General features: G+C 74.9%; 55 protein-coding genes (2 of these 55 cut by a window edge). 29 read left to right on the top strand and 26 right to left on the bottom strand.

Features of this window, described 5'->3' with window-relative positions:
- From ACGBYP_RS18125 to ACGBYP_RS18110, 4 genes are all read right to left on the bottom strand, one after another.
- Positions 1-402, bottom strand: the start of a protein-coding gene (locus ACGBYP_RS18125) for an oxidoreductase (RefSeq protein WP_411586324.1). Its footprint begins 489 nt before the window's first position; the window shows 402 of its 891 coding nt (coding positions 1-402); its start codon is at positions 400-402; its stop codon lies beyond the left edge, outside the window.
- A gap of 10 nt (positions 403-412) precedes the next feature.
- Entirely contained in the window at positions 413-1,168 is a 756-nt protein-coding gene (locus ACGBYP_RS18120) for a class I SAM-dependent methyltransferase (protein ID WP_411586323.1), read from the bottom strand.
- Positions 1,169-1,360: 192 nt separating this feature from the next.
- Positions 1,361-1,900, bottom strand: a complete 540-nt coding sequence (locus tag ACGBYP_RS18115) for a DUF6226 family protein (RefSeq protein WP_411586320.1) — start codon at positions 1,898-1,900, stop codon at positions 1,361-1,363.
- 35 nt (positions 1,901-1,935) lie between these two features.
- On the bottom strand, positions 1,936-2,550 hold the full coding sequence (locus ACGBYP_RS18110) for a class I SAM-dependent DNA methyltransferase (RefSeq protein ID WP_411586319.1): 615 nt from the start codon (positions 2,548-2,550) through the stop codon (positions 1,936-1,938).
- A 63-nt stretch (positions 2,551-2,613) separates the two neighbouring features.
- On the opposite strand from ACGBYP_RS18110, the gene ACGBYP_RS18105 reads away from it, so the two are divergent.
- The 4 genes from ACGBYP_RS18105 to ACGBYP_RS18090 are packed head-to-tail and all read left to right on the top strand — an operon-like array spanning position 2,614 to position 6,337.
- Positions 2,614-3,852 carry a M20 metallopeptidase family protein gene (locus ACGBYP_RS18105; protein WP_411586317.1) on the top strand — a complete coding sequence of 413 codons (1,239 nt, stop codon included), beginning with the start codon at positions 2,614-2,616 and terminating at the stop codon, positions 3,850-3,852.
- 46 nt (positions 3,853-3,898) lie between these two features.
- Positions 3,899-5,302, top strand: a complete 1,404-nt coding sequence (locus ACGBYP_RS18100) for a YibE/F family protein (RefSeq protein ID WP_411586316.1) — start codon at positions 3,899-3,901, stop codon at positions 5,300-5,302.
- The gene (locus ACGBYP_RS18095; protein WP_411586315.1) at positions 5,299-5,928 is read left to right on the top strand and encodes a class I SAM-dependent methyltransferase; all 630 of its coding nucleotides are present in this window, start codon (positions 5,299-5,301) and stop codon (positions 5,926-5,928) included. The genes ACGBYP_RS18100 and ACGBYP_RS18095 overlap by 4 nt, the downstream gene beginning before the upstream one ends.
- A 58-nt stretch (positions 5,929-5,986) precedes the next feature.
- Positions 5,987-6,337: a TraR/DksA family transcriptional regulator gene (locus ACGBYP_RS18090; protein ID WP_411586314.1), complete on the top strand. Its 351-nt coding sequence runs from the start codon at positions 5,987-5,989 to the stop codon at positions 6,335-6,337.
- A 79-nt stretch (positions 6,338-6,416) separates the two neighbouring features.
- Here the strand turns inward: ACGBYP_RS18090 and ACGBYP_RS18085 are convergent, their stop codons facing one another.
- Genes ACGBYP_RS18085 through ACGBYP_RS18065 form a run of 5 tightly spaced genes read right to left on the bottom strand, consistent with a single transcriptional unit; the run spans position 6,417 to position 11,176 of the window.
- Entirely contained in the window at positions 6,417-7,325 is a 909-nt protein-coding gene (locus ACGBYP_RS18085; RefSeq protein ID WP_411586312.1) for a glycosyltransferase family 2 protein, read from the bottom strand.
- Positions 7,322-8,173, bottom strand: a complete 852-nt coding sequence (locus ACGBYP_RS18080; RefSeq protein ID WP_411586310.1) for a glycosyltransferase family 2 protein — start codon at positions 8,171-8,173, stop codon at positions 7,322-7,324. The genes ACGBYP_RS18085 and ACGBYP_RS18080 overlap by 4 nt, the downstream gene beginning before the upstream one ends.
- Positions 8,170-9,234 (bottom strand): prenyltransferase, encoded by a 1,065-nt coding sequence (locus tag ACGBYP_RS18075; protein WP_411586309.1) that lies wholly within the window; start codon positions 9,232-9,234, stop codon positions 8,170-8,172. The genes ACGBYP_RS18080 and ACGBYP_RS18075 overlap by 4 nt, the downstream gene beginning before the upstream one ends.
- Positions 9,231-9,932 carry a class I SAM-dependent methyltransferase gene (locus ACGBYP_RS18070; RefSeq protein ID WP_411586307.1) on the bottom strand — a complete coding sequence of 234 codons (702 nt, stop codon included), beginning with the start codon at positions 9,930-9,932 and terminating at the stop codon, positions 9,231-9,233. Before ACGBYP_RS18070 ends, ACGBYP_RS18075 begins: the two co-directional genes overlap by 4 nt.
- Complete coding sequence (locus ACGBYP_RS18065; RefSeq protein WP_411586305.1) at positions 9,932-11,176, bottom strand: glycosyltransferase family 4 protein; 1,245 nt, start codon at positions 11,174-11,176, stop codon at positions 9,932-9,934. Before ACGBYP_RS18065 ends, ACGBYP_RS18070 begins: the two co-directional genes overlap by 1 nt.
- A 209-nt stretch (positions 11,177-11,385) precedes the next feature.
- On the opposite strand from ACGBYP_RS18065, the gene ACGBYP_RS18060 reads away from it, so the two are divergent.
- Positions 11,386-12,519, top strand: a complete 1,134-nt coding sequence (locus tag ACGBYP_RS18060) for a DUF4192 family protein (protein WP_411586303.1) — start codon at positions 11,386-11,388, stop codon at positions 12,517-12,519.
- A gap of 40 nt (positions 12,520-12,559) precedes the next feature.
- On the opposite strand, the gene ACGBYP_RS18055 is transcribed toward ACGBYP_RS18060, so the two are convergent.
- Both ACGBYP_RS18055 and ACGBYP_RS18050 read right to left on the bottom strand, forming a co-directional pair.
- A complete protein-coding gene (locus tag ACGBYP_RS18055) occupies positions 12,560-14,629 on the bottom strand; it encodes a S9 family peptidase (RefSeq protein ID WP_411586301.1) in 2,070 nt (689 codons plus the stop codon).
- Between the two features lie 194 nt (positions 14,630-14,823).
- A complete protein-coding gene (locus tag ACGBYP_RS18050; RefSeq protein WP_411586299.1) occupies positions 14,824-15,540 on the bottom strand; it encodes a metal-dependent transcriptional regulator in 717 nt (238 codons plus the stop codon).
- A gap of 184 nt (positions 15,541-15,724) precedes the next feature.
- Here ACGBYP_RS18050 and ACGBYP_RS18045 point away from each other — a divergent pair, with 184 nt between their 5' ends.
- Both ACGBYP_RS18045 and ACGBYP_RS18040 read left to right on the top strand, forming a co-directional pair.
- Positions 15,725-16,909, top strand: coding sequence for an acetoin utilization protein AcuC (locus ACGBYP_RS18045; protein WP_411586297.1), 1,185 nt, complete (start codon positions 15,725-15,727; stop codon positions 16,907-16,909).
- Between the two features lie 70 nt (positions 16,910-16,979).
- The gene (locus tag ACGBYP_RS18040) at positions 16,980-19,670 is read left to right on the top strand and encodes a GNAT family N-acetyltransferase (RefSeq protein WP_411586295.1); all 2,691 of its coding nucleotides are present in this window, start codon (positions 16,980-16,982) and stop codon (positions 19,668-19,670) included.
- Positions 19,671-19,778: 108 nt separating this feature from the next.
- Here the strand turns inward: ACGBYP_RS18040 and sigB are convergent, their stop codons facing one another.
- Positions 19,779-20,762: an RNA polymerase sigma factor SigB gene (gene sigB, locus ACGBYP_RS18035; RefSeq protein WP_411586293.1), complete on the bottom strand. Its 984-nt coding sequence runs from the start codon at positions 20,760-20,762 to the stop codon at positions 19,779-19,781.
- 295 nt (positions 20,763-21,057) lie between these two features.
- On the bottom strand, positions 21,058-21,489 hold the full coding sequence (gene dtd, locus ACGBYP_RS18030; protein ID WP_411586291.1) for a D-aminoacyl-tRNA deacylase: 432 nt from the start codon (positions 21,487-21,489) through the stop codon (positions 21,058-21,060).
- Between the two features lie 93 nt (positions 21,490-21,582).
- Between dtd and ACGBYP_RS18025 the strand changes: the two genes are divergently transcribed.
- Together ACGBYP_RS18025 and ACGBYP_RS18020 are read left to right on the top strand one after the other, a co-directional pair.
- The gene (locus tag ACGBYP_RS18025) at positions 21,583-22,140 is read left to right on the top strand and encodes a dihydrofolate reductase family protein (RefSeq protein ID WP_411586290.1); all 558 of its coding nucleotides are present in this window, start codon (positions 21,583-21,585) and stop codon (positions 22,138-22,140) included.
- Between the two features lie 355 nt (positions 22,141-22,495).
- Entirely contained in the window at positions 22,496-23,104 is a 609-nt protein-coding gene (locus tag ACGBYP_RS18020) for an HhH-GPD-type base excision DNA repair protein (protein ID WP_411586287.1), read from the top strand.
- A 4-nt stretch (positions 23,105-23,108) separates the two neighbouring features.
- Here the strand turns inward: ACGBYP_RS18020 and ACGBYP_RS18015 are convergent, their stop codons facing one another.
- A complete protein-coding gene (locus ACGBYP_RS18015; protein ID WP_411586285.1) occupies positions 23,109-24,482 on the bottom strand; it encodes an RNB domain-containing ribonuclease in 1,374 nt (457 codons plus the stop codon).
- Between the two features lie 179 nt (positions 24,483-24,661).
- Here ACGBYP_RS18015 and ACGBYP_RS18010 point away from each other — a divergent pair, with 179 nt between their 5' ends.
- Together ACGBYP_RS18010 and ACGBYP_RS18005 are read left to right on the top strand one after the other, a co-directional pair.
- A complete protein-coding gene (locus ACGBYP_RS18010; protein ID WP_411586282.1) occupies positions 24,662-25,006 on the top strand; it encodes a DUF3099 domain-containing protein in 345 nt (114 codons plus the stop codon).
- A 110-nt stretch (positions 25,007-25,116) separates the two neighbouring features.
- The gene (locus ACGBYP_RS18005) at positions 25,117-25,344 is read left to right on the top strand and encodes a DUF3039 domain-containing protein (RefSeq protein ID WP_411586281.1); all 228 of its coding nucleotides are present in this window, start codon (positions 25,117-25,119) and stop codon (positions 25,342-25,344) included.
- 69 nt (positions 25,345-25,413) lie between these two features.
- Here the strand turns inward: ACGBYP_RS18005 and ACGBYP_RS18000 are convergent, their stop codons facing one another.
- The 6 genes from ACGBYP_RS18000 to ppgK all read right to left on the bottom strand — a co-directional run bounded on the left by ACGBYP_RS18000 (position 25,414) and on the right by ppgK (position 33,455).
- Positions 25,414-26,463 (bottom strand): YihY/virulence factor BrkB family protein, encoded by a 1,050-nt coding sequence (locus ACGBYP_RS18000; protein WP_411586278.1) that lies wholly within the window; start codon positions 26,461-26,463, stop codon positions 25,414-25,416.
- A 74-nt stretch (positions 26,464-26,537) separates the two neighbouring features.
- Positions 26,538-28,736, bottom strand: coding sequence for a VanW family protein (locus ACGBYP_RS17995; RefSeq protein ID WP_411586277.1), 2,199 nt, complete (start codon positions 28,734-28,736; stop codon positions 26,538-26,540).
- Positions 28,737-28,882: 146 nt separating this feature from the next.
- Positions 28,883-29,107: a hypothetical protein gene (locus ACGBYP_RS17990; protein WP_411586276.1), complete on the bottom strand. Its 225-nt coding sequence runs from the start codon at positions 29,105-29,107 to the stop codon at positions 28,883-28,885.
- A 438-nt stretch (positions 29,108-29,545) separates the two neighbouring features.
- Positions 29,546-30,853, bottom strand: a complete 1,308-nt coding sequence (locus ACGBYP_RS17985) for an SGNH/GDSL hydrolase family protein (protein ID WP_411586274.1) — start codon at positions 30,851-30,853, stop codon at positions 29,546-29,548.
- 178 nt (positions 30,854-31,031) lie between these two features.
- Positions 31,032-32,399: an RNA polymerase sigma factor gene (locus ACGBYP_RS17980; RefSeq protein WP_411586273.1), complete on the bottom strand. Its 1,368-nt coding sequence runs from the start codon at positions 32,397-32,399 to the stop codon at positions 31,032-31,034.
- Positions 32,400-32,711: 312 nt separating this feature from the next.
- Positions 32,712-33,455: a polyphosphate--glucose phosphotransferase gene (gene ppgK, locus ACGBYP_RS17975; protein ID WP_411586271.1), complete on the bottom strand. Its 744-nt coding sequence runs from the start codon at positions 33,453-33,455 to the stop codon at positions 32,712-32,714.
- A gap of 62 nt (positions 33,456-33,517) precedes the next feature.
- On the opposite strand from ppgK, the gene ACGBYP_RS17970 reads away from it, so the two are divergent.
- Positions 33,518-34,345, top strand: a complete 828-nt coding sequence (locus ACGBYP_RS17970; RefSeq protein WP_411586270.1) for an inositol monophosphatase family protein — start codon at positions 33,518-33,520, stop codon at positions 34,343-34,345.
- A 24-nt stretch (positions 34,346-34,369) separates the two neighbouring features.
- Here the strand turns inward: ACGBYP_RS17970 and ACGBYP_RS17965 are convergent, their stop codons facing one another.
- On the bottom strand, positions 34,370-34,930 hold the full coding sequence (locus tag ACGBYP_RS17965) for a LytR C-terminal domain-containing protein (RefSeq protein ID WP_411586269.1): 561 nt from the start codon (positions 34,928-34,930) through the stop codon (positions 34,370-34,372).
- 553 nt (positions 34,931-35,483) lie between these two features.
- On the opposite strand from ACGBYP_RS17965, the gene ACGBYP_RS17960 reads away from it, so the two are divergent.
- From ACGBYP_RS17960 to ACGBYP_RS17930, 7 genes are all read left to right on the top strand, one after another.
- Positions 35,484-35,786, top strand: coding sequence for a DUF4193 domain-containing protein (locus ACGBYP_RS17960; protein WP_237494876.1), 303 nt, complete (start codon positions 35,484-35,486; stop codon positions 35,784-35,786).
- 105 nt (positions 35,787-35,891) lie between these two features.
- Positions 35,892-36,830, top strand: coding sequence for a hypothetical protein (locus ACGBYP_RS17955; RefSeq protein WP_411586268.1), 939 nt, complete (start codon positions 35,892-35,894; stop codon positions 36,828-36,830).
- Between the two features lie 56 nt (positions 36,831-36,886).
- The gene (gene dut / locus ACGBYP_RS17950) at positions 36,887-37,435 is read left to right on the top strand and encodes a dUTP diphosphatase (protein ID WP_411586266.1); all 549 of its coding nucleotides are present in this window, start codon (positions 36,887-36,889) and stop codon (positions 37,433-37,435) included.
- Positions 37,436-37,437: 2 nt separating this feature from the next.
- Complete coding sequence (locus tag ACGBYP_RS17945; RefSeq protein ID WP_411586264.1) at positions 37,438-38,163, top strand: DUF3710 domain-containing protein; 726 nt, start codon at positions 37,438-37,440, stop codon at positions 38,161-38,163.
- Positions 38,160-38,954 carry an alpha/beta hydrolase family protein gene (locus tag ACGBYP_RS17940; RefSeq protein ID WP_411586263.1) on the top strand — a complete coding sequence of 265 codons (795 nt, stop codon included), beginning with the start codon at positions 38,160-38,162 and terminating at the stop codon, positions 38,952-38,954. The genes ACGBYP_RS17945 and ACGBYP_RS17940 overlap by 4 nt, the downstream gene beginning before the upstream one ends.
- Positions 38,951-39,352: an OB-fold nucleic acid binding domain-containing protein gene (locus ACGBYP_RS17935; RefSeq protein ID WP_411586261.1), complete on the top strand. Its 402-nt coding sequence runs from the start codon at positions 38,951-38,953 to the stop codon at positions 39,350-39,352. The genes ACGBYP_RS17940 and ACGBYP_RS17935 overlap by 4 nt, the downstream gene beginning before the upstream one ends.
- A 16-nt stretch (positions 39,353-39,368) precedes the next feature.
- The gene (locus ACGBYP_RS17930) at positions 39,369-40,148 is read left to right on the top strand and encodes a DUF3159 domain-containing protein (RefSeq protein ID WP_411586259.1); all 780 of its coding nucleotides are present in this window, start codon (positions 39,369-39,371) and stop codon (positions 40,146-40,148) included.
- A 50-nt stretch (positions 40,149-40,198) separates the two neighbouring features.
- Here ACGBYP_RS17930 and ACGBYP_RS17925 read toward each other — a convergent pair whose 3' ends face one another.
- Both ACGBYP_RS17925 and ACGBYP_RS17920 read right to left on the bottom strand, forming a co-directional pair.
- On the bottom strand, positions 40,199-40,867 hold the full coding sequence (locus ACGBYP_RS17925) for a potassium channel family protein (protein WP_411586258.1): 669 nt from the start codon (positions 40,865-40,867) through the stop codon (positions 40,199-40,201).
- Complete coding sequence (locus tag ACGBYP_RS17920; RefSeq protein WP_411586257.1) at positions 40,867-41,535, bottom strand: potassium channel family protein; 669 nt, start codon at positions 41,533-41,535, stop codon at positions 40,867-40,869. The genes ACGBYP_RS17925 and ACGBYP_RS17920 overlap by 1 nt, the downstream gene beginning before the upstream one ends.
- A 190-nt stretch (positions 41,536-41,725) precedes the next feature.
- Here ACGBYP_RS17920 and ACGBYP_RS17915 point away from each other — a divergent pair, with 190 nt between their 5' ends.
- Both ACGBYP_RS17915 and ACGBYP_RS17910 read left to right on the top strand, forming a co-directional pair.
- A complete protein-coding gene (locus ACGBYP_RS17915) occupies positions 41,726-43,756 on the top strand; it encodes an APC family permease (RefSeq protein ID WP_411586256.1) in 2,031 nt (676 codons plus the stop codon).
- Positions 43,749-45,038: a class I SAM-dependent RNA methyltransferase gene (locus ACGBYP_RS17910; protein WP_411586255.1), complete on the top strand. Its 1,290-nt coding sequence runs from the start codon at positions 43,749-43,751 to the stop codon at positions 45,036-45,038. Before ACGBYP_RS17915 ends, ACGBYP_RS17910 begins: the two co-directional genes overlap by 8 nt.
- Positions 45,039-45,051: 13 nt before the next feature.
- Here ACGBYP_RS17910 and ACGBYP_RS17905 read toward each other — a convergent pair whose 3' ends face one another.
- Positions 45,052-45,288, bottom strand: a complete 237-nt coding sequence (locus tag ACGBYP_RS17905) for a hypothetical protein (RefSeq protein ID WP_411586253.1) — start codon at positions 45,286-45,288, stop codon at positions 45,052-45,054.
- A gap of 171 nt (positions 45,289-45,459) precedes the next feature.
- Between ACGBYP_RS17905 and ACGBYP_RS17900 the strand changes: the two genes are divergently transcribed.
- From ACGBYP_RS17900 to ACGBYP_RS17885, 4 genes are all read left to right on the top strand, one after another.
- Positions 45,460-46,212 (top strand): hypothetical protein, encoded by a 753-nt coding sequence (locus ACGBYP_RS17900; RefSeq protein ID WP_411586252.1) that lies wholly within the window; start codon positions 45,460-45,462, stop codon positions 46,210-46,212.
- Between the two features lie 183 nt (positions 46,213-46,395).
- Positions 46,396-46,764, top strand: a complete 369-nt coding sequence (locus tag ACGBYP_RS17895; RefSeq protein WP_411586250.1) for a hypothetical protein — start codon at positions 46,396-46,398, stop codon at positions 46,762-46,764.
- A gap of 100 nt (positions 46,765-46,864) precedes the next feature.
- Entirely contained in the window at positions 46,865-48,784 is a 1,920-nt protein-coding gene (gene dxs, locus ACGBYP_RS17890; RefSeq protein ID WP_411586248.1) for a 1-deoxy-D-xylulose-5-phosphate synthase, read from the top strand.
- Entirely contained in the window at positions 48,781-49,071 is a 291-nt protein-coding gene (locus ACGBYP_RS17885; protein ID WP_411586247.1) for an MTH1187 family thiamine-binding protein, read from the top strand. The genes dxs and ACGBYP_RS17885 overlap by 4 nt, the downstream gene beginning before the upstream one ends.
- Before the next feature lie 197 nt (positions 49,072-49,268).
- Here the strand turns inward: ACGBYP_RS17885 and ACGBYP_RS17880 are convergent, their stop codons facing one another.
- The gene (locus tag ACGBYP_RS17880) at positions 49,269-51,329 is read right to left on the bottom strand and encodes a 3-hydroxyacyl-CoA dehydrogenase NAD-binding domain-containing protein (RefSeq protein ID WP_411586246.1); all 2,061 of its coding nucleotides are present in this window, start codon (positions 51,327-51,329) and stop codon (positions 49,269-49,271) included.
- Complete coding sequence (locus ACGBYP_RS17875; protein ID WP_411586244.1) at positions 51,326-52,531, bottom strand: thiolase family protein; 1,206 nt, start codon at positions 52,529-52,531, stop codon at positions 51,326-51,328. The genes ACGBYP_RS17880 and ACGBYP_RS17875 overlap by 4 nt, the downstream gene beginning before the upstream one ends.
- Before the next feature lie 230 nt (positions 52,532-52,761).
- On the opposite strand from ACGBYP_RS17875, the gene ACGBYP_RS17870 reads away from it, so the two are divergent.
- From ACGBYP_RS17870 to ACGBYP_RS17855, 4 genes are all read left to right on the top strand, one after another.
- Entirely contained in the window at positions 52,762-53,853 is a 1,092-nt protein-coding gene (locus ACGBYP_RS17870) for a sugar ABC transporter substrate-binding protein (protein WP_411586243.1), read from the top strand.
- A gap of 70 nt (positions 53,854-53,923) precedes the next feature.
- Positions 53,924-54,718 (top strand): ATP-binding cassette domain-containing protein, encoded by a 795-nt coding sequence (locus tag ACGBYP_RS17865; RefSeq protein WP_411586242.1) that lies wholly within the window; start codon positions 53,924-53,926, stop codon positions 54,716-54,718.
- Positions 54,719-54,721: 3 nt separating this feature from the next.
- Positions 54,722-56,008 (top strand): sugar ABC transporter permease, encoded by a 1,287-nt coding sequence (locus tag ACGBYP_RS17860; protein ID WP_411586240.1) that lies wholly within the window; start codon positions 54,722-54,724, stop codon positions 56,006-56,008.
- A 120-nt stretch (positions 56,009-56,128) separates the two neighbouring features.
- Positions 56,129-56,211: the start of a hypothetical protein gene (locus ACGBYP_RS17855; RefSeq protein WP_411586239.1), read on the top strand. The gene runs 514 nt beyond the window's last position; the window shows 83 of its 597 coding nt (coding positions 1-83); its start codon is at positions 56,129-56,131; its stop codon lies off the right edge, out of view.

The raw sequence follows: 56,211 nt of genomic DNA, 5'->3' as shown, positions 1-56,211 counted from the left end.
CACCCGGTCGGTGACGTGCGGGAGCAGCAGGTTGGTCAGCGCGAAGTGGCCCAGGTGGTTGGTGCCGAACTGCAGCTCGAAGCCGTCCGCCGTCCGGCCGGCCGGCACGTGCATGATCCCGGCGTTGGCGACCAGGACGTCGAGGCGCCCGGACCACCCGGCGGCGAAGGCGCGCACCGAGGTGAGGTCGGCCAGGTCCAGCCGGCGCACCTCCACGTCACCGGTCAGGCCGGCCGCGGCCCGCTCGCCGCGGGCGAGGTCGCGGACCGCGAGGACGACGCGGGCGCCGGCAGCGACCAGCGCCCGGGCGGTCTCCAGGCCCAAGCCGCTGTTGGCGCCGGTCACCACCGCGGTGCGGCCCGTCTGCGGCCGGATGTCGGCGGTGGTCCACGGGGTGCCCATGCCGAGGACTCTAGGTGCGCCGGGCGACGACCGCGGTGGTCACCACCTGCTCGACCAGCGGTCCGGGCTGCCCGGCGAGGGCCCTCGCCAGCGCCGTCCGCAAGCCGTCGGTCAGGGCGTCCCCAAACAGCGCCCTGCCCAGGTGGCCGACGACCCAGTCGGTGTCGACGACGTGGTCGGCGCGCCAGCTGCTCACCTGCACGGCCAGCCCTTGTCCCACCAGCAGCCCGACCCGTCCGGCGAGCGCGGAGGCGTCGCTGCCGTAGGTCCCGGTGACCGGGCCGAGGTGGGTCTCCAGCGCGCCGCGCACCGCCTGCTGCCAGGGTGCGGGGCCCAGCCACAGCGGCGGCCCCTGGGTGACGACGGCCAGCCCGCCACCGGGCCGCAGCAGTGCGGCCGCTGCGGCCAGCGTCGCCGCCTCGTCCATCCAGTGCAGCGCGTTGCCGACGACGACGGCCCCCAGCGGTGGCAGCACGCGGCCCAGCTGTGGCAGGTCGGTGTCGGCGCCGAGCACGGCCATGACGCCGGGCAGGCCGCGGTCCCGCAGGCCGGCGAGCATCCCCGGCTCCGGGTCGACGGCCAGGGCGCCGGCGCAGTGCGGGAGCAGCGGAGCGGTGAGCTGCCCGGTGCCGCACCACAGGTCGAGGAGCAGGTCGGTCGGGCTGAGCCCCAGCTGGGCGGCCAGCTCGGCGGCGTGGTCGGCGGGCAGGTCACGGCGGTACCGGGCGTACAGCCGGGCGATGTCCCCGGCGAAGTCGGCGCTCATGCCGGGCACCGTGCCCAATGCGCACCCGGCCGGCCAGCCGCGACGCCGTCCTTCCGCTGCCGGCGCAACGAGCGTGACGTCGACCGGGTGCTCGGTGACCGCCTCGTGTCCGGATCTCGACCGGGGCGCGGCGTGCGTGACCAGCGGGCTCCGGCCGACGCCCGGCCGGCAGTGCGGGCTGCCGCTGCCGGTTCAGGTGCTCGACGCCGCCGAGCGCTGTGGCCAGGGCCCCCACGCGTGCCTGCCCGGTTCCCCGTGGGCGCCTGCCTCGGCGGGGGTGAGGTACGCCGTGTTGATGGCCCCGGGCCGCCACGTGGTCAGCTCCCGAGGACCCGGTCCGGCGGTCAGCTGCTCCCCGAACCGGCCGCCGGTCACGTCGCCGGCGAAGGCCACGAGCTCCTCGATCAGCTCGTCGACCTGCTCGTCGCACGCGTCGCAACCGCATCGCGGGAACGAGGCGTCGGTCCAGCGGCCGGCGCGCAGGTGGACGCCGGGGAAGTCGGTCCGGACGACGACCAGATCGGCACCGTCACCCGTGGCCGGGTGCAACCGCTGGGCAGGCAGGCCATGGCCGGCGTCCAGGGGCTCGTCGCTGACCTCGACGTCGAATCGGCGCCGCAGGTCGGCCACCAGGTCGTCGGTCGCGGCCAGCAGTGGCCGAAAGCGTTCGGGGTCGCTGACCCGGCTGTGGGCCTCGGCCGGTGGCTCCTCGTCGCCCCACCGTCCGCCCACGACGCGAGGGTAGGGCCTCGCCGTCGTCGAGGACCTCAGGTCGCGCGGGCGGCGATCGCGGCGTACCGGCGGTCCGGCCGATCCGGCGACTGCCGCTGCCGCCGCTCCAGCTCGGTGAACCCGGCCTCCGCCAGCCGCTGCGCGAACACCTCGACCGGCCAGCGGAAGGCGGTCCTGACCCGGTGGTCGAACGGGACGACGCCGTCCTCGCTGTCGAAGAACCCGACGACGAGCGTGCCCCCGGGCGCCAGCAGCCGCCGGAACCCGGCGAGGACGTCGTCCAGCGAGGCCGGCGGCAGGTGGATCGTCGAGTACCAGGCCAGGACGCCGGCCACCGAGTGCGCGGGCAGGTCGAGCCCGGTCATCGACCCGAGCACGAACGCAGGACCGGGATGGGCGGCCCGGGCGTGTGCCACGAACGCCGGGACGACGTCGACGCCGGTCACGTCGGCGCCGCGGGCGTGCAGGTGCCCGGTCCACTGCCCCGGCCCGCAGCCGAGGTCGAGCACCGGCCCGGCCAGGCCCACCAGGTGCCGCTCGACCAGGGCCAGGTCGCCGGGGTCCTCCTGCGCGGGCCAGCCGCGGTCGAACAGGTCGACGTACTGCGCGGCGACCGACGCGTACGCAGCGCGCACCGGCTCGAGGTCCACCGCGGCAGGTCAGGACCCCGGCCCGACATCCGCCTGCAACGCGCCCCCGGCGAGGATGGTCCGGTGACCCTCCCGATCACCACCGAACCCCCCGCCGCGCTGACCGCCTGGTTCGAGCGGCTGAGCGCCGCGCTGGCCGAGGAGCTGCCGGCCGCCGTCGAGCTGCGGCACGCGCTGCACGCCGACCCGCGGATCTCCGGGGACGAGGGCGACACCGCCGCCGCCGTCGTCGCCGCGCTCGGCCTGGGTGAGGGCCGCGTCGTCGCCGAGACCGGCCGGCTGGTCCGGGTCCCGGTCGGGGAGGGCCGCAGCGTCGCGCTGCGCGCCGAGCTGGACGGGCTCGGCGTCCAGGAGCGCACCGGCGTCCCGTGGACCGCGACCGGCGAGGTGATGCACGCCTGCGGGCACGACACGCACCTCGCCGGGCTGGTCGCGCTGGCCCGCGCGGTCACCCGGGTCGGCGGCCCGGCGCCGCTGGTGCTGCTGCTGCAGCCGCGCGAGGAGCGCGCGCCGTCGGGTGCCGCGGACGTCGTCGCCGAGGGCGTGCTGGCCGAGGAGGACGTCGACTCGGTCGTCGCCGCGCACGTGCAGCCGCAGCTGCCCGCCGGCGTCGTCAACGCCACCCCGGGCCCGGTCAACGCCTCCAGCGACGAGTTCACGATCACCGTCACCGGTCACGGCGGGCACGGCGGCTACCCGCACACCACCGCGGACCCCGTACTGGCGCTCAGCGCGATCGTGCTCGCCCTGCAGCAGCTGGTCAGCCGCCGCGTCGACCCGACGGTCAGCGCGGTGCTGGCGGTCACCCAGCTGGACGCCGGCACGTCGTTCAACGTCGTCCCGGACACCGCCCGGGCCCGCGGCGGACTGCGGGCGATGCGCGAGGAGGACCGGCTCGCGCTGGTGCAGGCGCTCACCGAGGTCGCCGAGCGCACCGCGGCGGCGTACGGCTGCACCGCGCAGGTCGAGAGCGAGCACAACATGCCGGTGCTGACCAACGACCCGGAGCTGGCCCGCGGCGCCGCCGGCTGGCTGGCCCGCAGCGGGACGGCGGTGGACGACGCGTGGCGCTCCTTCGGCTCCGACGACTTCTCGCACTTCTGCGAGGGCGCCCGCGGGTTGATGCTGTTCCTCGGTGTCGACGGGGGGCAGCCCAACGGCGACGGACGGCGTCCCGGGCTGCACTCGCCGCGCTTCCTGCCCGGTGACGAGGTGGTCGGGCAGGTGGCCACGGCGCTGCTGGCGGGCTACCTCGCCGGCGCGGAGCTGCTCGGGCCGGTCGCGCCCCCGCCCGCCGGCTGACGCCCGGGTCCCGGCGCCGGCCCGGCCCGGCGCCTAGCCTGACCGCGTGCCGGCCCACACCCATAGCCACGGACCCGTCACCGGACCCGACGGCCAGGAGCTCCCGCCCGACCCGGCGGCGGTCGCCCGCCGGCGCCGGGCGGTGCGGCTGATGCTCTACGTGCTGGTGCCGATCGGGCTGGCCACGCTGGTCGGGCTGGTGACGCTGTGGCCGCAGGGCGGGCAGACCGCGGCCCAGCAGGCGGCCGCGTCGTTCCTGCCGCCGGGCACCACGTTCCCGCAGGGCACGGTGGCCTCGCTGGAGACCTTCGAGTGCGTCGAGGCCACGGGCAACGCCCCGGCGCAGGACTGCGCCCGGGCGGTGATGGTGGTCGCCGAGGGCGAGGACGCCGGTGACTACGTGCAGGTCGAGCTGCCCCCGGAGGTGGTCGCCGAGGGCGTGGCGGTCGGCGACGAGCTGGTGCTCAACCGCGACCCCGGCATCGAGACCGGCACACCCGGCTACACGTTCCAGGACTTCCCGCGCGGCACGCCGATCGTGCTGCTGGCCGTCGCGTTCACCGCCATCGTGGGCGCGGTCGCCCGGCTCCGCGGCCTGCTCGCGCTGCTCGGCCTGGGCTTCGCCTTCGCCGTCCTGCTGGCCTTCATGCTGCCCGGGCTGCTCGAGGGCGGCTCGCCGATCTGGGTGAGCCTGGTCGGCTCCTCGACGATCATGTTCGTCGTCCTCTACCTGGCGCACGGCTTCTCCGCCCGGACGACGACGGCGCTGCTGGGCACCCTCTTCGGGCTGGCCCTCTCGGCGGTGCTGGGTGCCGCGGCGGTGGCCGCGGCCCGGCTCACCGGCTTCTCCAGCGAGGAGGCGGTGACCCTGCTGCAGTTCGACCCGACGCTGGACTTCTCCGGCCTGGTGCTGGCCGCCCTGGTGGTCGCCGGGCTGGGCATCCTCAACGACGTCACGATCACGCAGGCCTCGGCGGTGTGGCAGCTGCACGAGGCCTCGCCGCGGGCCGGCTGGCTGGAGCTGTTCCGCCGCGGCATGGCGATCGGCCGCGACCACATCGCCTCGACGGTCTACACGATCGTCTTCGCCTACGCCGGGGCCTCGCTCCCGCTGCTGCTGCTGTTCGAGCTCTACCAGCGGCCGTTCTGGACGACGCTCACCGGCTCCGAGGTCGGCGAGCAGGTGATCGGCACGCTGGTGGCCGGGATCGCGCTGGTGCTCGCCGTCCCGGTGACCACCCTCATCGGCGCCCTGGTGGCCTCGGCGGCCTCCACCGCCGCACCGGCCGGGGCGCCGGAGCCCGCCCCGGCCGCACGCGCCGCCGCCGTGCCGGGCGAGGGCCCGCGCCGCGCCGGTGGCCACCCCGCCGGACGGCGTCCGGCCGACCCGTTCCGGGACCGGGACGAGCCGGGCCGGGGGACGACGCCGCGGCCCCGGGACCCGCGGTGACCGCCGACCTGCTGGCCGCCGCGGCCGCCGCCCCCGGGTTCATGCCACCCCATGAGGGGCGGGCGCTGTACGAGGCGGCGCGTGCGGTCGCCGTGCCCGGGCCGCTGCTGGAGATCGGCAGCTGGCTCGGGAAGTCCGCGCTGTACCTCGCGGCCGCGGCGCGGGAGACCGGGCGGCAGGTGGTCACGGTCGACCACCACCGCGGCTCCGAGGAGCACCAGCCCGGCTGGGAGTTCCACCAGCCCGAGCTGGTCGACCCGCACGTGGGCCGCATCGACACCCTGCCCGGCTTCCGCCGCACCATCGCCGACGCGGGTGCCGAGGACGTCGTCGTCGCCGTCGTCACCCGGTCGGAGGTGCTGGCGCCGCTGTGGTCGACCCCGCTGGCGCTGCTGTTCCTCGACGGCAGCCACACCGAGGAGTCCGCCCGCCGCGACCAGGACGCCTGGGTCGCCAAGGTCGCCGTCGGCGGCACGCTCGCCGTCCACGACGTCTTCCCGGACCCGGCCGACGGCGGCCAGGCGCCGTTCGGCGTCTACACGCGGGTGCTGGCGTCGGGTGAGTTCACCGAGCTGCCCGGCACCGGGTCACTGCGGTTGCTCCGCCGCACCGCCCCTCCTGCCTGACGGAGTCCCGGCGCATCGTCGTCCGAGCACTGGGACTCCATGGGAGGACGATGGAGGAGTGACCACCGCCGACGACCTGAGCCGCACCCGGGCCGAGACGCTCGCGCAGATCGAGGCGCTGGGCCGGGAGTTCGACGAGGTGGTGGCCGCGTCGCGGTCGTCCAACGCCGACGACGAGCACGACCCCGAGGGCGCCACCATCGCCTTCGAGCGCCAGCAGGTCGCCGCGCTCATCGCCCAGGCGCAGCAGCGGCTGGCCGACGTCGACGCCGCGCTCGCCCGCGCCGCGACCGGCGACTACGGGGTCTGCGAGAGCTGCGGCCAGCCGATCGCGCCCGAGCGGCTGGCCGCCCGCCCGCAGGCCCGCACCTGCATCACCTGCGCCTCGCAGCCCGCCCGCCGTCGTTGATCACGGCCGTCGTGCCGGCCGACACGCGGTGGACGGCGTGTCCCGCGGCAGGGACCCCCATGGTCGACAGCGGCGGGCGTCAGCTCACGTAGCGGCGGGCGGTCGACTTCCGCTGGGCGTCCTCCAGGGCGGCGAACCGCGCCTCGGCGTGCGGGGGCAGCACCTGCCGCTCGCGCAGCACCCACGGCAGCCCACGGACCGCGCGCGCCAGCCCGACCGCGGTCACCTTGTCGCGGGGGACGGTCCGCAGCAGGTGCCCGGTGCGGCGCAGCGCCGGGCGCAGCGGGCGGCGCAGCCACGTCGTCCAGAGGGTGTTGCGGATGCCGTCGGCGCGCCGCTTGTGCGGGTCGCGGGCGGTGCTGGCCTGGTGGTGGATGGTGAGGTGCTCCAGGTAGCAGAGCTCCCAGCCGCGGGCGGCGAGGTCGCCGGCCATCAGCTCCTCCTCACCACCCAGCCACAGCCGCTCGCTGAAGCCGCCGACCTCCCAGAACGCCTCGCGGCGCAGCACGCTCGCCCCGGCCAGGAAGCTGCCCAGCGCGGGCCCGGGCAGCCAGTCGGCGCCGACGACGGGGGAGTCGCGCAGCTCGACGACGATCGGGTCCTCCACGCCGCCGGGCTCGACCAGGATGCGGGCGGTGATCACCGCCAGGCGCGGGTGGGCGTCCAGGGCGTCGGCCGCGGCGCGCAGCGAGCCCGGGTCCCACCAGGTGTCGTCGTCGCAGAAGGCCACGTAGGGCGTCGACAGCCGGGCGACGCCGAGGTTGCGGCCGACCGCACCCAGGTTCTCCGGGCTCGCGATCAGCTCCACCCACGGGTGGTCGCGGAGCACGGCCGCGGCGGTGCCGTCGGCGGAGCCGTTGTCGACGACGACCACGTGCGGCTGCTCGGGCAGCTCGCGCAGCCGGGTGAGCGCCAGCAGCAGCTCGTCGCGGCGGTTGTGCGTGATCACCACGACGGCGACACGCGGATCGGGGTTCGGTGTGGTCATCCCTGCAGCTCCCGGACTCCGGTCATGACGGTGGTGGGCAGCACCCGGCGCGCCCGCAGCGCGGCCGGCACGCGCGGGACCGCGCTCGCGACCCCGCGGACGCCGACGCGCCCGGCCCGCAGCGCGCGCAGCAGCTGCCCGGCGAGCGCCGGCAGCGGGTAGCGCATCAGCGCGGTGAGCACCCGGCTGCGCCAGATGCCGGTCTGCCGGACGGCGTTCGCGTCACGGCGCGGGGAGGGGTGGTGGTGGACGGTGACCTCGTCGACGTAGGCCAGCCCCCAGCCGGACGCCGCCAGGTCCAGGGCGACCCGCTCCTCCTCACCGGGGAAGCGCACCACGGTGTCGAAGCCGCCGACGGCGGCGAACGCCTCGACCCGCACCAGCGCCGCGCACGCGACGAAGCCCAGCAGCGAGGGGCCGGGCAGGTCGGGCTCGCGGCGCAGCGGGCTCTCGGCCATCTCGGTGCAGACCGGGTCCAGCGCGTTCTCCGGGCCCACCAGGATGCGGGCGGCGAGCAGCCCGAGCCGCGGGTGCGCCTGCATGATCGCGACCGCCCGCGCCAGGTCGCCGGGTGCCCACCACGAGTCGTCGTCGGTGAAGGCGACGAACGGCGTGCGGGCGTACTCGACGCCGATGGTGCGGGCCACCGCGCCGACGTTCTCCGGCAGCGGGACGACGGTCACCTCGGGGTGCGCCCGGCGGACGGCGGCGACGGTGTCATCGGTGGAGGCGTTGTCGACCAGGACGACGGGGGCCTCGTGCCGGGGCAGGCTGTCGAGCAGGTCGTCGCGGCGGTTGCGGCTGGCGATCACGCACGTCACCTGGGCGGGCTCCGGCGGGGTGATCACCCCGCGATCTTCCCAGGCCGGTCCCGCGCGCCCCGGGCCGGGCGGTCGAGTGCGGCCGGGGCGGCGAACAGGCCCGCGGCCGGTCCGGTGCCGGCGATCGCGTCGGCGGCCAGCACCACCGCGGCCGCCGTCCAGGTGGTGCGCTCGACCGGCCAGCGGACCCCGTCGCTGAGCACCAGGCCGGTCCAGTAGGAGCCGTCGTCGGCGCGCAGGTGCTGCATCGCGGCGAGCTGCTCCGCGGCGTCGTCCCGGCGTCCGGCGGCGGCCAGCGCGAGCGCCAGCTCGCAGGTCTCGGCGCCGGTGACCCACGGCCGGTCGGCCACGCAGCGCACGCCCCGCCCCGGGACGACGAACGTCGCCCAGCCCTCGGCCAGCCGGTCCTGCGCAGCAGCGCCGGTCACCGCGCCGGCGAGCACCGGGTAGTACCAGTCCATCGACCACCGCGACCGGTCGGCGAAGGCCGCGGGCCGCTCGCGCAGCGCGCTGCCGAGCGCGGTGGCGGCGAGGTCCCAGTCCGGCTGCGGCTCGCCGACCAGCCCGGCCAGCGCGATGCCGCAGCGCAGCGCCTGGAACAGGCTCGCGTTGCCGGTCAGCAGCGCGAGGTCGTCGGGGGTGCCGTCGGGGCGCAGCGCCCAGCTGACCGCGCCGGTGGCCAGCTGCATCGCCGTCACCAGGTCCAGCGCGCGGCGGACGGCGGGCCAGAGCCGGTCGACGGCGCCGGCGTCGCCGGTGCACAGCCACGAGTGCCAGACGCCGACGGCGAGGTAGCCGGCGTGGTTGCTCTCCACGCCCGGTGCGGTGACCGCGCCGTCCCGGTACTCGGCGGCCCACGAGCCGTCGGGGCGCTGGTGGCGGGCCAGCCAGCCGTAGGCGGCCAGGGCCCGGTCGTGCTCGCCGCCGACGTCCAGGGCCATCGCCGCCTCGACGGAGTCCCAGGCGTCCAGCTGCCCGCCGCGGTACCAGGGGAGCGCGCCGTCGGCGGCCTGCTCGGCGGCGATCGCGGCCACCGTCGTCCGCAGCTGGTCGGCGCTGAGCACGCCGGGCACCTCCGGGAGGGTCACGCCGGCTTGTCGGCGTAGACGACGAACGACTTGCCGAGCACCGGGTCCAGCAGCTGCTCGGCGGTGCGGGTGAGCCACGGCCGCTTCATCAGGTCCCAGACGAGCACGCGGTGGTAGGTCTTGGTCAGGGCGGTGTCGCCGACGGCGCACTTCAGCCACCAGTAGGGCGCGTGCAGGGCGTGCGCGTGGTGGGTGTCGGTGGGCCGCAGCCTGGCCTCCGACAGCCGCTCGGAGAGCTGGTCGCCGCGGTAGATGCGGACGTGCCCGCCCTCGTTGGCGTGGTAACCGTCCGACAGCGCCCAGCAGATCCGCTCGGGGCCGTAACGCGGGACGGTGACCGCCACCCGCCCGCCCGGCCGCAGCACCCGGACGATCTCGGCGATCGCCGTCCGGTCGTCGGTGATGTGCTCGAGCACCTCGGAGGCGATCACCCGGTCGACGCTGGCGTCGGGCACCGGCAGCGCGCGCAGGTCACCGCGGGCCACCGCCGCCGACGCGCCCGCGGGTGCCTCGCCGGCCGCGGCGATCGCACCGAGCCACTCGGCCGTCGTCGCGACCTCGTGCTGACCCCAGTCGACGGCGAGCACGTCGGCGCCGCGGCGGTAGGCCTCGAAGGCGTGCCGGCCCTCGCCGCAGCCCAGGTCCAGGACGCGCATGCCCGGCCGGACGCCGAGCAGGTCGTAGTCGACGGTGAGCATCAGGCCCGGCGGTCCAGGACGTCGGCGTACCACTCGGCCGTGCGCTCCGCGGTGCGCCGCCAGGTGTAGTTGGCCAGCACCCGGGCCCGCCCGGCCCGGCCCAGCTGCTCGCGGAAGGTGGGGTGGTCGAGCACCAGATGCAGCGCCTCGGCCAGCCGGCCGACGTCCCCGGCCGGCACCTGGACGCCGGCGTGCGAGCCGACGACCTCGGGCAGGGCACCGCCGTCGGTGGTGACCAGCGGCGTGCCGCATGCCATCGCCTCCACCGCCGGCAGCGAGAAGCCCTCGTACAGCGACGGGACGGCGGCGACGGTGGCCGCCTGCAGCAGCTGCACCAGCTCCGCGGTCGGGACCGGGCCGGTGAAGCGCACCGCCTCGGCGAGCCCGAGCCGGTCGATGGCGGTCGCCGCGGGCCCGCCGGGGCGGGCGGTGCCGACCACGGTCAGCCGTACGTCGCGCTCGGTGCGCAGCTTGGCGATCGCCTCCAGCAGGTGCACCAGGCCCTTGAGCGGGACGTCGGCGCTGGTGGTGACCACGACGTGGTCGCCGTCCCGGCCGGCCGGGGTCGGCGGGGGCGTGAACACCTCCGGGTCGATGCCCACCGGGATCACCCGGACGCCGGCGGCGGGGACGCCCAGGTGTGTCTCGACGTCCCGCCGGGAGCTCTCGGAGACCGTGGTGATGCCGTCGAGCCGCGGCGCGACCCGCGCCTGCATGGCGGTGAAGCCGTACCAGCGGCGCAGCTGCAGCCGCCGGCGCCGGGTGGTCGCGGCGGCGAGCTCCAGGTCGCGGTCGATCTGCACCGGGTGGTGCACCGTGGCGACCGTGGGCAGCCCGGCGCGGCGGAGCTGGAGCAGGCCGTAGCCCAGCGACTGGTTGTCGTGCACCAGGTCGAACTCGCCCGCGCGGGAGCGCAGCAGCCGGGCGGCGCGCAGGCTGAAGGTCAGCGGCTCGGGGAACCCGGCGGTGCACATCGCGGCCCACTCGGCCACGTCGAGGACGCCGGAGAACTCACCGGGCCGGGGCGTGCGGAACGGGTCGGGCTCCCGGTACAGGTCCAGGCTCGGCACCCGGGTCAGCGGCATGCCCTCGACCAGCTCGGGGTAGGGCTGGCCGCTGAACACCTCGACCCGGTGGCCGAGCTCGCGCAGCTCGTGCGACAGCGCCCGCACGTACACGCCCTGCCCGCCGCCGTGCGGCTTGGACCGGTAGGACAGCAGCGCGACCCGCAGCGACCGTCCCATGCCCGGACTCTAACCAGCGCGTCCGCGTCAGCCGGCACCGTGCACCTGGCCCCGGGCGGATCGCCGTCCGGCTCCGTACCGCAGGAGGTCCATCGACCAGGAGCACGACAGGAGAGGCCGACGTCGGCCGTCATCCACACCGGACGGCGGCGTCCACAGACCGGTCCGGACCGTCTCCCGCGACGCGGTGGCGCCCCAGGGTCGGGTGCATGAGCGACCCGGGACCCCTGCCCACCGTCCGCCTCGACGACGCGGGGGCCGTGGCCGCCGCGCTGCCGCACCTGCTCGGCTTCCCGCCGGAGGAGTCCCTGGTCGTGGTCAGCCTCCGCGGCGGTGAGGTCGGGCTCACCGCCCGGGTCGACCTCCCGCCCGCCGAGCACTCCCGGACCGTGGCGCGCGAGCTGGCCCGCGCGGTCGGCACCGCGCAGCCCACCGGCGTCCTGCTGGTGGTCGTCTCCGAGGCCGACGACGACCGGGCGCAGGGGCTGCCGCACCGGCGGCTGCTGCACGAGGCGGTGCTCGCCTTCACCGCCACCGGCGTGCGGGTCGGCGACGCGCTGCTGGTGCGCGGTGGCCGCTGGTGGTCCTACGACTGCCCGCACGCCTGCTGCGCGCCCGACGCCGGGACGCCGCTGCCGGGCGGCACCAGCGAGCTGGCCGCGGTCTCCGTGCTCGCCGGCCGGGTCCTGGAGAGCGACCGGGCCGCGCTGGCCGGCCGGATCGCCCCGCAGCCGTCCCCCGGCATGGCCCGGGCCTGCGAGCAGGTCGGCGACGACCTGGCCGCCCGGACGGCGGAGCGCGGCTGGGACGCCGTGGCCGAGGAGGGCTGGGACGCGGTGCTCGCCGCGGTCGACGGCGCGTCGCCGGAGCGCGCTGTGCGGCTGACGGACCGGCAGGTGGCCCGGCTGGCCTGGGGGCTGCGGGACACCGACCTGCGGGACCGGGCGCTGACCCTGGCGCTGGGGTCCACAGCGCCCGCGGCGCAGGCGCTGTGGACCGAGCTCACCCGCCGCGCGCCGGTGCCGCTGGACGCCGCCCCGGCGACCCTCCTGGCGGTGAGCGCCTGGCTGCGGGGGGACGGCGCGCTGGCCAACCTCGCACTGGACCGGGCGCTGCGCAGCGAGCCCAGCTACACCCTGGCCGGGTTGCTGCGCGGTGCGCTCGACGCCTGCCTGCCCCCGGAGGCGGTGCGCGAGGTCATCCGTGGCGTCGCCGACCCACTCGACGCCGACCCACTCGACGCCGACCCACTCGACGCCGACCCACTCGACGCCGACCCACTCGACGCCGACCCACTCGACGCCGACCCACTCGATGCCGGACCGCTCGATGCCGGGCGCTGAGGTCCCGGCCGGACCGGGGTGCGGTCCGGCCGGGGCGGGCTCAGAGCAGGTCGGGTCGCTGCCACTCCTCGCCGAGCACGTGCTCGGCGAGGAACGCCAGCACCGCCTCGTACCAGACCGCGGCGTTGCCCGGCGTGAGGACCCAGTGGTTCTCGTCGGGGAAGTACAGGAACTTCGAGGGCACCCCGCGCTTCTGCAGGTCGTACCAGAGCCGCAGGCCCTCACCGATCGGCACGCGGTAGTCCTTGTCGCCGTGGATGACCAGCATCGGCGTCCGGATCGCGTCGGCGTAGCGGTGCGGGGAGTTCTGGTCGTAGCGGCGCGGCTCGGTGAGCGGGTCGCCGAACTCGCGCTCCCAGTAGTACGCCGAGTCGGTGGTGCCGCCGAAGCTGTCCAGGTGCCACAGGCTGGCGTGGGTGACGATCGCGGCGAACCGGTCGGTCTGGGTGGCGATCCAGTTGGCCATGTAGCCGCCGAACGAGCCTCCCATCGCCGCGGTGCGGGTCTGGTCGATCTCCGGCAGCGCCTCCGCCGCGTCCACCGCGGCCATCAGGTCGGTGTAGGGGTGCCCGCCCCACTCGCCCCAGCCACGCCGGACGAAGTCCTGCCCGAAGCCCTGCGACAGCGCCGGGTTGGGCAGCAGCACCGCGTAGCCCCGGGCGGCCAGTACCCACGGCGTCCAGCGCCACGACCAGGAGTTCCAGCTCATCAACGGGCCACCGTGCACCCACAGCACCAGCGGCGCCGGGGTGCTCTCGCTCGCGCCCTCGGGCAGCACCAGCCACGACTGCACCCGGGTGCCGTCGGCGGCGGTGGCGTCCAGCTCGCGCAGGGTGCCGGGGAACGACGTGATCGTCCCGGGGTTGGGCAGCGCGACCGGGTCCTGACCCGTCGCGTGCGGGTCCAGCCGCACCGGCGCGGCCGGGTGGTCGTAGCCCGAGCGCAGGGCGTAGAGCGCGCTGCCGTCGCGGGCGACCTGCAGGTCGCTGTAAGCACCGGCGTCGGTCAGCCGCACCGGCGCCCCGCCGGCGAGCTCGACCCGGTGGAGGGCGTGCCGGCCGTCGTCGTCGGCGAGGAAGAACACCGCGGTGCCCTCGGCGGAGAACTGGGGCGAGCCGGGCCAGCGGTCGAACCCCACGGTGAGGTCGCGGGTCTCGGCCGTCTCGACGTCGACCAGCAGCAGCGTGTAGTCCGGCGGCTCGGCGTAGGTCGAGGCCGACTCGTGCACGCAGACCACCTGCGTCGAGTCCGGCGAGAAGGCGGGGGAGAAGACGTCGGCCTGCGGGTCGTCGACCAGCACCCGCGTCGTGCCGGTCGCCACCTGGGTCAGCACCAGCCGGGAGCGCCGTCCGGCGGGCCCGTCGGGCACGTCCTCGCTGCGCACCACGAACCGGCCGTCGGGGGAGACCGCCAGGTCGTCCCCGGCGCCGGTCGGCGCGCCGGCGTCGGGGGTCAGGTCGCGCCACTCCGGGGCCGGGTCGGCCTCACCCGGCACGTGACCGACCCAGAAGAGGTGCGGGAACGCCGGGCCCAGGTCGTGGTCCCAGAAGCGCACCGGGTAGCTCTCGTGCAGCAGGGCGGTGACCCCGGCGTCCGTGCGCGCCTTGCGGCGCTGCTCGTCGGCCTCCGCGTCGGCGGCACCGGGCACGACGGAGGAGACCACCACGACGTCGCCGCTGTCGGCGGCCACCGCCACCCCCGAGACGCCGCTGGACCGGCTGAGCACCAGCCGTGCCTCACCGCCCTCGGGCGACAGCGCCCAGAGCGCGGGCTTGGGCTCGCCGGCGTCCTTGCCGGCCGCCGGGTCGGGGCGGGCGGAGGTGAACAGCAGCTCGCCGGAGGGGGTGAACACCGGGTTCGACTCCCCGGCCGCGCCGCGGGTGAGCCGGCGCGCGGGCCGCTGCCCGGCCGGGTCGACCTCCCACAGCGCCGACTGCCACTTCTTGCCCTCGGCGTCGAGGGTGGCCACCGAGGTGACCAGCCGGCTGCCGTCAGGGGAGAGGGCGAGCCCGCCGAGCCGCGGGAGGGCGACGAAGTCGGCCAGCCGGTGGAACGGGCTGGGCGGGGTGGTGTCGTCGGTCTGCTCGGGACGAGCGGGGGAGTCGCTCACCGGGGCCTTCTCTCTCTGCACGTCCGGGACGGGTCGCGCGCCAGCCTAGTGACCGGTCGTGAGCCCGGCTCACCATCTCGGCGCCAGGCGACCTGCACCGAGACGACGAGAGCCGCGGCGCCCGCACGGGGGCCGCGGCTCTCGTCGTGGCCCGGCTGCAGGGCGCCACGAGCTGGCGAGTGGGGGGTCCTCCCTCAGACGGACGCGACCGCCTCCGCGGCCTCGGCCGGCGTCAGTTCCTCGTCGACCGCGCTGACGAAGACGTGCTGCGCCACGCCGGGCTGCAGGGCGACGCCGTCGACCAGGACGGTGCCGTTGGCCAGCGACGCGGTGACGGTCGAGCCGGGGCGCACCCCCTGGTCGGCCATCGAGCGCAGCAGGGCGGCGTCCTCCTGCAGCTGCTCGCTGATCCGGCGCACCACGACCGTGCGGCCCTCGGGCGTCGCGGTGCTCGAGAGCAGGGTCAGCGCGTCGAGCACGGCCGAGGTGTCGCCACCCAGCGCGTCGAGCCCGGGGATCGGGTTGCCGAAGGGCGACACGGTCGGGTTGTTGAGGAGGCTGAGCAGCTTGCGCTCCACCGCCTCGCTCATCACGTGCTCCCAGCGGCAGGCCTCCTCGTGCACGTCGGCGTAGTCGAGGCCGATCACGTCGACGAGCAGGCACTCGGCCAGCCGGTGCTTGCGCATGACCGCGGTGGCCAGCGCACGGCCCTCGTCGGACAGCTGCAGGTGGCGGTCGCCCTGCACGGTCAGCAGGCCGTCGCGCTCCATCCGGGCCACCGTCTGGCTCACGGTCGGGCCGCTCTGGTGCAGCCGCTCGGCGATCCGCGCCCGCAGCGGGACGATGCCCTCTTCCTCGAGCTCGAAGATGGTCCGGAGGTACATCTCCGTGGTGTCGATGAGGTCGTTCACACTCACTCCTCCGTCAGGTGCCCCGAGTCTACGAGTCCGGGCCCGCCGAACGGGGTCCTCGCCACGGCGGAGCACCCCGGGGTGGTCCGCCCACCGGTAGCGTCGGTGCGGTGACGCAGCCCGCCTGCTCGACGAGGAGCACCGCGCCGGTCCCGCCCGGCGCCACGACGGGACCGGGGGAGCGATGAGCGACTCGGTCACCGTCGTCTGGGACGACGCCCTGCTCGGCTACACCTGGGGCGGCGAGCACCCGATGCACCCGGTGCGGCTGGACCTCACGATGCGGCTGGCCGACACCCTGGGCGTGCTCGCCGGGCCGCGGCTGTCGGTGGTCGCCCCGACCGCGGCCGGCCCCGACCTGCTCACCCTGGTCCACGACCCGGCCTACCTGGAGGCCGTGCGGCGCGCGCCCGAGCGCCCGCACGACGCCGGCCACGGGCTCGGGCCGCCGGACAACCCGGTCTTCCCCGGCATGTACGACGCCGCCGCGCTCATCACCGGCGGCAGCGTGCTGGCCGCCGAGCTGGTGTCCTCGGGCCGGGCGCAGCACGCGGTCAACATCGCCGGCGGGATGCACCACGCCATGCGCGGGGCGGCGTCCGGCTTCTGCGTGTTCAACGACGCCGCGGTCGCCATCGCCTGGCTGCTCGGCCAGGGCTGGGAGCGCATCGCCTACGTCGACCTCGACGTGCACCACGGCGACGGCGTCCAGACCGCCTTCTACGACGACCCGCGGGTGCTCACCGTGAGCGTCCACCAGACGCCGCTGACGCTCTTCCCGGGCACCGGCTTCCCCGAGGAGACCGGCGACCCGGACGAGGCGCTGGGCAGCGCGGTCAACCTGGCGCTGCCCAACGGCACCGACGACTCCGGCTGGCTGCGGGCCTTCTCCGCCGTCGTGCCCAGCGTGGTGCGCGCGTTCCGGCCGCAGATCCTGGTGACCCAGTGCGGCTGCGACGCCCACCACGAGGACCCGCTCGCCGACCTGGCGCTCACCGTCGACGGCCAGCGCGCCTCCTACCGCGCCGTGCACGACCTGGCCCACGAGCTGTGCGACGGCCGGTGGATCGCCCTCGGCGGTGGCGGCTACGGCCTGGTGCGCTGCGTGCCCCGGGCCTGGACGCACCTGCTCGCCGAGGCGGCCGGCGACCGGCTCGCCCCGGGCACGGAGGTCCCGCAGAGCTGGCAGGACGACGTCGTCAGCCGGGGCCTGCGCATCACCCCGCCCGACACCATGACCGAGGGCGGGTACACCGGCTTCGCCCGCTGGGACCCGTTCACCGAGAACCGCGTCGACCAGGCGGTCATGCGCACCCGCAAGGCCTCCTTCCCGTACTTCGGACTGGACCCGGACGACCCCCGTGATTGACGAAGGACCCCTCAGCCCCCCACGACTCGCAGGCTCGCCGCGGGACCCTGCTGAGGGGCCAGGAGGCCCTGTGGACGACGAAGCGACTGCCACCCCTGCTGCGCCGCCGCGGTGGGAGGCCGACGTGGTGGCGGCCGACGGGGGGACGGTGCACCTGCGGCCGATCACGCCCGAGGACGCCGACGGGATCGTCGGGCTGATGGAGCGCAGCTCCGACCAGACCCGGTACTACCGCTTCTTCGGGCCGGTCCGGCAGCTGTCGGCCAAGGACCTGCACCGCTTCACCCACGTCGACCACGTCGACCGGGTCGCCTTCGTGGTGCTGCTGGGCGACCACCTGATCGGCGTGGGTCGTTACGACCGACTGCCGGGCACCGACGAGGCCGAGGTCGCCTTCCTCATCGAGGACGCCCACCAGCGCCGGGGCCTGGGCTCGGTGCTGCTGGAGCACCTGGCCGCCGCCGCCCGTGAGCGCGGCATCACCCGGTTCGTCGCCGAGGTGCTCAGCCAGAACGGCGCGATGGTGCGGGTCTTCCGGGACGCCGGGTACGCCGCGTCGCGGTCCTACGAGGACGGCGTCGTGCACCTCACCTTCCCGATCGCGCCCACCGAGCAGTCGCTGGCCGTGACCTACGAGCGGGAGCAGCGCAGCGAGTCCCGGTCCATCGGCCGGCTGCTGGCCCCCGGCTCGGTGGCCGTCGTCGGAGCCAGCAACGACCCGGCCAAGATCGGCTACGCGGTGCTCCACAACCTGCTGGAGTACGGCTTCGACGGCCCGATCTACCCGGTCAACCCGGCGGTGCGCCACGTGCGCGGCGTCCCGGCGTACGCCGACATCGAGTCGATCCCCGACGACGTCGACCTGGCCGTGCTCGCGGTGCCGGCCGACGAGGTCGCCGCGGTGGTGGAGGCATGCCGGCGCAAGAACGTCCACGGCCTGGTGGTGATCTCCGGCGGGTTCGGCGAGACCGGCGCGGAGGGGCTGGCCGCCGAGCGGGCGCTGGTCGCCTCGGCCCGCGCCTCGGGCATGCGCGTGGTCGGACCCAACTGCCTGGGCCTGGTCAACACCGACCCGGCCGTGCACCTCAACGCCAGCCTCGCCCCCGACGTCCCCGGCCGCGGGCGCGTGGGCTTCTTCGCCCAGTCCGGCGCGCTGGGGGTGGCCCTGCTCGAGCGGGCCCGCGGGCGGGGGATCGGGCTGTCCAGCTTCGTCTCCGCCGGCAACCGCGCCGACGTCAGCGGCAACGACCTGCTCCAGTACTGGGCCACCGACCCGGGCACCGAGGTGGTGCTGCTGCACCTGGAGAGCTTCGGCAACCCACGCAAGTTCGCCCGGCTGGCCCGGGCGGTGGGGCGCACCAAGCCGGTGGTCGCGGTCAAGAGCGGCCGGCACGTCGGCATGACCGCGGGCCTGGCCGGCACCAGCGTCGCCCTCCCCGAGCAGTCGGTCGCCGCGCTGTTCGCCTCCGCGGGGGTGATCCGGGTCGAGACCCTCGCCCAGCTCTTCGACGTCGGCACGCTGCTGGCGCACCAGCCGTTGCCCGCCGGCGACCGGGTCGCGGTGGTCGGCAACTCCACCGCGATGGGCGTGCTGGTCGCCGACTCCGTCCTCGAGCAGGGGCTGGCGCTGGCGCACGAGCGCCCGGTCGACATCGGCACGCAGGCCGGCCCCGAGGACTTCCGCGCCGCCCTGCAGGCCGCCCTGGACGACGACGGCGTCGACGCGGTGGTCGCGGTGTTCCTGCCCCCGCTGCTGAGCGGTGAGCAGCCCTTCGGCCGGGTGCTGCGGGAGGTGTCGGCGGGCTCGGCCAAGCCGCTGGTCGCCAACTTCCTCTCCACCGAGGGCATCCCCGACGAGCTGGCGATCCGCAGTGAGGACGGCATGCCCGCGCGCGGCTCGGTGCCGTCGTTCTCCACCCCGGAGCGGGCGGTCATCGCGCTGGCCAAGGTGGCCGAGTACGCCCGCTGGCGGCGCCGTCCGGTCGGGGTGGTGCCCGAGCTGCCCGACGTCCAAGAGGCGGCCGGGCGGGCGGTGGTCGAGTCCGCGCTGGCCGGTGCGCCGGCCGGCCGGGAGCTCACCGACACCGAGACGATGCAGCTGCTGGGTGCCTACGGCGTGCCGATGCTGGGCACCCGGCGGGTCACCGACGTCGAGGCGGCGGTGACCGCGGCCCAGGAGATCGGCTACCCGGTGGTGCTCAAGTCGACCGCGCCGTGGCTGCGCGACCGGCGCGACCTCGGCGGCATGCGCTTCGACCTCACCGACGCCGACGACGTGCGGGCCGCCTACGCCGCCATCCCCTCCGGCGACCCGGTGATCGTGCAGGAGCAGGCCGCACCGGGGGTGGGCACCGTCGTGCAGGTCGTCGACGACCCGTCCTTCGGTGCGCTGGTGAGCTTCGGCGTCGGCGGGGTGGCCACCGACCTGCTCGGCGACCGGGCGTTCCGTACGCTGCCGCTCACCGACCTCGACGCCGCCGAGCTGGTGCGCAGCCCCCGGGCCTTCCCGCTGCTGGACGGCTACCGGGGGAGCGCGCCGGTCGACACCGCCGCGCTGGAGGACCTGCTGCTGCGGGTCGCCCGGCTGGCCGACGACATGCCCGAGGTGCTGGCGCTGGACCTGGAGCCGGTGATCGTCGGCCCGGCCGACGCCTGGCACGGCGGCCGCTCGCTGGTCGTGGCCGGCGCGCAGGTGCGCGTGGGCCCGCCCACCGCCCGCGTCGACCCCGGCCCGCGCCGGATGTTCCGCCCCGGTACGTGACGAGAGCCCGCTGACCGGGACGGTCAGCGGGCTCTCGTCGTCGTCCTCCGGCCGGGGACGAGCCCGGGCTCCCGGACGGTGCGGTCCGGTGGACCGCGATGAGCGACCTCAGGCCAGGTAGTCCCGGAGGGCGTCGGCGCGCTGCGGGTCGCGCAGCTTGGTCATCGTCTCGCGCTCGATCTGACGGACACGCTCGCGGGACAGACCGAACTGCTTGCCGATCTGCTCCAGCGTGCGCGGCTGGTTGCCGTCGAGGCCGAAGCGCATGATCACGACGTCGCGCTCGCGCTCCTCCAGCGTCTGCAGGACGTTGCGCACGTCGCCCTTCATCATCTGGAAGGCGACCGCGTCCTCGGCGACCGCGGCGTCGGCGTCCTCGATGAAGTCGCCGAGCCGGGACTCCTCGTCGGCGCCCACGGTCTGGTCGAGGGAGACCAGGTCGCGGGAGTACTCGAGCAGCTCGGTGATCCGCTCGGGGGTCATGTCCAACTCCAGGCCGAGCTCCTCGGCGGTGGGCTCGCGCTCCAGCTCCTGGTGGATCCGGCGGCGGGTGCGCACGACCTTGTTGACCTGCTCGGCCAGGTGGACGGGCAGCCGGATCGTGCGGCCGGAGTCGGCCATGGCGCGGGTGATGGCCTGGCGGATCCACCACGTCGCGTAGGTCGAGAACTTGAAGCCCTTGGTGTAGTCGAACTTCTCGACCGCGCGGATCAGGCCGACGTTGCCCTCCTGGATGAGGTCCAGGAACGTCATGCCGTGGCCGGTGTAGCGCTTGGCGACCGAGACCACCAGCCGGAGGTTGGCCTCCAGCAGGTGCGCCTTGGCGGCCTTGCCGTCGGCGGCCAGCAGCCCGTAGTCGCGCTTGACGGCCGGGGTGAGCTGCTTCTCGCCCAGCAGCCGCTCGGCGTACAGCCCGGCCTCGATCCGCTTGGCCAGCTCGACCTCCTGCTCGGCGGTCAGCAGCGCGGTCTTGCCGATGGTGTTGAGGTACACGCGCACCAGGTCCGTCGACACCAGGCCGGTGGTGTCGGGCGCACGGCGCGGCGAGCGGACCTCGAGGGTGTCGGTGGGGGAGGACTGCAGCACGGTCACGATGGTCTTCGTCCTTGCTTCGGGGTCCGGATGCACCGGTCGTCGATGTGCGGTGCACCCCGGTGGAGGTCGGAGGCTCGGCCCGGGTTCACCGGGTGGCTCTCCAGCCGTTCTGTCCGTGTGGTACGTCGTGTGCAACGGACCTGGACGGGTCGGTGTTCCGGCGGGGTCCAACTCACAGCCAACGCGCAGGTGTGTCGCTGAGCACCCCGTTCGACGACTGCGGGTGTTCGAACGACAACGCTGTGATGCCCCGCGCGCCGGGGTCCGGAACATGCCGTGCCGGACGCGCCGCTCAGACCTCCAGCTGCAGGGTCATCGGCCCCTCGTTGACCGAGGCCACCGACATCCGCGCCCCGAACCGGCCGGTCTGCACCGCCGTGCCGCGCCGGACCAGCTCGGCGACCACCTCGCCCACCAGCGGCTCGGCCACCTCGCCGGGTGCGGCGTCGGCCCAGGACGGACGGCGGCCCTTGCGGGTGTCGGCGTAGAGGGTGAACTGGCTGACCACCAGCACCGACAGCGCCAGGTCGCCGACCGACCGGGCGCCGTCGTCGGTGGGGAAGACCCGCAGCTCGTGCAGCTTCCGGCCCAGCACGCGCGCCCGCTCCGCGTCGTCGTCCCGCCCGACCCCGACCAGGGCGAGCAGCCCGGCGCCGATCGCCCCGACGACCTCGCCGTCGACCGTCACCGACGCCTCGCTGACCCGGGTCACCACCGCTCGCACCGGCCCATCCTGCCGGGGCCGCCCCACCGATGACTCCCGGCCCCGGAGCGAGTCCCAGACCGTGACGGACGACGCGCGCCCGGAGGAGGCACCATGGCCCGGCTCATCTACTCGATGATCACCTCGCTGGACGGCTACGTGGAGGCGGCCGAGGGCGACCTCGGCTGGTCGGCCGACGACGAGGAGGTGCACGCCTTCGTCGGTGACACCTTCCGCGACGTCGGCACCTACCTCTACGGCCGGCGGATGTACGAGACGATGGTCTTCTGGGAGACCGCGGACGCCGAGCCCGACGCCCCGCCGTTCGTCGTCCGGTACGCCCGGGAGTGGCAGGCCGCGGAGAAGGTCGTGTACTCCACGACGCTGGAGCAGGTCGCCAGCGAGCGGACCAGGATCGAGCGCAGCTTCGACGCCGACACCGTCCGGCGCCTCAAGGCCGCCTGCGACCACGACCTCACCATCGACGGCCCGACCCTCGCCGCCCAGGCGGTGCGCGCCGGCCTGGTCGACGAGTACCACCTGTTCAGCACCCCGACCGCGGTCGGCGGCGGGAAGCGGTTCTTCCCCGACGGCGTGCGCCTGGAGCTCGAGCTCGTCGCGGAGCGGTCCTTCGCCAGCGGGATGCGTTACGCGCGCTACCGCACCCGCTGAGCCGGCGCCCGGCCGGCGTCTCGCCGACCCGCTCGGCCGAGCCCCCTGGCCCGGCCCGTCGGGACACCGCTGGACCGTCACCATGACCGCCACCGTCTCGATGAGCAGCAGCGGGACGGTCAGGAGCCAGTCCACGTACCGGTACGCCTCGTTGAACTCCACGGCGGAGAGCGCGTGCGGGCTGTCCGGAGTGGCGCCGGGCGGGTAGCTCTCCCGGAAGACCGACAGCAGTTCCACGGGCCGATCGTCACACGGGTCGGCCGCCACCGGGGTCCCGCCCGGACGCCCTCGCCACCGGGCCCGGTGCCCGGGAGGCACGGACCCGACGGCGCCACCGTGCGGCAGGATCACGGGCGTGCCGACCCTCCGCATCGCCCAGGACGCCGCCGCCGACGAGCTGCTCGGCCGCGACCCGCTGGCCCTGCTGATCGGGATGCTGCTGGACCAGCAGTTCCCGATGGAGCGGGCCTTCGCCGCCCCGCGGCTGCTGGCCGACCGGCTGGGCGTGGACACCCTGTCGGCCGCGCAGCTCGCCGACGCCGACCCCGACGAGCTCCAGCGCCTCTTCCAGGGCCCGCCGGCGCTGCACCGCTACCCCGGTTCGATGGCCGCCCGCACCCGCGACCTGGCCCGTCTGCTGGTCGACCGGTACGACGGCCGTGCCGCGGCCGTCTGGGCCGACGTGCCCGACGGTGCGACGCTGCTGCGCCGGCTCGGGGAGCTGCCCGGCTTCGGCGCGCAGAAGGCCCGGATCCTGCTGGCCCTGCTCGGCAAGCAGTACGGCGTCACCCCGGCCGGCTGGCGGGCGGCGGCCGGGGCCTACGGCGAGGAGGGCTCGCGCCGGTCGGTCGCCGACGTCACCGGGCCGGAGTCGCTGGCCGAGGTGCGCGCCACCAAGCAGGCCGCCAAGCAGGCGGCGAAGGACGCGAAGGACGCGAAGGCCGCAGGGACCGCCGCAGGCTGACCGGTCAGCTCGCGGCCGGCGCGAACCGCACGGTGCGGGTGGCCGGGTCCGCGGTGGTCAGCCGCACCCGGACCCGCTCGCCCGGGGTCAGCCGGCCGTCGCAGCGGGCCTGCACGGCCAGGTCGGCGAGCACCACGGTCGAGCGCTTCCCGTCCGCGTCCAGCACGACGGCGTCGAACACCTCGCCCACCCGGCCGGCCAGCACGGTCGCCTCGACCAGGTCGACGACGGCCCGCTCGACGGCGTGCGTGCGCCGGTCGGAGGCCGCCATCAGCCCGGGCAGCTCCGGCAGCGCGGCCCGCAGTCCGGCTGCCGGCTCCTCCCCGGCGGCCAGGGCCAGGCACACCTCGGTGCCGAACCGGTCGACCAGCCGGCGCAGCGGTGCGGTCACGTGGGCGTAGGGGGCGCCGACGCCGCCGTGCCCGGGTTCGGTCGGCGGCGGCCCGTCGAAGGCGGTGTAGGCGGCGCCGCGCAGCAGCGAGGCAGCGGCGTCGAGGAAGGCCGCGTGCCGTGGCCGCGCGGGGTCCAGCGTCGCGACGACCTCACCGGGTCCGGCCCCGGCCGGCCAGTCCACGTCGAGGCCGGCCGCCAGCTGCCGCAGCGTGGCGACGGCGCCCGGGTCGGCCGGGGGCAGCGTGCGCAGCACCCCGACCCCGCCGTCGAGCATCAGCCGGGCCGCGCACCGGCCGGTGAGCAGCGAGATCTGCGCGTTCCAGCCCTCGACGTCGGACTGGCCGCGCAGGACGACCGTCCAGCCGCCGTCGGGCCCGGGCTCGACCTCCTGGGACGGCGTGCCCAGCTCGATCGCGCCGCGGTCGTGGGCGCGGGCCTGCAGCAGCCGGCCGATCTCGGGCAGCAGCGCCAGTCCGGTGGGCACCTGCGCGCCCACCGACGCGTAGTCCAGCTGGGCCCGGCTGCGGACCCGTGCCCGGCGCAGGTCGACCGCGGTGACCTCGCCGTCGCCGTCCAGGTCGATCGTCCACAGCGCGGCCGGCCGGAGCTGGCCCGGCAGCAGGCTGGCGGCCCCCTCCGACAGCTGCGGCGGGTGCAGCGGCGTCCGTCCGTCGGGGCTGTAGACGGTCTGGCCACGGCGGCGGGCCTCGGCGTCGACCGCGCCGGCCAGCGGCACGAACGCACCGACGTCGGCGATCGCGTAGGACACCCGGTAGCCGCCGGCGGTGCGCGCCAGGTGCACGGCCTGGTCCAGGTCGCGGGCGCCGGGCGGGTCGATGGTCATCAGCGGGAGGTCGGTCGCGTCGTGCCCGGGCAGCGGTGGCGCAGCTGCCACCCGGTCGGCTTCGGCGAGCACGTCGGCCGGGAACGTCTCGGGGACCCCGGCCTCCGCCCGCACCGCGGCGAAGTCGAGCGGTCCGGACACCCTCAGCACGCGAGCCACGCGGTCACCCTGGCACAGCACCCGCATCGACCACCCGGACAGCTGCATGGTGCACGATCGAGTGGCACGATGGTCTGCGGAGCCGGGGGCTCCGGGGGCCGGTCGAACCACGCAGCCGACCACCGCCGCCCTTCCCCCGGCCCGGTCCAGGAAGGGCGTCCGTGGCCTCCAGCCAGTTCACCAGCCGACACGACCGCAGTGAGCCGCTGCTCATCACCGAGGCCGAGCCGAGCCAGGCCGACCAGCACGCAGCTCGCAAGCGTCGCTACTCGATCACCATGGCGATCCGTGGCACCAGCCTGGTCGTCGCCGCGCTGACCGCGCAGTACTCCTTGTGGCTCATGGCCGTCTTCGCCGTCCTCGGCACGATCCTGCCGTGGATCGCCGTGGTCATGGCCAACGACCGGCCGCCGAAGCGCAAGCTCGACGTCAACCGGTACCGCCCGCCGGCGCCGGACCGCATCCTCGAGTCCGGCAGCAGCAAGGCCCGCGTCATCGACATGTGAGCCCGGCGCGGGCGGCGGGGCCGGGTCGCGTCCTGTCATCATGGACGGCGGTGCAGCGAGGGCCAGTGCCCCGCCGGGGACCGTCGCGCACCCCGATCCCGGGAGAGCCTGTGAGCAGCAGCGACGTCCTCGAGCGTCCCGACGTCCGCGAGTCGGACACCGGCAACGCCAACGAGGTCTTCCACTACGTCAAGAAGAACAAGATCGCCGAGAGCGCGGTGATGGGGAACCTGGTCGAGGCGCTGTGCGGCGAGGTGTTCCCGGTGACCAAGTCGCCCAAGCCCGGCAGCCCCGTCTGCCCGGCCTGCAAAGAGGTCTACAACCAGCTCAAGAAGTGAAGGCCACCCGGTCCACGCCCGGCGCGGACCGGGACCCTGCACGGGGGCCGGCGGGCACGGTGTCGTCGTTCACCGGAGGCCGAGTGAGCGGGCCTCGAGTTCGATGCGGGCCGCCCGCCGGCGCTGCCGGCGGCGGTCGTGCCGGCGCGGTCCGGCGGGCCAGCGCGCCTCGATGGTGGCGTTGAGCTCGGCGCCGAGGATCAGCGACATCCCCAGCAGGAAGCAGAACAGCAGCGCCGCGATCGGGGCGGCCAGCGCGCCGTAGGGCAGCGCCGTGGTGAGGATGTCGGCCACGTAGCTGCGCAGCACCACCGCCGCCGCGATGAAGAAGGCGACGGCGAAGACCGCGCCGGTCAGGTGCCGGTGCCAGGGGATCCGCCGCGGCAGGATCACGTGGTAGAAGCTCGTGATCGCCAGCATCAGCCCGACCACCACCAGCGGCCAGTACACGGCGTTGACCAGCAGCGTCGCGGTGTCCTGCCAGTCCGCCGGCAGCAGCCCCACCAGCGTCGTGCGGCCCAGTACCAGCAGCGGCAGGGTCAGCACCGCGAGCACCAGGCCCACGATGAACAGCCACAGCGCCATCAGCCGGGTCCTGATCGGGCCGCGCACGTCCCGCTGGTCGTAGGCGATGACGATGGTGTTCAGGAACGTCGCCGTCGCCGATGAGCCGGCCCACAGCGACAGCAGGAAGCCCAGGCTGACCACGTCCAGCCGGCCCGAGCCCAGGATGTCCTCCAGCGTCGGCCGCACCAGGGTGTCGACCACGCCGGGCGTCAGCGCCTCCGCCGACGCGGTGACCAACTGGTCCTCGATCTGGGCGACGGTGTCGTCGCCGATCCAGCCGCCCAGGTAGCCCAGCGACCCCAGCAGCCCGATCAGCAGCGGGGGGACCGACAGCACCTGCCAGAACGCAGCCTCGGCCGAGAGGCCGAGGATGCGGTCGTGCCAGGCCTTCGCCAGGCTGCTGCCCAGGACCTGGAACGGCACCCGCACGGGGGCCGGCAGCCGGTCCAGCCCCCGCCGCCGGGGCGCGGGGGTGGGCTGCTCGGCCTCCGGGGTCCCCGGCGCCGGCTGGACGGCGGGCGCCGTCGAGCTGCGCGGAACGGCGGAGGCCACGGTCCCAGTGTGCACGGCCGGGTCCCGGGAGGCGTCGTCCTCCCCGGGCGGCGCCTCCTCCGGGTGAGCCGTCCTCAGCGCCCGCGCCGGGCCGCGCGGGCGTCCGCGCCGGTGCGGTGCCCGGGACGGCGACCGGCCGGCGTGGGCGGCGCCGGTGCTCCCGTGGTGGCCGGGGGCTGCTCGGAGGCGGGCTGCCCGGGCGCCGGCGGGGCGGGCTCGGGAGCCGGCGGGGGGACGCAGCGGATGACGGCCTCGGCGGCGTACCGGGTGTCGAAGTCCTCACGGCGCAGCTCGGCGCCGCTCACCGGGTCCTTGAAGACCCGGGTGACGGTGATGTCGAAGCCGGTCGACCCCGACTGCGGGGTGCAGTTGCCGTCGTCGACCTTGTCCTGCACGGCCGGCTCGCGGAGGTTGCGGCGCTCGCTGCTCACCGACTCGATCTCGTACCTGCGCGTGCCCCAGAAGCTCACGGTCAGCGCGCCGGGCACCCACTCGGTCTGCACGTAGATGCCGGTGTCGGTGTCGTTGCGCCACTGCAGGTCGATCTGGCCCTCGTAGACCGTCGCCTCCCGGCCGGCGGGGTAGCGGCTGATGTAGAAGCTGTGCGGCTTGTGGTAGACGTCCTCGAGGCCGGCGAAGAAGACGGCGTTGAACATCGTGGTGGCGAACTGGCTGATGCCACCGCCCACCGCCTGCGACAGCTCGCCGCCGCTGATCACCGCGGCCGGCACGTAGCCCTGGGCGGTGCCGCGCGGGCCGGTGTACTCGTTGAGGCTGAAGGTCTCCCCGGGCCGGACGAGCGCGCCGTCGACCTCCTCGGCCACCACCCGGATGTTGGTGCCGCTCGCGGCGTTGGTGAACCGGGTGGTGAAGTCGCTGACCTTCTCCTTGATCCCCAGCGCCTGCGCGTCCTCGGTGGTGAAGGCGGCCGGCACCGGGCCGAGCGTGGCGGTCACCGACCGCGGGGCCGGGTCGTCGAGGACCGGCAGCAGCTGGGCGGCGAGGTCGGCCGGGTCGATGCCCTGGCCGTCGACCGAGGGGACGACGGACACGGTGTCGCCGGCCACCTCGAAGCGGGCGTCCTGGGCGGGGGAGCCGAAGGCGGTGAGCCCCTCGCCCATCGCGGTCTGCAGCGCGACCGGGTCGACGGCGACGGCGAGCGTGCCGTCGTCGGCGGGGGTGAAGGTCAGCGACGCGGCGATCGCCTCGGCCGGCAGCTCGACGGGGTCGCCCGCGGGGGAGCCGTCGACGGACACCGGTGCGGCCAGCGCCGGCGTGACCACGGAGTCCAGCACCCGCTGCGCCTCCGCCGGTGCCACGCGCGGGGCGGTGACCTCGACCGGCAGCGCGACGGGCGTGGCCGGGTCGGCGTCGGAGGAGAGCGCCGTGGTGAGCGCCCGGGCGGCGCCGGCGCGGTCCAGGGTGCGCCCGTCGGCGGGCTCGACCAGCCGGGGCGTCGTCCCGTCGATCTCGATCGTGGACTCGACCGGGGGCCGGTCGACCTGGGTGGCCAGCTGGTCCAGCTGGGCGGTGAGCGCGGCCTCGTCGGAGGTGAGGACGGGGTCGGCCGCGCGGTCGCCGAACAGCGACGTCAGCCGGCTCCAGGGGTTCAGCGGCTGGTCGTCGACGGCGTCGACCGTCGCCGGGACGTCGAGGGCGAGGCCGGCGCTGGCCGGGTGCACCGTGGCGGTGACGTCGGCGGCCTGCACGGTGCGGTCGGCGGCCACCCGCGGGGCGAGGTCGCTCTCCAGCCGGGTCGCGGCGGCGGCGGGGGACAGGCCGCCCACCTCGACCCCGGCGACGACGGTGCCGCGCGGCACGTCGTCGCCGGCGGCGAGCAGGTCGACGCCGTAGACCGCGACCAGGCCGAGCACGGCGGCGGCGGGCACCAGCGCGGCCGGACGTCGCCACCAGGGCCGGCCCGCGCCCTCCCGCGACCCGCCGGGACCGACCTCGGGAACGGGCGGCGGGGGCGGGGTGCGGTCGGTGACCGGGGTGAGGTGCTGGGTGGCGTCGTGCGGCTCGGCGTCGCGCACCGGCGGGACGACGCGGGTGTCGTCGCTGACGGGGGTGATGTGCTGCGTCTCGTCGTGCGGGGCGGTGTCGTCACCGGGAGCCGCGCCGGTCCGGCCGGAGTCCACCGGGTGGCCCGTGACCGGGGATGCGTCCGGCTCGGCCGGGGTCCCGCCGGGCACGGCGGGCGGGCCGGGACGGTTGCCGCCGATCGTGCCGTCGGGCTGGAGGCGCACGGTGTCGGAGGGGTCCTGCGGCATCGGTCGCTCTCCGGATCGCTGCTGCCCGGGACCGGGTCCCGGGAACGACGAAGCCGCCGACCCCCCGTCCCCGGAGTGCGGGGGCGGGACGTCAGCGGCTTCGTCGGGTGTGGGTTTCATCGCTGGCGCGACGATAGTTCCCGCACTCAGTGGGAGACGCGCGCCTCGCCGTCGGTCTCGATGATGTCGGCCGCGAGGTCGCGGAGCTTGTCCTCGTACTCACGTGCGTGGTGTCCACAGAAGACGAGGTCGCTCCCGGAGGGGAGGACCACTCGCACCTTGGCCAGAGCACCGCAACGGTCGCAGTGGAAGGGAACGACGAGTTCTTCGGTGGGCGGGGTCGTCGTCAGCGTCTGGGTCATCTGGCTCATCACTCGCTCTCTACCGCACGGACCCGCGGCTGCGGATCGGCCTCCTGCACAGCGCCAGGATGGCCCCTCGTGTTCCCGATCCGACACCCGATCACCATGACTCGCCGAAAGTGATGCGGTCGTGATCATCTGGACATCTGGTGGAACGGGTCTTCGCAGGGGACGTCACTGGTTCGGAACTGGGTCCGGGTGGTGCACGTACTGGTCGTGCTGGTCACCGGCCTTCAGGCCGGCTGTGGGTCCGCTGCTGTTCTGACGGGGTCCACGCTACGCCGTCTACCCGGCGGGCGCCGCCGTACACCGACCCGTCACCCGATGGGAGTGGCGCCTCCCCCGGGAGCTGGACAGCGCACGGGGGCAGCGTCCGGTCCGGACGACGGACGGCGCCCGGCGCCTCCCCGGGTGGGGGACGCCGGCCGCCGCGGTCGTGCACCGTGCTCAGCGGGTGGCCAGCGCCCCGCGCAGCAGCATGTCCAGGTCGACGGTCTCGGCCATCCGGCGGTAGCCGGCGTCGCTGGGGTGCAGGTGGTCGCCGCTGTCGTAGACCGGGAGCAGCCGGCTGGTGTCGGCCGGGTCGCGCAGCGCGGCGTCGAAGTCGATGACCCCGTCGAAGGCGCCGCTGCCCCGGATCCAGTCGTTGACCGCCCGGCGCTGCGCGTCGGCCGCCGGCGTCCCGTAGCCGCCGCCGTAGACCGCGTTGGAGCCGCCGAACGGCACCAGCGTCCCGCCGTAGATCGGCAGGCCCGCGGCGTGCGCCTGGGTGATCAGCTGCCGGTAGACCTCGATGACGTCGGCGGCGCGGGCGTTCTCGGCACCGATGTCGTTGATGCCCTCGGTGAGGATGATCGCCCGCACCCCGGCCTGGGTGAGCACGTCGCGGGGGAAGCGCGCCGGCGCCGAGACGCCGAACAGCTCGGGCACCCGGTTGAACAGCAGCTCGTTGCCGCCGATGCCGGCGTTGGACACGGCGAGCTTCGAGCCCGGCAGGGCCGCGAACCGGCGGGCGAGCCAGTCGGGGTAGCGCTGGTCGGCGTCGATGGTCGACTGGTCGCCGTCGGTGATCGAGTCACCGAGGGCCACCACCGTGCCGACGACGGAGGGCTCGGGCTGGACGTCGACGCCGGAGGCGAACAGCCAGCAGGAGATCGGCCGGCTGAACGGCTGGGCGTTGGCGTCGCCGGTGCGGTTGGAGCTGCCCAGGTAGTTGGTCGACCGGGAGTTGTTGTGCTGGGTGGCCGGCCCGGTGGCCTCGGGGAGGAAGACGCTGACGCTCAGCCGCTGGAGCGCGCGGACGTCGAGCCGCACCGGGTCGCTGAGCGCCTCGCCGCCCTGGGCGATGAGCACGTTCGGCTTGCCGGAGAACAGCACCGGGCGCAGCGTGCCCGGGGCCACCGCCGCGCCGGTGCCGGCGACGGCGACGGAGGCCGCCCCCACCCGCAGCGGGGCCTCGCCGAAGGCGTTGGAGATCCGCACGCGCACCGTGGAGCCGGTGGTGCTGACCGGGACGATGTTGCGCACCGTCTGGTTCTGCAGGCCGGTGTCGGCCGGGCAGCCGGCCGGGTCGAACGTCCCGCCGGCGGTCGGGCTGCCCTGCCAGCCGTTGACCCAGGCGGCAGCGGCGGGCGAGCCGGTCGGTGGGGTGCCGGTGGCCTGGGCGGCGGTGACCGCCGTCAGGGGGAGCGCCACCAGCAGGGCGCTGCCCAGGGCCGCGGCCCTGAGTCGGCGGAATCGGGACGGAACGGCCATGTCGCCTCCATGCGGACCGATGTGCGCCACTGCACACCGCGTGCCCGGCATCGTCTCAGCGGGCTCACAGATCCGCGCGTCGGAATGTTCCGGGAACGACGACGGCCGGCGCCCCCGCAGGGGCACCGGCCGTCGTGCGGCCCCTTCGCGTGGCCCGGGGGGCGAGGGGGTCCTTCTGCTAGTCGAGGTAGTCGCGCAGGACCTGCGAGCGGCTGGGGTGGCGCAGCTTCGACATCGTCTTGGACTCGATCTGGCGGATCCGCTCACGCGTGACGCCGTAGACCTGGCCGATCTCGTCGAGGGTGCGCGGCTGGCCGTCGGTGAGCCCGAAGCGCAGCCGGACGACGCCGGCCTCCCGCTCGGACAGCGTCTGCAGGACGCTGGTCAGCTGGTCCTGCATGAGCGTGAAGCTCACCGCGTCGACGGCCACGACGGCCTCGGAGTCCTCGATGAAGTCACCGAGCTGGCTGTCGCCCTCGTCGCCGATGGTCTGGTCGAGGCTGATCGGCTCCCGGGCGTACTGCTGGATCTCCAGCACCTTGTCCGGGGTGATGTCCATCTCCTTGGCCAGCTCCTCCGGGGTGGGCTCGCGGCCCAGGTCCTGGAGCAGCTCGCGCTGGATGCGGCCGAGCTTGTTGATGACCTCGACCATGTGCACCGGGATGCGGATGGTGCGCGCCTGGTCGGCCATGGCGCGGGTGATGGCCTGCCGGATCCACCAGGTGGCGTACGTGGAGAACTTGTAGCCCTTGGTGTAGTCGAACTTCTCGACCGCGCGGATCAGGCCCAGGTTGCCCTCCTGGATCAGGTCCAGGAAGGCCATGCCGCGGCCGGTGTAGCGCTTGGCGAGGGAGACCACGAGGCGGAGGTTGGCCTCCAGCAGGTGGTTCTTGGCGCGCTCGCCGTCGCGGACGATCCAGTTGAGGTCGCGCCGCATCTGCGGGGAGAGCTTCTGGCCCTCCTCCTCGACCTGGCGGATCCGCTCGGAGCCGTAGAGCCCGGCCTCGATCCGCTTGGCGAGGTCGACCTCCTCCTCGGCGGTGAGCAGGGCGACCTTGCCGATCTGCTTGAGGTAGGCGCGGACGGAGTCGGCCGACGCGGTGAGCTCGGCGTCCTTGCGGGCCTGTCGCAGCGCCTCGGACTCCTCCTCGTCGTCCCACTCGAAGTCGCCGCCCTCGGCGTCCTTCTCGTCGGTCTCGGCGACGGCCACGCCGTCCTTGCCGGTGACGACGGTCTCGTCGAGCTTGAGACCGGCGGCGCCCGCGTCGAGGACCGTGACGGTGGCGTCGTCGGAGGCGACCGCGGTGAGCACCGCGCCCGTGCCGGCGCCCGGCGAGGGGGCGATCGTGGGCTTGCGGGTGGCGGTCTTCTTCGCGGTGGTGCCGGCCGGGGACTTGGCGGCGGCCTTCTTGGCCGGGGCCCTCTTGGCTGCCGGGGCGACCGGGGCGGTGGTCTGCGTGGCGGCGGTGGAACGGGCGGCGACCGTCCTGCTGCGGCTCGGGCTGCTCACCGTGTTCGACTCCGGTCCTGGCTGGTCGGCGGGCACTCAGGTTCCTTCCCCGTACTACTGCGGTGCGATCCTCGGGAGCCGTGTGGCCCGCGGGCAGCGGCCCAGAACGCCACCTCTGCCAGTGGCCGGCCGGCGGTCCCGGTCGGTGACGCACCGGGGAGGCGTTTCACCGTGCTGGGAGCGGGGGATGACCTGCTGGCTGGGGGAGCGGCGCGCGGGGCTCCCACATTGTAACGACGCCCGGGCGGCGGTCCACCGGTTCTCCCGGCCGGGACGCACCCGGTGACCAGCCCGCTCCCGCCCGCGGCGGGGACGACGGGGCCCCGGGCCGCGCCCGGGGCCCGGCCGTCACTGTCCGATGTGCTCCTCGGCGGCGAGCGCCGCGCCGACGATCCCGGCGTCGTTGAGCAGCTGCGCCGGCACGACCCGGGTGCGGGTCGACAGCAGCGGCACCCACTTCTCGGCCTTCTTGCTCACCCCGCCGCCGACGATGATCAGGTCGGCCCACAGGCTCATCTCGAGGGTGTCGAGGTAGCGGTCGACGCGCTTGGCCCAGGCCGGGTAGCTGAGGCCCTCGCGCTCGCGGGCGGCGGCCGAGGCGGCCTTCTCGCCGTCGGCGCCGTCGACCTCGATGTGCCCGAACTCGGTGTTGGGCACGAGCTTGCCGTCGATGAACAGGGCGCTGCCGATGCCGGTGCCGAAGGTGAGCATCAGGACCAGCCCACGCTCGCCCCGGCCGGCGCCGTACGCCATCTCGGCGATGCCGGCGGCGTCGGCGTCGTTGAGGGTCTGCACCGTGCCCGGGATGACCTTCTCCAGACCGGCGGCCATGTCGGTGCCGATCCACGAGTGGTCCATGTTCGCGGCTGTGAACGCCACACCGTGCTTCATGACCCCGGGGTAGGTCACGCCGATGCGGCCCTCCCAGCCGAACTGGCCGACGATGTCGGCCACCACGCCGTAGACCGGGTCCGGGAGCGCCGGCTGCGGGGTCGGGATCCGTACCCGCTCACCCACCAGCTCGCCCTTGTCCAGGTCGACGACGCAACCCTTGATACCGCTGCCACCGATGTCCACTCCGAAGCCCTGCACGCGGACAGGCTAGTGACCCCGCGCACGGTTGGCGCGCAGGTCGGGCAGGATCCCTCCTCGTGATGACCTCCGGCACCGCCCAGCCCGACCTGCACACCGAGCTGCTCGAGCTGGCGCGGGCCACGGCGGAGGAGGCCGCGCTGCTCGTCGGGGCCGGGCGCAGCTCGGCCGCCGACCAGGTCGACACCAAGTCCTCACCGGTCGACGTGGTCACCGCCGTCGACCGCGCCAGCGAGGCGCTGATCGTCCGCCGGCTGCTCGAGGCCCGCCCGGACGACGGCGTGCTGGGCGAGGAGGGCGCCTCGACCGAGGGCAGCAGCGGCGTCCGCTGGGTCGTCGACCCGATCGACGGCACCGTCAACTTCCTCTACGGCCTGCCGGCCTTCGCCGTCTCCATCGCCGCCGAGGTCGACGGCCGCACCGAGGTCGGGGTGGTCCTCAACGTCGCCACCGGCGAGCAGTACACGGCCGTCCGGGGTCACGGTGCCTGGCTGACCGCCCCGGGGGCGGCCACCATGCAGCTGCACGGCAGCGCGCCGGCGTCGCTGGGCCAGTCGCTGGTCGCCACCGGGTTCAGCTACGGCGCCGAGGAGCGCCGGGCACAGGGCGCGGCCGTCGCCCGGCTGCTTCCCGAGGTCCGGGACATCCGCCGTTGGGGCTGCGCCTCCCTCGACCTGTGCGCGGCCGCGGCCGGCCGGGTCGATGCCTACTACGAGCAGGGCCTCAAGCCCTGGGACCACGCTGCCGGTGCGCTGGTCGCCGCCGAGGCCGGTCTGGTGGTCACCGGCACCGCCGGGCGGCCCTTCGCCGAGCCGATGGCCGTCGCAGCCGCGCCGTCGGTGGCCGGTGCGCTGGTCGAGCTGCTGGAGCGCCTGCACGCCGGGTCGTGACCGGCGGTGCCCGACCGGCGGAGGTCAGGAGGTCGTCGCGCAGGCCCCGGCCTCGCCGGTGGGCGGGACCAGGGCCGCGGCCACCGCGTCGGGGCTCGCCAGCGCGGCGAAGTCCGGCCCCAGGGCGATGTCGATGGAGGCGTCCGCGCGGGTGTCCTGCCGCAGGGTGGCGCCGGGCAGCTGCAGCGCCACGAACCGGGCCAGCCCCTCCTTGCCCGGGCCGTAGCGCACCTCGCCGACCCCGGTGACCTCGTTGTCGGCCCGGTCGTTCTCCGTGCGGCCCACCTGGAAGGACCGGGAGCGCAGCGTCTCGGCCACCTCGGCGGCCCGGCCGGCGACGTCGGAGGCGTTGAGCACGTTGACCGTCACGGTCGCGGGGTCGACGGCGGTGGGGACGGCGGCGACGGCGCTGCTGCAGGCCGCGGCACGTTCCTCGTCCCGGGCCTTCTCGTCGCCCAGCACGTTGAACCACACGGCCAGCGCGGCCAGGGCGAGCAGCAGCAGGAAGACCAGCGCCGGGATGGGGCGCCGGGTGCGGCGGGGTGCGGCACGCCGGACGCCGGGCTCGCTCGCGACGTCGGTCACGGGGTCCTCACACGGGCCAGCTCTGACACGGGAGTGACCCTAGTGGCGGGCGCGGTGGCCGCGCTGCACCGCGCGGGCCCGGCGCGTCCCGGCCGGGTGCGCGGGGGGTCCTCCGGGCGGCCCGCAGCGCGCTGACCAGCGGTGGTCCGGGCCGGACACGGCCGGTCGACGAGGGGTCCGCGGCAGCCGGTCCGGCGCCTCCGACGGCCGATCCGGGCGAGGGGTACCCTCTGGCGCTCCGCCCCCAGGACGACGTCGGCGGGACCCCGAGGAGCCCGGCCGGGACAGGCGGGCACAAACGGGGTCCTCTCGGCGTTGGGCGGCTGGCCGGAGCGCAGCACGGGGCGCTGGGCCGACTCCGCGGACGCGAGTCCGCGGCGGTCGGCCGGATGCCTCCGGTGCACCACCGTGCCACCCGGTCGGCGGCCCAGCAGGGGGCCGCAGGCCGACAGACCACCGACCGCCCCGGCGGCCGGCACCACCACCGGCGGCTCGGAGCGCCGGTGGCAGACGAGCGGGCCGAGCGCCCGCGACGAGAGAGAGAGGGCACACCATGGCCCAGGACTACGACGCACCTCGGCGCAACGAGGCGGACGAGCTCGGCGAGGACTCCCTCGAAGAGCTCAAGGCCCGCCGGGCGGAGGCGCAGTCCTCCTCGGTCGACGTCGACGAGACCGACTTCAACGAGAACCTCGAGCTCCCCGGCGCCGACCTCTCCAACGAGGAGCTCACCGTCCGCGTGCTGCCCAAGCAGGAGGACGAGTTCACCTGCTCGCGCTGCTTCCTGGTGCAGCACCGCAGCCGCCTGGCCGCCACCAAGGGCGACCAGCTGTACTGCCGCGACTGCGCTGCATGATCGAGGACCCCCTCCGGCCGGAGGGGGTCGCTCCACCTGCTCCCCGGGACGTTCGTGCCCGAGCAGGTGGGGGCAGTGCGGGAGCACTGCGACGGAGAGGCACCGATGACACAGCACGGCCAGGGCACAGGCACACCGCGCGACGTCCCGCCGCCGCGTCCCGTGGGCGAGCCGGTCGAGGGCGAGGTCATCGGCGGCTCCGGACCCGGTGACGGGCTGGGTGCCGCCGGGCGTGCGCTCGCCGACGCCGTCGCCGGACTGCTGGGCCGGGACGACAAGCCGGGCGCCGGACGCTCGTCGGCCGGTGCGAAGGCGGCGGGCAGCGTGCTGGCCGACGTCATCTCCGCCCTCGCCGGGGCCGCCCGCTCCGACCGGCCCGACGACGCCGGGCGCACCTCCGGCAGCGCCGGCACGGGCAGCACCGGCACCGGCGCCCGGACCGACGGCGGCATCGGCCCCGGCGGGATCCTGTCGGACCTGCTGGACGCCGCCGTGCCGCGGTTGCCGATCCGGGACGCCGCCCGGCTGCGCGCCGCCCACCCCGGCGCCTCGGACGGCGAGATCGCCGACGCCCTCGTCGCGCGGGCGGCCCGGCTGACCGCGGGCGTGGGGGCGGCCACCGGTGGCCTGGCCGCCGCGCAGTGGTTCGCCCCGCCCACGCTGGTCGCCGTCCCGCTGGAGCTCGGCGCGCAGACGGTGCTGGTGGCCGCGGTCGAGGTCGTCCTCGTGGGCGAGCTGCACGAGCTGGCCGGCCGCCCGGCACCCGGTGACGCCAAGGCGCGCGCCCGCGCCTACCTGGCCAGCTGGACGACGCAGCGGCCGGTGGGCTCGGCCGGATCCGGCGGGTTCCTGTCGATGCTCGGCACGGCGGGCGTCTCGGCGCTCCGCCGCAGGCTGACCCGGCGGATGGCCCGCAGCACCACCTCGATGGCCCCGCTGCTGGTCGGCGCCAGCCTGGCCGCCCGCGGCAACCGGAAGGCGACCGTGGCGCTGGCCGACCGGCTGCGGGCCGACCTGCGCCTGCCGCCGTCCGCGCAGCGCTGAGCCCCGGCCCGGTGCACGACGTCCGGACCCGCGCGGGTGGGGCTAGCCTCGCCGCCGTGCCCGCACCCCATGCCCAGGACCCGGCGTCCACCGCCGGCCGGACGGCGGAGGTGGTCGACGTCCCGGTGCTGCTGACCGGCCCCGGCGCCGTCGTCCCCGGCTACGCCCTGCCCGGCGACGCCGGCGCCGACCTCTGCCTGGCCGAGGACGTCGAGCTGGCCCCGCACCAGCGGGCGCTGGTCGGCACCGGCATCGCCGTCGCCATCCCCGAGGGGTACGCCGGGTTCGTGCACCCCCGCTCGGGGCTGGCCCACCGGCTGGGGCTCAGCCTGGTCAACGCGCCGGGCACCATCGATGCGGGTTACCGCGGCGAGATCAAGGTGAACCTGGTCAACCTCGACCCGACGACGCCGCTGCGGCTCTCCCGCGGTGACCGGGTCGCCCAGCTGGTGGTCCAGCCGGTCGTGCGGGCGCGGTTCGTGCCGGTGGCCGAGCTGCCCGTCAGCGAGCGCGGCAGCGGCGGCCACGGGTCGACCGGCGGGGCCGGCGTCCTCGCTGCGCCTCCGGCCGACGCAACCCCCACACCCCTGGAAGGACGGGCCTGACGATGCCCATCGGACGCCGGCGCAACCGGATCGACCGCAGCCTCCGCGAGCGCGGGGTGCCCCCCGAGCCGCAGGTGCGTGAGCGCGAGGACGTGGGCACCAGCGGCCCCTGGGACCTCGCCGACGCCCCGGACGACGGCCAGCTGCGCATCGACCTCGGCGCGCTGCGCCTGCCGGCGCTGTCCGGCATGGAGCTGCGGGTCGACGTCAACGCCCAGCAGCAGGTCGTGGGCGCCAGCCTCCGCTACGGCGACTCGCTGCTGCAGCTGTCGGTCTTCGCCGCGCCCCGCGCGGGCGGCCTCTGGGACGACGTCCGGGTCGAGCTGGCCCGCGGCGCCGCCGCCCAGGGGGCCGAGCTGACCGAGGTCGACGGCCCGTTCGGCCCCGAGCTGGCCGGCACCGTGCTGCTCCCCACCGCACCCCAGCCGGGCACCACCACCCCGACGATGGTCCGCCGGCCTGCCCGCTTCCTCGGCGTCGACGGCCCGCGCTGGTTCCTCCGCGGCATGATCAGCGGCCCCGCCGCGACCGGCCCGGAGGCGGGGCTGCCGTTGGAGCAGGCGTTCCGCGGCGTGGTCGTCGTCCGCGGCACCGGGCCGATGGCGGTGCGCGAGCCGCTGCCGCTGACCCTGCCGCCGCAGGCCGCCGAGCAGGTGGCCCGCCAGCAGGCCGCCGGCCGCACCTCGGGCAGGGCCACCTCGCCGATCCCGCCGGACGCCTCGGCGTGAGCACCACGACGCACGCCTACGGGCCCGGCGCCGACCAGTTCCTGGAGCTCACCCTCCCGGACGGCGGCGCCCCGGCGCCCGTGGTCGTCGTCGTGCACGGCGGGTTCTGGCGCGCCCGGTACGGGATCGAGCTGGCCCGCCCGCTCGCCGCCGACCTGGCTGCGGCCGGCTGGGCGGCGGTGGCCGTGGAGTACCGCCGGGTCGGCGGCGGCGGTGGCTGGCCGGCCACGCTCACCGACCTGGCAGCGGCGCTGGACTCCCTGCCCGACCTGCCGGACGCCGCCCGGCTCGACCTCACCGACGTCACCGTGGTCGGGCACTCCGCCGGCGGGCACCTCGCCGCCTGGGCGGCCGGGCGCACGCAGCTGCCCGCCGGCGCCCCGGGTGCTGGGCCGCGGGTGCCGGTCACCGCCGTGGTGTCCCAGGCCGGGGTGCTGGACCTGGGCGCGGCGGTCGACGCCGACCTGGGCGACGGCGCCACCGTCTCCTTCCTCGGCGGCACGCCGGACCAGGTGCCCGACCGGTACGCCGCCGCCGACCCGGTCCGGCTCGTGCCCACCGGCGTCCCGGTGCTGTGCGTGCACGGCGAGGACGACACGACCGTCCCGCCCGACCAGAGCCGGCGCTACGCCGCGGCGGCCACCGCTGCCGGGGACGCCGTCGAGGTCGCCGTCGTCCCCGGTGACCACATGGCCGCGATCGACCTCACCGGGGAGGCCTGGCGACGCGTCGTGGAGTGGCTGAGAGCACGTCGGACAGCGGCTGCCGACCGCACTACGCTGGAGTCGTGACCGAGACCAGGACAGGGTCGGCAGCGCAGCCCGGTGCGCGCAGCTGGCTGTCCCGCACGCTCCAGAAGCTCACGGCCGACGACCGCGCCGTGGAGGCGCAGGAGCTGCGCAGTGACGCCGCCATCGCCGGCTGCTCGGCGGTCAGCGCCTGCCGCAAGGGCGAGGTCGTCACCGTCACCGGGCGGATCAAGTCCGTCGTCTACACGCCGCGGGAGACCGTGCCGACGCTGGAGGCCGAGCTGTTCGACGGTTCGGGCTCGGTGACCCTGGTCTGGCTGGGCCGCCGCCGCATCCCCGGCATCGAGCCCGGCCGCCGGCTGACCGCCCGGGGTCGCTTCGCCGCCTTCGAGGGCCGGCAGGTCATCTACAACCCCTGGTACGAGCTGAGCGCCGGGTGACCCGGGTCCGCAACCGTTGAGCACCGCGCCGCAGGGTGACCAGCCCCAGGGCAGCGACGTCACCTTCGACCGGCACATGGTGCTCGACCAGCTGGGCGGCTGGCGCGGCATGGTCGACGCCTCGCTGCCGACCATCGCCTTCATCGTCGCCAACGGCATCGGCGGGCTCACCGTCGGCATCTGGGCCGCCGTGGTCGCGGCGGTGCTCGTGTTCGTGCTGCGGCTGGCCCGGCGCGAGAGCATCCAGCAGGCGATCAGCGGGCTGTTCGCGGTCGCGGTGGCGGTCGTCATCGCCGCCCGCACCGGCGAGGCCCGCGACTTCTTCGTCCTGGGCATCATCCGCAACGCCGTGATCGGCGTGGTCGTGCTGGGCTCCCTGCTGTTCCGCCGGCCGCTCGTCGGCGTCGTCGCGGAGTGGTTGAGCCCCAGCCACCTGGGTGGGATGGCCGCCCACCGGCTGCCCTCCCTCCGCGGCCGCCGCGACGTCACGGACCGGCCGGCCGCGCCCGCCAGCAGAGCCGGTCAGGGTCACCAGCAGGACCCCGAGCCGGAGGTCCACTGGCGCGACGACCCCCGACTGATGCGGGCCTACGGCTGGCTCACCGTCCTGTGGGGCGGGGTCTTCCTCGTCCGCGCGGGCGTCCAGGGCCTGTTCTACTGGCTGGACGAGGTCGGCTGGCTGGGCACCTCGTCGGTGGTGCTGGGCCTGCCGGTGACCGCCGTCCAGCTGGTGGTCACGCTCTGGGTCGTGGCCCGCCTGCACCGTCACCGCGCCGCCGAGCAGCCCCCCGCCTAGGCCCCGTCCTCCTCACCCGGTCCTGCGGAGGGTGCGGAGGACGGGGTCCTTCAGCAGGAGCCGTCGGGGCAGAGCATCTGCTGGAGCTGCTCCTCGACCTCGCCGTGGGTGACGAACAGCAGTTCGTCGCCGGCCTCCAGCGGCTCGTCGGGGTCGGGGTTGATCACCCGGTCGCCGCGCAGGATGGTGGTCAGCACGGTCTCGCGGGGCAGCGGCACCTCGCGCACCGGCCGACCCACCCACGGGGTGTCCTCGGCCAGGGTGATCTCGACCAGGTTGGCCGCGCCCTTGCGGAAGCTCATCAGCCGCACGACGTCGCCGACGGTGACCGCCTCCTCGACGAGGGCGGCCAGCACCCGCGGGGTGGAGACGGCGACGTCGACGCCCCACGCCTCGGTGTAGAGCCACTCGTTGCGCGGGTCCTTGACCCGGGCGACGACGCGGTTGACCGCGAACTCGGTCTTGGCCAGCAGCGAGACGACCAGGTTGGCCTTGTCGTCACCGGTGGCGGCGATGACCACGTCGCAGGTGGCCAGCTGGGCCTCCTCCAGGGAGGTGACCTCGCAGGCGTCGGCCTGCACCCACTCCGCGCCGGGGACCGACCGGGGCTTGACCCGGGACCCGTTGCGCTCGATGAGCATCACGGCATGCCCGTTGCCGAGCAGTTCGGTGGCGATGGAGCGTCCGACCGCGCCGGCTCCGACGATGGCGACGCGCATCAGTGCTGCCCTCCGCCGGCCGGCGTCTCGACCACGGCGTGGACGCGGTCGGTGAGGTCGTCGGTGACGGCGAGGACGAGGTGGTCGCCGGTCTGCAGGACGGTGCTGGGCGTGGGGAGCTGCGCCTCGCCGAAGCGGACCAGCCACGCGGCGCGGGCGCCGGAGGCGGTCTCGAGCTCGGCGAGCGGGCGGCCGACCCAGCTGTCGGTGACGGTGACCCGCATGAGCAGCACCTTGCCGGTGGGCTCGCGCCATATCTCGGTCACCTTCACCGAGAGCAGCTCGCGCATCAGCCGGTTCACCGTCCACGGCACGGTGGCGACGCTGGGGATGCCCATCCGCTCGTAGACCTCGGCCCGCTTGGAGTCGTAGATCCGGGCGACGACGTGCTCGACGCCGAAGGTCTCCCGGGCCACCCGCGCGGCGATGATGTTGGAGTTGTCGCCGCTGCTGACGGCGGCGAACGCCCCGGCGGTGTCGATGCCGGCGTCCAGCAGGGTCTGCCGGTCGAAGCCCAGCCCGGTGACCTGGCGGCCGCCGAACTCCGGGCCGAGGCGGCGGAAGGCCTCGGCGTCCTGGTCGATCACCGCGACGCTGTGGCCGACCTGCTCGAGCCGGCGCGCGATCGCCGACCCGACGCGACCGCAGCCCATGACGACCACGTGCACCTGATCCCACCCCGTCCGCGTCCGCTCTGCCGGCCCGGTGGGACACCGGGTCGTACAGCGCGCGAACGTACACCCGGGCCGTGGCACCGCAGCTGCGCCGGGCAGCGCCGTCCCACCCGGACGGGTGCCCTGTGAGTGACGTCGCCCCGTACCGGCCCATCGGCGCGCGTTCCGTCCGTACGATCGCGGCGTGCCGTCCCTGTCCGACCTCGGCCAGCTCCCCAAACGTCTCGTCCTCGGCCGACCTGTCCGCACGGACAAGGCGGGTGAGTCGCTGCTGCCCAAGCACCTCGCCCTGCCGATCTTCGCCAGCGACCCGCTGTCCTCCGTCGCCTACGCGACGCAGGAGATCCTCATCTTCCTGACCCTCGCCGGGACGACGTTCCTCTTCCTCACCCCGTGGCTGGCCGCGGTCGTCGTCCTGCTGCTCACCGTGGTGGTGCTGTCCTACCGCCAGGTGGTGCACGCCTACCCCTCGGGCGGCGGCGACTACGAGGTCGCGATGAAGAACCACGGCCAGTTCGCCGGGCTGGTGGTGGCCAGCGCGCTGCTCACCGACTACGTCCTCACCGTGGCGGTGTCGGTCAGCTCGGGCACCGACAACATCATCTCGGCGTTCCCGTCGCTCGACGAGCACCGCGTGCTGATCTCCGTCGGCCTGGTCGCCCTGCTCGTGGGCATGAACCTGCGCGGCGTGCGCGAGTCGGGGCGCACCTTCGCCGTCCCGACCTATGCCTTCATCGCCTGCATCATGGTGATGATCGGGACCGGCCTGGTCCGGGAGCTGGTCGTCGACAGCCCGGTGGTCGCCGAGAGCGCGCAGTACGCCATCGAGGCCGAGCCGGGCTACGAGAACGTCACCGGCCTGGCGCTGGTCTTCTTCGTGCTGCGGGCGTTCGCCTCCGGGTGCACCGCGCTCACCGGCGTCGAGGCGATCGCCAACGGCGTCCCGGCGTTCCGGCCGCCCAAGAGCAGGAACGCCGCGACCACGCTGGCGCTGATGGGCGGCATCGCGGCCACCATGTTCGCCGGGGTCACCGCGCTGGCCCTGATGTCGGACGTGAAGTACGTCGAGAACACCTGCGACCTGGTGGGCTTCGCCGACTGCGAGACCGAGCCGCAGCGCACCGTGATCGCCCAGGTGGCCGCCGCGGTGTTCGGCGGGTCCGACTCGCTGGGCTTCTTCTTCGTGCAGGCGGCGACCGCGCTGGTGCTGATCCTGGCGGCCAACACCGCGTTCAACGGCTTCCCGCTGCTGGGGTCGGTGCTCGCCCAGGACCGCTTCATGCCCCGCCAGCTGCACACCCGCGGCGACAAGCTCGTCTACAGCAACGGCATCCTGCTGCTGGCGGGCTTCGCGATCCTGCTGCTGGTGGTCTTCGAGGCCGACTCCACCCAGCTGATCCAGATGTACATCGTCGGGGTGTTCACCAGCTTCTCCATCGGCCAGTGGGGCATGGTGCGCCACTGGAACCGGGAGCTGCGCGCCGAGACCGACCCGGCCGAGCGCGGCCGGATGCAGCGCTCCCGGGTGATCAACGCGATCGGCGGGACGCTCACCACGATCGTCCTGGCGATCGTGGTGGTCACCAAGTTCGCCGGCGGCGCGTGGATCGTCATCGCCGCGATGCCGGTGATCTTCCTGCTCATGCGCTCGATCAACCGGCACTACTCGCACGTGGCCGAGCAGCTGGTGCCCGACAGCGACGTCCGGATGAAGCCCTCGAAGGTGCACGCCGTCGTCCTGGTCTCCAAGGTGCACAAGCCGACGCTGCGCGCGCTGGCCTTCGCCCGGGCCACCCGGCCCGACCAGCTGACCGCGCTGACGGTCAACGTCGACGACGCCGACACCCGCGCGCTGCAGGTCGACTGGGAGCGCTACGACATCCCCGTGCCGCTGACCGTGCTCGACTCGCCCTACCGCGAGATCACCCGCCCGGTCGTCGACTTCGTGCGCGACATCCGCCGGTCCAGCCCGCGCGAGCTGGTGGTGGTGTTCGTGCCGCAGTACGTGGTCGGGCACTGGTGGGAGAACCTGCTGCACAACCAGAGCGCGCTGCGGCTGCGCAGCCGGCTGCAGTTCCAGCCCGGCGTGATGATCACCAGCGTGCCGTGGCAGCTGGAGAGCTCGCTGGACCGCGACCCGCGGGACGGTGCGCCCGCCCCCGGCGACCTCCGCCGCGGCCTCACCGACGACGTGGAGCAGACCCCGTATGGCTGATCGCCGACGGCGTGTCCCGTCCCGTCCGCAACGCCAGGCGCCGGACTCGACCGGGGGCTGGACCGGCCGACGCTTCGAGGTGACCGTGGGCCCGGTCGCGCACGGTGGGCACTGCGTCGCCCGGCACGAGGGGCGCGTCGTCTTCGTGCGGCACACGCTGCCCGGCGAGCGGGTCGTGGTGGAGGTGACCGAGGACCGGCGCGCCGGCTTCTGCCGCGCCGACGCCGTCGAGGTGCTCGAGGCCGCGCCCGAGCGGGTGGAGCGGCCGTGCCCGTACAGCGGGCCCGGGAGGTGCGGCGGCTGCGACTGGCAGCACGTCAGCCATGCCGGGCAGCTGGAGCTCAAGGCCGCCGTCGTCCGGGAGCAGCTGTCCCGGCTGGCCGGCCTCGACGTGCCGGTGACGGTCGAGGCGCTGCCCGGCGGGCCGCTGCGCTGGCGGTCGCGGGCCCGGTTCGCCGTCGACCGCGCCGGTGACCCCGGTCTGCGCCGGCACCGCTCGCACGACGTGATCGCCCTCGACGACTGCCCGATCACCGTCGAGCCGGCCGCGCAGGCCGTGCTCGGACGGCGCTGGCTGGACGCCGGTGCCGTCGACGTCGCCGTCGACTCCGCCGGTGTGGTGACCACCTCGACGCTGGACCGCCGTGGCCGGCCGCAGGACGTCCAGGTGCTGCGGCCGGGCGCCGACGTGCCCGAGGAGCCCGCCGGCCGCGCCCAGCGCTCCGCCGGTGGCCGTGACTGGGAGGTCGAGGGCACCGGCTTCTGGCAGGTGCACCCGGGCGCCGCCGACGCGCTGGTCGAGGCCGTCTCCGGCTTCGCCGCGGTGCAGCCGGAGGAGACCGTGCTCGACCTCTACGCCGGCGCCGGCCTGTTCGGTGGAGCCCTCGCCCCGGGCGTGGGGCTCGGCGGCCGGGTGGTGTGCGTGGAGTCCGACGCCGCGGCCTGCGCCGCCGCCGACGCCAACCTCGCCGACCTGCCGCAGGCCGAGGTCTGGCAGGGCGACGTCGACGCCCCCGGGCTCACCGAGCTGCTCGTGGACCTGGGCCGCCCGGACGTCGTCGTCCTCGACCCGCCGCGGGCCGGGGCCGGCAAGGACGTCAGCCGGGTGATCGCCGGGGCCGCGCCCCGCGCGGTGGTCTACGTGGCCTGCGACCCGGCGTCCCTGGCCCGCGACGTCGCCGCGTTCGCCGCCGCCGGCTACCGGCTGGCCGACCTGCGCGCCTACGACTGCTTCCCGATGACCGCACACGTGGAGTGCGTCGCGCTGCTCGTCCCGGCCTGACCGGCGCGGTCGGTCAGGCCGGTCCGTCGAGCTCGATCATCCGGCCGACGGTGGCCGCCCAGGCCGCCTGCACCTCCGGCGACTCGGCGGCCACGACGGTGTGCACGCCGGCCACGGTGCCCCGTCCCTCGCTCACGACGGCCTCGAAGCCGAGCCGGAACACCAGCACCTCGATCTGGTCGACGGACAAGCCGGCTTCCAGCAACGGCTCGATGACCCAGTGCACCTGCTTGCGCGCGAGCTGTTCCACGACCGGTGTTCGCCGGCAGCGCCGGCGGTGGATGCACCCGTGACCGGTTCCTCCCCGCACGAGGCCTCCTGCCCCACCCGGCCCAGCGGCCCCGCGGCCGCGACGACCGGCGGCTACCGTCCCGCCAGCGTCCGGCCCACGGGGGACGGGCCCCAGGGGAGGACACCGACCATGGCACGACACACAGCGGCAGTCGTCACGCTCGCCGCCGGCGCACTGCTGTCCGCGACCGGACCGGCGTACGCCGAGACCACGCAGCCCGCGGCCATGGCCGCCTCCGACGTGGTCCACGTCCCGGACGACTTCCTGCCGGCGTTGTCGGACACCCGTGCCACCGGTCGCTACGCCGTCCAGGGCACCGGCCTGCGGGTGTGGACCCAGGGTGCGACGAGCACCGACAAGGTGGCCGAGTACGTCGCGACCAGCACCTCGCTCGCGGCCGCCGGCGAGCCGGCGCTGCAGTTCACCAACACCACGGGTGGCGGCGTGCCCGGCACCCAGCTGGTGGTCGACTTCGACGCCGACGGGACGGCGGACGGGATCCTGGTGGGGGAGAGGGTCTACGCGGGCGACTGGTGGCTGAGCAACACGGCGCAGCAGTTCGTCAAGGACGGCGCCCCGAGCCACAGCGGCGGGTCCGGCAGTGCGAACCACGGCACGCTGGACGAGTGGCGGACGGCGTTCCCGGCGGCCCAGGTCCAGGCCTTCGGCTTCTCACTGGGCTCGGGGGTCAAGGGCGACGGCGTGCTCGACGCGATCGATTTCGCCGGGGTCCGCCACACCTTCGCGTCGCCGGTGGTGCTCACCAGCAAGGAGCAGTGCAAGAAGGGCGGCTGGGCCACCAGCACGCGTCCGGTCTTCGAGGACCAGGGTGGGTGCGTGAGCTCCTTCGCCGGACCCAAGCGTGCGGTGCCGGCCTTCTGAGGTCCGAGCCGGCGTGACGCAGGGACGACCCGGCAGGTGGGCCTGCCGGGTCGTCTCGTGCGCCGGCCGCTCTCGTCGCCGTCCGACGCGCGGGCATCTACGGGGCGGCACCGGCAGGTCACGCTTCGAACACACGTGCGAGCCGGTGTCCGGCCTCGCGGACGCCGGTCGCACACTGACCGGGTGGACGTCGCTCTGCCACCGGGCTGGCCGGACGAGGTGCGGCCCCCCGGCGCCCCTGACTGGGAGCAGAGTGCCGTGGCCTGGCTCTACGACCTGGTGCCACCGGACTACCGCTCGCACGAGGTGCTGCGCCGCTACCCGGTGCTGCTGGCCCGGTTCGCCGGTGACCACGTCGCCGCCGGGCTGGAGGCCGCCCGGGCCGGCTGGCGCACGGTCCGCGTCGAGCTCGCCGACCAGCTGCCGCCGGACGCGATGGAGGCCGCCATCCGCGCCTACGAGCGGGAGGGTGCCCGGCTGACCCGGGCGGCGCGGGGCGTGGAGGTCGTGGCCGGGGCGCTGCGCGGCGAACGCTGGGTGCCCCGGCTCTGACTCCTCCGCCCAGGCGGCGGACGGCCGGTTCGCAGTTACAGTGGGAGCCCACCGGTTGCGCCCCACGGAGCGGCCGACGTCGAGAGGACCCTGCCCCGTCGTGTCGCTGCTCAGCTCGTTGACCGGGCCCGCCGACCTCCGGGCGCTGCGTCCCGACCAGCTCCCCGAGCTCGCCGCGGAGATCCGCGACGCCCTGGTCGCCGCGGTGTCCAAGACCGGTGGCCACCTCGGCCCGAACCTCGGTGCGGTCGAGCTGACGATCGCCGTCCACCGGGTGTTCGAGTCCCCGCGCGAGCCGATCGTCTTCGACACCGGCCACCAGGCCTACGTGCACAAGCTGCTCACCGGGCGCCAGGAGGGCTTCGCCCAGCTCCGCCAGCGCGGCGGCCTCTCCGGCTACCCCAGCCGCACCGAGAGCGAGCACGACTGGGTCGAGAACAGCCACGCCTCCACCTCGCTGTCCTACGCCGACGGGCTGGCCAAGGCCTTCGCCGTGCGCGGGGAGAACCGGCCGGTGGTCGCGGTCATCGGCGACGGCGCGCTCACCGGCGGCATGCCGTGGGAGGCGCTGAACAACATCGCCGCCGCCGAGCGCCCCGTCGTCATCGTGGTCAACGACAACGGCCGCTCCTACTCCCCGACGATCGGTGGGGTGGCCGACGCGCTGGCCACGCTGCGGCTGCGCCCGGGCTACGAGGAGGCGCTGACCGCCGTCCGGCAGGCCCTGCACCGCGCCCCCGTCGTCGGCACCAAGCTCTACGACGCGCTGCACGCGATCAAGAAGGGGCTCAAGGACGTCCTGGCCCCGCAGGGCATGTTCGAGGACCTCGGCATGAAGTACGTCGGCCCGGTCGACGGCCACGACATCGAGATGATGGAGTCCGCCCTGCGCCGGGCGCGCGACTTCGGCGGACCGGTCATCGTGCACGCGGTCACCACCAAGGGGTTCGGCTACCCGCCGGCCGAGACCGACACCGTCGACGCCTGGCACTCCACCGGCGTCTTCGAGCCCGACAGCGGCCTGTCCTCGGCGGCCAAGGGCCCGGAGTGGACCGACGTCTTCGCCGACGAGATGGTGCGCATCGGCGCCGAGCGCTCCGACGTCGTGGCCATCACCGCCGCGATGCTGCACCCCACGGGCCTGGCGCCGTTCGCCGAGCGCTTCCCCGAGCGCACCTACGACGTCGGCATCGCCGAGCAGCACGCGCTCACCTCGGCCGCGGGCCTGGCGATGGGCGGCATGCACCCCGTCGTCGCGGTCTACTCGACCTTCCTCAACCGGGCGTTCGACCAGCTGCTGATGGACGTCGCGCTGCACGGCCAGCCGGTCACCGTCGTCCTCGACCGGGCCGGCGTCACCGGTTCCGACGGCGCCTCGCACAACGGCATGTGGGACATCTCGATCTGCTCGGTCGTCCCGGGCCTGCGGCTGGCCGCCCCGCGCGACGAGCCCACCCTCCGCGAGGCGCTGCGCGAGTCGGTCGCGGTGACCGACGGCCCCACCGTGGTGCGCTTCCCCAAGGGCGCGCTGCCGGTCGAGGTGCCCGCGCTCGAGCGGCTCGGCCCGGTCGACGTGCTGCGCCGCGGCGCCACGCCGGAGGTGCTGCTGGTCGCCTGCGGCTCCCTGGTGCCGATGTGCCTGGCGGTCGCCGAGCGGGCCGCCGACCACGGCATCGAGGTCACCGTCGTCGACCCGCGCTGGGTCGTGCCCGTCTCCGAGGAGCTGCGCACCCTGGCCGCCGGCCACCGTCTCGTGGTCACCGTCGAGGACGGCGGCCGGGCCGGGGGCGTCGGCACGCTGCTCACCCAGGCGCTGCAGGACGCCGACTCCGACGTCCCGGTGCGCACGCTGGGCCTGCCGCAGCAGTTCTTCGAGCACGGCAGCCGCGGCCAGGTGCTCGCTGACGTCGGCCTCACCGAGCAGGACGTCGCCCGCCGCATCGTCGAGTGGGCCGCCCGCGTCGCCGACCGCGCCGCCGGGTCCGCCGAGTCCGCGCAGGTCGAGGGCCAGCAGCAGTGACCGGCACGGTCATCGCCGAGATCCAGGTGGCCCCGTCGCCACCGGGTGGCGCCGACGACCCGCACGCCCACGTGGAGGCGGCGATCGCCGTCATGCAGGCCTCCGGGCTGCGGTCGGAGGTCGGCGCGCTGGGGACCACGCTGGAGGGCGACGCCGACACCGTGTGGGCGACCCTGCGGGCGGCGCACGAGGCGATGATCGCCGCGGGCGCGACCGGCGGGATCTCCCACGTCAAGGTCGCCACCGTCGATCGCACCATGGACTCGCTCACCCACGAGTTCCGCTGACGCACCGGGTCCGCGCGTACCGCCCTCCGTCGCCGGGCTCCGCGGTGGAGGAGTCCTGCGCAGCGAGCACTCCACAGCGGCGATTCGGCGAGCTGACGTAGGCGTCCCCCTGCACCAACGTCTGTCCCCCTGCACCATCGCTGGTGCAGGGGGACAGACGGTGATCAGGTCACCTGATCACCGTCTGTCCGCCGCGGTCAGCCCGGCAGGGACGCCACGCCGCGGGGGAGGAACCGCGCGCCGGTGACCGCCTCGGAGACGCCGGTGCGGTCCAGGTACGCCGAGATCCCGCCCAGCCAGAACGGCCAGCCGGCGCCCAGCAGCATGCACAGGTCGACGTCCTGCACGGCCTGCACGACGCCCTCGTCGAGCATCAGCCGGATCTCCTGCGCCAGCGCCCGTTCGGCCCGGTCGCGCAGCTCGTCGGCGGTCAGCGGGGAGTCGCCGCCGTCGATGCCGGCCAGCTCCGGGTCGATGACGCCGGGCTCGGAGTACATGCTGGTCTTGCGCAGCTCGACCATCCGCCGCAGCCCGGTGCTGACGCCGTAGCGGTCGGGGAACGCCTCGTGCATCCGCTCCGCCACGTGCAGCGCGACGGCGGGCCCCACCAGCGACAGCAGCTCGAACGGCGTCATCGGCAGCCCCAGCGGCTCCAGCGCCTTCTCCGCGACCGCCACCGGCGTGCCGGCGTCCACGGCGGCGGTGACCTCGCCGAGGAAGCGGGTGAGCAGCCGGTTGACCACGAACGCCGGGGCGTCGGCGACCAGCACGCACGACTTCCTCAGCAGCTTGCCGACGGCGAAGGCGGTGGCCAGCGTCGCGTCGTCGGTGCGCTCGGCGCGCACCACCTCCAGCAGCGGGAGGACGGCGACCGGGTTGAAGAAGTGCAGGCCCACGACCCGCTCGGGGTGCTGCAGGCCCGACGCCATCTCGGTCACCGACAGCGCCGAGGTGTTGGTGGCCAGCACGCAGTCGGCCGAGACGACCGCCTCGACCTCGGCGAACACCTGCTGCTTGACCGACAGCTCCTCGAACACCGCCTCGATGACCAGGTCGGCGTCGGCGAAGGCGTCCTTGGACAGCGAGCCGGTGACCAGGCCGGTGAGCCGGTTGCGCGCGTCGGCCGACAACCGCCCGCGCTCGGCCAGCTTCGCCAGCTCCGCGTGCACCCAGCCCACGCCCTTGTCGACGCGGGCCTGGTCGACGTCGGTGAGCACGACGGGCACCTCGAGCCGGCGGGCGAACAGCAGCGCCAGCTGGGAGGCCATCAGCCCGGCACCCACCACGCCGACCTTGGTGACCTTCCGGGCCAGGCCCTTGTCCGGTGCGCCGGCCGGCCGCTTGGCCCGCTTGTTGACCAGGTCGAAGGAGTACAGGCCCGCGCGCAGCTCGTCGCTCATCAGCAGGTCGGTGAGGGCGTCGTCCTCGGCCGCCGTCCCGGCGGTGAACCCGGCGTCCCCGGCGCGGGCCAGGTCGAGCAGCTCGACGGCCCGCAGGGCACCGGGGGAGGCCCCGCGGGTGCGGGCGGCGACGACGCCGCGGGCGCGGGCGATCGCGTCGTCCCAGCCGGTGGTGTCGGGCTCCCGGCGGGTGACGGTCACCTGGCCGGAGACCACGCCGGCGGCCCACTCCAGCGACCGCTCCAGGAAGTCGGCCGGCTCGAACACGGCGTCGGCGATGCCGAGCTGCGCCGCCTTCGGGCCGGGCGTCGTCTTGTTCTGGGCGAGGGCGTTCTCGACGATCACGGTCACCGCGGCGTCGATGCCGGTGAGGGCCGGCAGCAGCTGGGTGCCGCCCCAGCCGGGCACCAGGCCGAGGAAGACCTCGGGGAAGGCGACGACGGCGGTGCTGGCGATGGTGCGGTGGTGGCAGTGCAGCGCCAGCTCCAGGCCACCGCCGAGGGCGGCGCCGTTGACGAACGCGAACGTCGGGACGGTCGAGTCCTTGAGCCGGCGGAACACCCGGTGCCCGGTCTCGGCGATCTCCCGGGCGTCGGCCGCGGAGCCGATCGACGGGATGCCCGACAGGTCGGCGCCCACGGCGAAGACGAACGGCTTGCCGGTGACGGCGATCGCGACGGGGGAGCGGGCCTCGACCTCGTCCAGCGCCGCGTCCAGGGAGGCCAGCCCGCCCGGGCCGAACGTCGACGGGCGGGTGTGGTCGTGCCCGTTGTCCAGCGTGATCAGCGCCAGCTCGCCGGCCAGCCCGGGCACGGTCAGGTACCGCACCAGTGAGCGCGTGACGACCTCGTCGCTCATGCCGTCTCTCCGTTCCAGTTCGGGTTCTCCCAGATCACGGTGCCGCCCATGCCGATGCCGATGCACATCGCGGTCAGCCCGTACCGGACGTCGGGCCGCTGCGCGAACTGCCGGGACAGCTGGGTCATCAGCCGGACGCCGGAGGAGGCCAGCGGGTGCCCGACGGCGATGGCGCCGCCCCACGGGTTGACCCGCGCGTCGTCGTCGGCGATGCCGAAGTGGTCGAGGAAGGCCAGCACCTGGACGGCGAAGGCCTCGTTGAGCTCGAACAGCCCGATGTCGCCGATGGACAGGCCGGTGCGGGCCAGCGCCTTCTCGGTCGAGGGGATCGGGCCCACGCCCATCACCTCCGGCTCGACGCCGGCGAAGCCGTAGCCCACCAGCCGCATGCCGGCGGTCAGGCCGAGCTCCTCGGCGACCTCCTCGGCGGCCAGCAGGCAGCCCGTGGCGCCGTCGTTGAGCCCCGCGGCGTTGCCGGCGGTGACGTGCCCGTGCGGGCGGAACGGCGTGCGCAGGGTGGCCAGCGCCTCGAGCGTGGTGCCCGGTCGCGGCGGCTCGTCGACGGTGGCCAGGCCCCAGCCGGCCTCGGCCGACCGGGTGGCCACCGGCACCAGCTCGGGCCCGATGTGCCCGTCGGCGACGGCGGCGGCGTACTTCTGCTGGCTGGCCACGGCGAACGCGTCGGCGCGCGCCTTGGTCAGGTGCGGGAAGCGGTCGTGCAGGTTCTCCGCCGTCGACCCCATCACCAGCGCCGAGCCCTCGACGATCTTCTCGCTGACGAACCGCGGGTTGGGGTCGACGCCCTCGCCCATCGGGTGGTGGCCCATGTGCTCGACGCCGCCGGCGATGGCCACGTCGTAGGCGCCGAAGGCGATGCCCGACGCGGTGGTGGTCACGGCGGTCATCGCGCCGGCGCACATCCGGTCGATCGCGTAGCCGGGCACCGAGCGGGGGAGCCCGGCGAGCAGAGCGGCGGTGCGGCCGATGGTCAGGCCCTGGTCGCCGATCTGGGTGGTGGCGGCGATGGCGACCTCGTCGACGCGCTCGGGCGGCAGCGACGGGTTGCGGCGCAGCAGCTCCCGGATGCAGCGGACGACGAGGTCGTCGGCCCTGGTCTCGGCGTAGAGACCGGTCGGGCCGGCCTTGCCGAAGGGGGTGCGCACGCCGTCGACGAAGACGACCTCGCGCAGCGAGCGGGACATGGGACCTCCGCGTTGAGTTCCGGTACCGGCTGCAGGAGCCCCGGCGCGGCCGAAGTTACCCGCAGGTAACTCCGTGGCCAACCCCTCCTCGTGAGGAGCGTCGGTAACGGTCCGGCAACGGGATCCGCATGTGCTTGCGGTCACAACCAACCGGGTTCACGATGCCCACCGAAACGCTTCCGGATCAACGACGAAACGGTAGGACCCCCATGGCGCGTCAGCGCACCCTGATGACGGCTCTCGCAGCCTCCCTCGTCTTCGGCCTCGCTGCTTGTGGTGGCAGCGACGAGCCCGCCACCGGCGGGGACGCCGCGGCCAGCGGCAGTGGCGGCGCAGCCGCCGTCGAGGGCAAGGTCGGCGTGATCCTCCCCGACACCGAGTCCTCCCCCCGGTGGGAGTCCTTCGACCGGCCGCTGCTGGAGAAGGCGTTCCAGGACGCCGGTGTCGAGTACCAGATCGACAACGCCCAGGGCGACGCCCAGCGGATGCAGACCATCGCCGACCAGATGATCACCTCCGGCGTCACGGTGCTGGCCATCGTCAACCTCGACAACGCCTCCGGCGCTCAGATCCAGAGCCAGGCCGCGCAGCAGGGCGTGGCGACCATCGACTACGACCGGCTCACCCTCGGTGGCTCGGCCGAGTACTACGTGTCCTTCGACAACACCGAGGTCGGCCGGCTGCAGGGTCAGGGCCTGGCCGACTGCCTCGGCGACAAGGCAGCGAACATCGTCTACCTCAACGGCTCGCCCGACGACAGCAACGCGACGTCGTTCTCCAACGGTGCGCACGAGGTGCTCGACAAGATCACGAACTACACCGTCGTCGGCGAGCAGGCCGTCCCCGGCTGGGAGGCCGCGCAGGCCGCCACGATCTTCGAGCAGATGTACACCCAGAACGGCGGCAACATCCAGGGCGTCCTGGCGGCCAACGACACCCTCGCCAACGCCGCGATCCAGACCCTGCAGCGCAACGGCCAGGCCGGGCAGGTGCCGGTCACCGGTCAGGACGCCTCCGTGGAGGGTCTGCAGGCCATCCTGGCGAACCGGCAGTGCATGACGGTCTTCAAGCCCGCCGCCGACGAGGCCAACGCGCTCGCCGAGCTCGCCATCTCGCTGATCAACGGCGAGGAGGCCCCGAGCATCGTCAACGGCGAGTCCGAGGACGCCGAGGGCGGCCGCCAGGTCCCGTCGGTGCTGCTCGACCCCATCACGATCACCCGGGACAACGTCAAGGAGGTCGTGGACTCCGGCCAGGTCACGGCCGCGGACCTGTGCACCGGTGAGTTCGCCGCCGCCTGCACCGAGCTCGGCATCCAGTAACCACTCCTCCTCGGGGCGTCCTCCTCTTCCGGGGAGGGCGCCCCGAGGGTTGTTCCAGGAAGGAACACGCATGACCGTTCCGCATGCCGAGGGCGGGTCGCCGATCCTCGAGCTCCGCGGCGTCGACAAGAGCTTCGGCGCCGTCCAGGTCCTCCACGGGGTCGACCTGAAGGTCTATCCCGGCAAGGTGACCGCGCTGGTCGGTGACAACGGCGCCGGCAAGTCGACGCTGATCAAGTCGATCGCCGGCATCCACCCGATCGACGGCGGGCAGATCCTGTTCGACGGCCAGCCGGTGTCCATCACCGGGCCGCGCGACTCCGCCGCCCTCGGGCTCGAGGTCGTCTACCAGGACCTCGCGCTCGCCGACAACCTCGACGTCGTCCAGAACATGTTCCTGGGCCGCGAGCGCAAGCACGGCATCGTCCTCGACGAGGCGTCGATGGAGCAGGCCGCCCGCGACACCCTGGCCAAGCTGTCGGTGCGCACGCTGAAGTCGGTGCGCCAGCTGGTCTCCAGCCTGTCCGGTGGGCAGCGGCAGACGGTGGCCATCGCCAAGGCGGTGCTGTGGGAGTCCAAGGTCGTCATCCTCGACGAGCCCACGGCGGCGCTCGGGGTGGCGCAGACCCGGCAGGTCCTCGACCTGGTCCGCCGGCTGGCCGACACCGGCCACGCCGTCGTCTTCATCTCCCACAACATGGTCGACGTCTTCGAGGTCGCCGACCGCATCGCCGCCCTCTACCTGGGGCGGATGGCGGCCGACGTGCCCATCTCGACCGTCGACCGCGCCCAGGTCATCGAGCTCATCACCGCGGGACGCTCCGGCGACATCGGCCTGGCTCCCGCCGTCTCCGAGGTGGTCTGACCCATGGCGAGCAACATCGTCCCCACCAGCGACCTGGAACCGGGCGGCGCTGCGCCGTCGGGCTTCGAGCGCGACCGCGCCGCCGGGTCCCTCGGTGGCGTGGTGCGGGGCTACCTCGACCGGCTGCGTGGCGGTGACCTCGGCGCGCTGCCGGCGGTGCTGGGGATCGTCGTCCTGACGCTGCTGTTCTACGCGCTGCGTCCCGAGACGTTCCTGACCCCGCTGAACATCACCAACCTGATCATCCAGGCCGCGCCGATCACCCTGCTGGCGATGGGCCTGGTCTGGGTCCTGCTGCTGGGCGACATCGACCTGTCGGCCGGTGTGGTCAGCGGCGTGTGTGCCGCGGTGATGGCGCAGCTGCTGGCCCAGCAGGGTGCGCCCTGGTGGGTCGCGGTCCTGGCGGCGCTGGTCACCGGTGCGGTCATCGGCCTGTTCACCGGCACCCTCGTCGCGCTGATCGGCATCCCGTCGTTCGTGGTGACGCTGGCGCTGTTCCTGGCCTTCCAGGGCGTCACGCTGCGGATCATCGGCCAGGGCGGCACCGTGCCGATCCGGGACGAGACCATCCGCGGCCTGACCAACAGCTACATCCCCGTCGGTGCCGGCTGGGCGCTCGCGGCGGCCGTGATCGCCGCCTACGCGGTGCTCCAGCTCAACCGCTGGCGCACGCAGCGCAGCAAGGGCCTCGACAGCCAGCCGCTGGTGGTCGTCGTCGCCCGGATCGTGCTGATCGCGGTGATCGTGCTGGTGCTCACCGCGATCCTCAACGCCGACCGCGCGCTGTCGCGGGCGGTGGACCTCAAGGGCATCCCGTACGCCATCCCGGTCGTGATCGTCCTGCTGCTGGTGCTCACCTTCCTGCTGGGCCGGACGACGTTCGGCCGGCACGTCTACGCGGTGGGTGGCAACTCCGAGGCCGCGCGACGGGCCGGCATCAGCGTCACCAGGATCCGCATCATGGTGTTCATGCTGGCCTCGTCGATGGCGGCGGTCAGCGGTCTGGTGGCCGCCGCGCGGCTGAGCTCGGTGACCCCGGGCTCCGGTGGTGGCAACACGCTGCTGTACGCGGTGGGTGCGGCCGTCATCGGTGGCACCAGCCTCTTCGGCGGCCGCGGGCGCATCCGTGACGCGGTCCTCGGTGGCCTGGTGATCGCCATCATCGACAACGGCCTCGGGCTGCTGCAGGTGTCGGCGTACCTGAACTACATCATCACCGGTGGTGTGCTCCTGCTCGCCGCCTCGGTCGACGCGCTCGCGCGCCGCCGGGCGGCGGCCGGGAAGAGTTAGCGCCCCTCCCGACCCGACGGGGCGGTCCGGCGACGACGACGTCGCGGGGCCGCCCCGTCGCTCGTTCCGGGCGGTCCTGATCCGCTACCGTCCAGCCACGGACGACGGACGGAGCGCTCGATGGCCGGTTCCCGCACGGCACTGGTCAGGGCCCAGGCCGGCATGTGGCGCTCGCTGTGGTGGGCCCTCCGGCGCCGTCGCGC

Origin of the sequence: Modestobacter sp. SSW1-42 (assembly GCF_046635825.1) — a bacterium.
Taxonomy (GTDB): Bacteria; Actinomycetota; Actinomycetes; order Mycobacteriales; family Geodermatophilaceae; genus Modestobacter.
Note: the sequence above shows the minus strand (reverse complement) of the source record. Positions and strands in the feature narration are given on the sequence as shown.

Excerpts from the sequence above, each read along its gene's own strand:
- ACGBYP_RS18120 (WP_411586323.1), bottom strand. The coding sequence starts at position 1,168 with ATGAGCGCCGACTTCGCCGGGGACATCGCCCGGCTGTACGCCCGGTAC.
- ACGBYP_RS18085 (WP_411586312.1), bottom strand. The coding sequence starts at position 7,325 with ATGACCACACCGAACCCCGATCCGCGTGTCGCCGTCGTGGTGATCACG.
- ACGBYP_RS18070 (WP_411586307.1), bottom strand. The coding sequence starts at position 9,932 with ATGCTCACCGTCGACTACGACCTGCTCGGCGTCCGGCCGGGCATGCGC.
- ACGBYP_RS18065 (WP_411586305.1), bottom strand. The coding sequence starts at position 11,176 with ATGGGACGGTCGCTGCGGGTCGCGCTGCTGTCCTACCGGTCCAAGCCG.
- ACGBYP_RS18060 (WP_411586303.1), top strand. The coding sequence starts at position 11,386 with ATGAGCGACCCGGGACCCCTGCCCACCGTCCGCCTCGACGACGCGGGG.
- ACGBYP_RS18045 (WP_411586297.1), top strand. The coding sequence starts at position 15,725 with ATGAGCGACTCGGTCACCGTCGTCTGGGACGACGCCCTGCTCGGCTAC.
- ACGBYP_RS18025 (WP_411586290.1), top strand. The coding sequence starts at position 21,583 with ATGGCCCGGCTCATCTACTCGATGATCACCTCGCTGGACGGCTACGTG.
- ACGBYP_RS17995 (WP_411586277.1), bottom strand. The coding sequence starts at position 28,736 with ATGCCGCAGGACCCCTCCGACACCGTGCGCCTCCAGCCCGACGGCACG.
- ACGBYP_RS17990 (WP_411586276.1), bottom strand. The coding sequence starts at position 29,107 with ATGAGCCAGATGACCCAGACGCTGACGACGACCCCGCCCACCGAAGAA.
- ACGBYP_RS17985 (WP_411586274.1), bottom strand. The coding sequence starts at position 30,853 with ATGGCCGTTCCGTCCCGATTCCGCCGACTCAGGGCCGCGGCCCTGGGC.
- ACGBYP_RS17970 (WP_411586270.1), top strand. The coding sequence starts at position 33,518 with ATGACCTCCGGCACCGCCCAGCCCGACCTGCACACCGAGCTGCTCGAG.
- ACGBYP_RS17960 (WP_237494876.1), top strand. The coding sequence starts at position 35,484 with ATGGCCCAGGACTACGACGCACCTCGGCGCAACGAGGCGGACGAGCTC.
- ACGBYP_RS17955 (WP_411586268.1), top strand. The coding sequence starts at position 35,892 with ATGACACAGCACGGCCAGGGCACAGGCACACCGCGCGACGTCCCGCCG.
- ACGBYP_RS17945 (WP_411586264.1), top strand. The coding sequence starts at position 37,438 with ATGCCCATCGGACGCCGGCGCAACCGGATCGACCGCAGCCTCCGCGAG.
- ACGBYP_RS17925 (WP_411586258.1), bottom strand. The coding sequence starts at position 40,867 with ATGCGCGTCGCCATCGTCGGAGCCGGCGCGGTCGGACGCTCCATCGCC.
- ACGBYP_RS17910 (WP_411586255.1), top strand. The coding sequence starts at position 43,749 with ATGGCTGATCGCCGACGGCGTGTCCCGTCCCGTCCGCAACGCCAGGCG.
- ACGBYP_RS17900 (WP_411586252.1), top strand. The coding sequence starts at position 45,460 with ATGGCACGACACACAGCGGCAGTCGTCACGCTCGCCGCCGGCGCACTG.
- ACGBYP_RS17880 (WP_411586246.1), bottom strand. The coding sequence starts at position 51,329 with ATGAGCGACGAGGTCGTCACGCGCTCACTGGTGCGGTACCTGACCGTG.
- ACGBYP_RS17875 (WP_411586244.1), bottom strand. The coding sequence starts at position 52,531 with ATGTCCCGCTCGCTGCGCGAGGTCGTCTTCGTCGACGGCGTGCGCACC.
- ACGBYP_RS17870 (WP_411586243.1), top strand. The coding sequence starts at position 52,762 with ATGACGGCTCTCGCAGCCTCCCTCGTCTTCGGCCTCGCTGCTTGTGGT.
- ACGBYP_RS17865 (WP_411586242.1), top strand. The coding sequence starts at position 53,924 with ATGACCGTTCCGCATGCCGAGGGCGGGTCGCCGATCCTCGAGCTCCGC.
- ACGBYP_RS17860 (WP_411586240.1), top strand. The coding sequence starts at position 54,722 with ATGGCGAGCAACATCGTCCCCACCAGCGACCTGGAACCGGGCGGCGCT.